Genomic DNA, 44958 nt, shown 5'->3' with positions numbered 1-44958 from the left:
TCATAGAAAGAGATATAATCACAGGAGTAAAGAGCATGATTAATTCAATTCTAAAACTATACTCTTATTCGCCTGAGAATCTAAATTTAATTTGGGTAAGATTTTATTTTGATGAAAGACGGCAAAATGCTACTAGTATGTTTTACTTGACTTTTGTCAATAAATTTTTATAATTTAGTAGAAAATAAAGGAAGAATTATGACTAAGTTTATATTTAAGACAACTTTTGTTGACAATATACTATTAAATAAACACTATCCAGTATGAGAAGAAGGCGTTAAGTTGTTTGAAATGGAGCAGAAAATATGAATATGCTGATAATTTTGCTTTTAGCCCAATATCAATGGATTGAGACTACCCAGAATGATTTTAAGGATGGGATCTATGAGAAAAATCTTTTTGCCTCACGGCGCAATAATGGCTGTGTGGAATATTTGCCGCGATTTGATTTGGATAACAATGGATATGTTGATTTGTTCATCGCAGCACGTTTGAATGAATGCCATTATATTTATTGGGGTGAGTCCACTGGTTATAATACTGGCAATTATACAATATATCCTACCAGCGGCACTGCTGGTAATTGTGATGCAGCAGATGTAGATTTTGACGGCTACCCCGATTTTCTAGTTGTTCCATTACAGAATGAATGTATTTTTGTGTTCCACGGTACGCCAAGCGGACCAAATCCATCAGGTCCTATAACTCTTTCTGTCCCCAGTGCATGGAATGAGTCAGGTATGTTTGCGGATTTTAATAAGGATGGTTATATTGATATCGTTATTGGAAATCGTTATACCAACCAAGCAAGTATCTTCTGGGGAAGCGCTTCGGGTTATTCAAATTCTAATTCTACCGAGTTACCTACTCAAAGTGGTCAGCATAATGTTGAGGTAGCTGATTTTAACAAAGACAATTGGCTTGATATTCTCTTTGTCAATGATAATGCCACATATAATTTCATTTACTGGGGTAGTGTTTCGGGATATTCTCCGAGTAATTATCAAACCTTGAATAATGTTGGTATTGGACATGGTTCTTCGGTTGCGGACTTAAATAGTGACGGGTATCTGGATCTGGTATTTACTACTCGCAATACGAATGCGGCTTGTATTTATTATGGTAGCCCATCGGGATATTCAAATTATGTGGTGGTGAATCCTGGGCAGGGTAATGGTAGTGGGTATGGTGGTAGTTCGGTTGCGGATTTAAATGGTGATGGGTATTTGGATATAGTCTTTTTTGCGGTTGGTAATCCTGTGATTTACTGGGGTAGTGGAAGTGGATATTCAGATTCCAATCGTTTTATGATTCCGATTCAGGTTTGGACTTCTGCGGGTTTTGTTTGTGATTTAAATGGTGATGGGTATTTGGATATTTTATTGGGTAATTGGGGTTGGGATGGCATCACGCATATTGTTTGGGGTCCGAATTTTACGACCAGTCAATCACTCGCTGCTGATTATGATCATCATGGGATGTTTCGGGAGATCGGGAATGTGTATAATCGTAAATACTACGAGGATTATATTTCTTCGGTCTTTGATGCGGGTGAAGAGGTTGCCTGGGGGATTGTTGACTGGGATGATAGTCTGCCCCCGGGCTCAAGTATTTCATTCTTTGTGCGCAGTGGCAATACACCAAATCCGAATAATTCCTGGTCAGGATGGGATTCTTTAGGTAAAGGTGAAGATATTCCTGATAGTTTGAATTCAAGGTATCTCCAGTATCGGGCAAGGCTAAAGTATACAAATCCAGCATATTTGCCATACTTGTATGAGGTCAGAATTGGTTATGGTCCAGCGGTGAGATTAATTCTTGAGCCTAATCAGGCGGATTCTACATTGCCCAGTGTAAGGATAGATTATCCTATCCGGGTGATAAATATAGGAATTGGTCTTGATACGGTTGATTTAGTTTATCAGCATACTACCAACTGGCAAATAGACTTATTTGATTCTACGGGCAATAATCCCCTGGTTGACCACAATAACAATTCAATTCCGGATGTGATAATAAACATCAATGATACAGTGCCGATTGTTTTAGGTGTTACACCACCATCAAATGCCCAGGGTGGGGAGGTTGATTCATTGAGGTTGATTGGCAATTCTAATATCAATCCTGCATTAATGGATACGGTCTTTATTACTACGAAGATTCGCAGAGTTGTGGCGATACTGGTTGAGCCTGACCAGGTTGGGTATACGGTGGCGGGTGTACCAAAAAGTTATGATTTGTGGGTTTATAATCAGGGGACGAATCGTGATACGGTTGATTTGTATTATAATCATAACCGACCCTGGGGTGTTGTATTATTGGATTCTCTGGGTATGCCGCTTGCTGACCATAATAATAATGGTCTGGTTGATCTTTGGGTTAATAATTCGGATTCGGTTAGATTCCGATTGTTTATCTATTCACCCGATACTGCCTCTGCAGGTGTTGCTGATACTTTGATTCTGACCGGTCGTTCCAGTTTGAATCCGGCAATTACTGATAATGCAAGGATTATCACGATTATTGAAGGTATGGGTGCGATCATCATCTTTCCGGACCAACAATTGACGGGATTGCCCGGGAATTGGGTAGACTTTCCGCTTTTCTGCAGGAACAATCAGACCTTCATAGATACGATTGATTTGAGGTATGTTGATCGGCTGGGTTATAGTTATCAATTATTGGATTCATTAAATAATCAACTAGTTGACCACAATAATAATGGTCTGGTGGATTTGCCTGGGATTGGTGGTTCGGGTGCTCAGGTTGGTTTCAGCCTGCGGGTTTTGATTCCTGCAAATACTCCATCTGGTGTGCGTGATACGATAATTGTTTATGGCTATTCGGGTCGGGATACTTTAATCCGCGATTCATCTATTTGTGTATTGATTGCGGGTACGATAGCCCAGGTGGATATTGAGCCGAGCCGTAGTGATTCAGCGTATTCAGGTGATTCGGTGGATTATCTATTGTGGGTGAGTAATTTTGGTAATGCAGTTGATGTGATTGATTTGAGGGTTATTGGTGCAGATTTTAGTTATATCTTGCGAGATTTGAGTGGTAATCTGCTTACAGATACTGATGGTGATGGGGTGGTTGATTTGGGTTCAATGAGTGGTTTTGGTGGGTGTGAGAGTTTGTTGGTTCGGGTGAGAATACCGCAGACAAATCCTGATGTTGTTGATACGGTGATTGTGCGTGCATGTAGTAGTAATAATATTTCGGTCTATGATGATGTGGTAATAGTGACTAAGAGTTTAGGTGGGGTGTGGGGGTTGGTTATAGAGCCTGATCATACAAATCAGGTTGAGGTTGGAAAGAGTGTAACTTATCCATTGCGTGCGATTTTGCAGGCGAGTTTATCGGATTATGTGAATATCATTGGTGGTGGGGTGATGAGTGGTTGGCAGGTAGAGATATTGGATAAGGATGGTTCAGCATTGGCTGATAACAATCAGGACGGTATTATTGATTTAAATTTGGTTAGTCCTGGTATTCCGCGTGATTTTGCGGTGCGGGTTAGTGCACCAGATAGGTTTGATTTTTCAGGTGTATTAGATACTTTGATTTATTTTGATTTAGTTGTTTATGGAGTATGTAGTAGGAATGAGGGGATAAGGGATAGTGCACTGATTAGAACGATTCTTGTGCCGCCGTTTGAAGTGCATAATTTTCGGAATCCGTTTCGTGAGCGGACGCAGTTTATGTTTAGTCTGCCTAAATCGGGTCGGGTGAATTTAGAGGTCTATACGCGTGCGGGTGAGTTGGTGCGGAGGTTGATTACCAATAGACATTATGATTTTGGAATTCACTATTATCCCTGGGATGGTAAGAATGATAGTGGTCAGAGGCTTGCACCTGGTGTCTATATCTATGTCTTTGACTTTTATGCGGATGATGGAGAACATAAAACTGTGAAGAAAAAGGCAGTGATAATAAAATAAATGCCTAAATGACTAAAATTGAAAAACTATGATAATCTTTTTCTATTTCTTTACAGTGTTTTCCCAAAATGATATCGGCACTACGATGTATCCACTATTGAAGATTGGAGTGGGGCCAAGGCCAGTGGCAATGGGTGAGGCATTCGTCGGTCTTGCTGATGACATCACCGCCCTTTATTGGAATCCTGCCGGAATCTCTGTATTAAAAGACTTAAAATTCTTTGCCTCCCATCATGAATGGTTTCAGAATATTAGAGATGAATTTCTGATATTTGGGATGCCCGGTTTTGATGGCTATTTGGCAATTAGTGGTATATATTCTTCAAATAAGGATGTGGAGATATGGGATGAGAATAATAATCCACTGGGCACCGGTAATCTCTGGAGTGGGATATTCACTATTGGTTATGGACGGAATTTAAAAGAAAAAGCAGATTATGGATTCGCATTGAAGACGATGATTGAAGATTTGTATGAACAAAGACTATATGACCTTGCATTTGATGTTGGTGGAAAGCTCATTGTAAATAAAGACATCCAGATCGGAGGTTCAATAAAAAATCTTAGTTACAAGACTAACTTACCTTCGGAAATGAAGATTGGTGGTGTATATCAGGGCTTAAAAAACTTAAATATATTGCTTGATTTGAATCTACCATTAGATAATATCATTCGCGTAAACCTTGGGATTGAGTATAATTTTAATCCTATATTCTCTCTGCGCGCCGGATGGAGGAGCGGTCCTTATAGTATTTCAGAACTCGGTATCGGCTCGGGTTTTACCACGGGTTTTGGCATAAGATATGCAGATTTACAGTTTGATTATGCATTTGTCCCTTATGGCAAATTGGGCATTACACATAGAATTGGTTTGAGCGGTAGTTTAGGGATAGTTAAACCAACAAATCTTTTGAAAATTTTGGTTATTGATGGCGACACAAAAGAGCCGCTCACTGCCAATATAAGCCTCACTGGCATAAAACAGGGTAGTTTTCAGACCGATAAATCAGGGAAGATTGAATTTAAAAATATTGGTTCTGGTGGATTGATCATCACTACATTTGTCCCTGGTTATCCCCAGAATGTGGATTCAATCTTTGTTGAGCCTGAAGGTAAGACAGAGAAGATAATCACTCTCTATAAAACAAAATTCGGAATTCTGCGAGGAATTGTCTTTGATGCGGTGACAAAAAAGCCAATCGGTGCCACTATTTCATATAAAGGAAATGCCTATGGCACAATTGATAATGATTCTCTCTCCGGTTCATTCGTCTTACGCAACCTCCCTGCAGGTGTTTATGTTTTAACGGTTTCAGGAAAAGACCCAAGATATATTGCCCAGACCTGTTCGGTCGTTGTGGAACCAAACAGACTAACGGAAAAAGAAATTTATCTCATTAAAAAACGGGAGAAGATAGTATTAAGGGGAGTAAATTTTGATACGGGCAAAGCGGATTTGAAACCAGAATTTTTACCATTCCTTGATGAAGCAGGCAAAATTTTACTGGATAATCCTGATATAAAAGTGGAATTAAGTGGCCATACTGACCCAAGAGAGATAAACACCGCGGAATTTCCTTCCAATTGGGAATTATCCCTGGCACGGGCTGAGGCGGTAAGAAAATATCTTATTGAGAAATTTAATATCGCACCCGAGCGGTTGATTGCCCGGGGTTATGCCGATACCCAACCGATTGCGCCGAATAACACCGAAGAAGGAATGGCAAAGAATCGGCGGACTGAGTTTAGAATAATTGAAGAAGAATGAAAGATTCTAAAATTTCACAAAAATTTCACAAAACAAGGGTATAATAATACAAAGGAGGTTTTATGGGTATAATTGTCTTCTTTATGTTAACCATTTATAATGGACCTTCTCTTATTGGGAGTCGGCAATGGGACCATAAGATCCATAACATAAATAATATTGAATTCGGAATAACAAATTATGGACATTTGGGAATGCCCTGTTACTGGCCTAAAGGAAGTGGTCAGGGTTATATTTTTGGCTCAGGGATATGGGTTGGTGCCATTGACTCTATAACCTGCGATACAATGGTGACAATTGGTTATGGAACCCATGGCGGAGAATCTGAATTTGTTCCGGGTTTATACGGACAGGACCCGGGTGCACCTTGTGTAATAATCTATATGTATCCAGACCCCTGGCCCGCACCTTTCGATAGTTTTCCCATGGCTCCACAGGAACCATTATCAGACCAGGATTCCTGGTGTTGTTATAATGATTGTGATTCAACATATCATATGCCAAATGATACAAAACCAATCGGCATTGGAGTCTATCAAACCGTCTATGTCTGGAGTGATCCTTTGCTTGCGGATATGGTGTTTTTGAAATTTGAAATAAAGAATGTGCTGCACAAACCGATTAAGAATCTATATTTCGGATATTGTGCTGATTGTGACATTGGAAATGAGGCAGGGACTAATGCTAATGACATTTGCTATGCAATCGTTGGAAAATGGTATGTAGTAAATGGCGAATCAATCTGGGTTGATAATCTTGCATTTCAGTATCAACTTGCAGATGAACCAGGCTGGAGTGATGTTGGCACAATCGGCTTTGATTTATTGCAGACACCATTTGATTTACAATGGGGGCAGGATAAAGATAACGATGGTATTGTAGACCAGTATGAGCGGGATAGTATTTATTATTGGAATAATGTGCCGCCAAGTCAATGGGATATTGACAACGATGGTGTTCCGGACTGGCGTGATCCATCGGAGAATCCCCAGATGGGATTGACAGCATACAAGAGATTTACCCTGGTAAGCGATCCGTATTATGATAATCAACGATATTTAGCCCTTGCCGGATATGATTATAACAATGGGCAATATGTTCCTTATGATACAGTAGTCCCCCAACCCGATGACCAGCGGTTTTTGATGGCAAGTGGACCGTTCCAGCTGATGCCTGATTCCAGCGCCACCATTATATTGGGAGTTATGTTAACATACTGGGATAGATATAACCATTCAATGCCCGATACCGAAATCGTCCTGCTTGACCACCGAATGCAGACTTATTGGAATTTGAACTGGAGGTTGGGTATTCACGAAGGTTCTTTATTCAGCTCAAAGGTTAATAACCTTTGTATAAAACCGAATCCGGTTAAAGACGAGGCAATGGTACATTTTATTTTAAAAGAACCTTCCTATGTTACTTTAAATCTCTACAATTCATTGGGACAATTAGTACTGAATGCCTGGAATGGTGTTAAACCAACAGGAGAATATAATATAAGAATTGATGTCCGTGAATTGCCATCGGGAACTTATTTTCTTGTATTAAAGTCAGAAACGGAAATTACAAGCAGAAGACTGATCGTGATAAAGTGAAAAAAGCAGAAAAAAGTTGATATTTAGCGAAGTAATATAACTTTTTGTATTTCTTTCTTATTTCCTGCTTCCAGTTGAATAAAGTAGATTCCGGCAGGAAGTTTACGACCTGCATCATCTTTACCATCCCATACAATATTGGATGCATGGTTTGAGATGTAAAAGGACAGGTTAAATGATTTAACAAGTCTGCCTACAACATCATAAACCGCAAGGCTGAAGCCTTGCCCTACATCATCAATTTGGGGAAATTTGAAATCGGAAATGTGAAATTTAATCACACATTGATTCTGGAATGGATTTGGTAAGACTTCGAGTTTTAATTTTTGCCCGGACGCTTCAATTATACTTTCTTCAACAGCGGTTTGGTATTCAACACTGAAATCATCTATATAAAAACCTTCTCCCGTATGCCCATCATTATCGCTGACAAAGGCAATGCGAATCTGAATGGAGTCACCGGAAGAGTAATCATCAAGTAAATATTTCTCACAGAACCAATCACTATTGATCGGCCGGTTTTGGAGGGCACCGCCGGTGCCGATGAAATCAAGGGTATCCGCATTATTATTATGGAGAACAATCACATAGATTCCATCACTCCCATAGATGGGCACATTGAACCAGCGATAGAATTTTAGTAGAGAATTTTTATGGATCATAAACGGTATGGTCTGGATGTAACAGTTCATATTATTGACATATTGACCAGTGTTTTCATTGCCACAATACCAGGAATGTGATTGTGAAAAATATCTTCTCTGTGAAATATGCCATAAGTTGTTTATTCCATCGGTTGTCCAGAGATTGGCCCCGGATTCCATATCATCAAAAAATCCAGTTTCGCCAATCAATATTGAGACTGTGTCGGTAAAACATAAATTTTCCGAGTGGATATTCAATAAAAACTTAGAAATATGAGGCAGTGGGCAGAATGGACTTATATATATCACAAATGGTTCTGGGGCACTTTTTATTGACTCAGGCGGAATTTCACCATAGCGCACGGTATCAATTAGCACAAATCCATAGGGGTCAAGGGATGATAATCCTGACCGGACCGAATGCCCAGCACCATAGCCTGAATTTTTTAAATTTATATACAATGATTCTATCTGTCCGGGTATGGCAGGTAAAGTTCTAATATCGGTTTGCTCAATCTTCAATTGCGGCATTCCAATAAGGATGTTAGGTCTAAAAATCAGGGTATCATTGTTGAAAACTATTCTTAGATTGAATGTAGCACAATTGCCATTTTGAGCAAAATCTCTTATTCTTATTGCAAATGCATTGTCTATGGTTGTTGAGTCATTTGGTAGTAATGAATCAATAAATGCAGTACTATCAAAAACCAGGACTAATGTATCATTCGCTGAAATTGTTAATTGAATATTTCTTGCTATAATACTACTGCAGTTAATTATTTTTGTTGGAAGTAGAATATTTTCACCCGGGTTTGCGATATGGTCATTATTGCCAAAAATATCGTTTATGTTCCATCCTCCAAAATTAATATATGCGCCATTCATTACCGGGATTGTTGATTCAACTGGCAGATAATTATGGCATGTTATGGTTAGGTCAAAATTTCCTGGAATCAAGGCATTGGTTTTTAAAAATATTGAACCACTCGCATCGGTATATCCTGAAGCATATGATTCATTGCCTTTCATCAAACATACAAGGGCATTGCGCAGAGGAGTATTTGTTTTCTTATCTTTTACGGTAATCATTATTCGTGCATTGCCCAGCGGTAGATAAGAAGGGGCAAAGACGAGCATTGTATCAGGAATTTTGGTCCAGACTGGCAATTCCGGATCACCAAGAAGATTTAATTGATACTGGTGCCATCTATAGACATTCTCTTCTCTTGAATAAGGTATGAAGTGCGCCTTTGCCATTGCTAATGCCTCACCGAGGTGATAATTATCTTCTTTAAGGAGTGAATAGAAAAATCTTGAATCAAATCTATCAGAATAACCAAATCCGGGATTTCCTGGTGAACCCCAGCCATAACTGGAATTACCAATAAATGCGACACCACCACCATTTGGACTGTTGACGAACGCTTCAGAAACTGATGCCGAGTCAAAGGCATTTGTCCAGCAGCCGATTGAGTATAAAATTCCATATCTCGGTCCATTTGTGATCGTATCAAAATCCACATTATAAATCCGGTGGGGCCAGCCACCCACCGAGATCAGATTTATCCAGCCATGACCATCATGATTTATCAGATTCTGCCCATTCCTTATCGCCTGCATCACCGCCTCTTTCGTTTCGTTGCCCAGACTCTGGTATAATTTTGTTATCTCAAAGTAATTGGGGAATGACTCATTACCGATCTTATTTTTATGAACCCCCTGATCGGTATATGGATCGTGCCATAATACTTCGGCAGTAAAGAGTGCGTTATCAAGATATTCAAAGGGTGGATTTTTTTCATAGGTTAAGACTTTTTCGACAAATCTTTGTGCCTCAGGAATTGTATTTACTGGTGCCCTTCCCACAATTAGATCTGGATATAAATCTATACTATCCTCAATCTCTCCATAACTTCGGTCATTATCTCTATCCCAGTTTCCCTGCAAATCCGCATAATACAAATCACAGGGCATTGTATCTTCCCTTCCGGGATAGATATTGGCACTACAGGTCATTGCATAGGCGAATCGGCAGGGGATATAATCTACATCACCACCTAATAGCACATATATGGTACCCGAGTCAACGAGGGTTTTTAAATAGTTTCGGAGCTTTGCCGCGCTATCTTCCCCTGGATAATGATTGATTATCCAGCTTACATTCCTTACCTGAGCTGGAACTCCCTTTTTTCTTTTCCAGGCAGCGAGACGCTGGAAGACCGTATCCATGGGTGATTCAGTAATTATCAGATACTGAAATTCATGAAGGTCTTCAAGCACCTTTTTTTCCTTCACCGTTACCGGATTAACGACGAGTTGCTGGAGCAAATCATCTCGGGCTATAGCTGGATTACCTCCTTCATAATGGATAGCAAACTTTATTGAAGTATGAATGATGATTTTCCTTGCCAAAGGCAGGTATTGAAACGGAACTACGACGAGTTCACAGATTTGATGATTATTAAAAACTCCACTGCCTTTTAAAAAAATAATTTTTTCAGGATATGGTTTTGGAGATTGATAAATATTTTTGTTGGGGGCAGAGATTTTTTTTACCTCCATGCAAAGGATTGTTGGAGGAGCAGTGAATGAAATGTCCGAGGTTAATTTCAGCTCCTTTTTCTCTGTGGCGATTACTTCTACACTTTTTATTTGAGCACCTAAGGGGAGCGCAATCTTAATGGTTGTGGTAGGTAATTCAGGGGCACCAACTTCATCGGTGATTTCCCAACCCGGAATTCGCAATTTTAAGAAATTCCCATTCGGAATAAATTGCAATTGGTTCGGATCCAGAACGAATTGACCCAAGTATGTTTCCGTGATTAAGAAAAAAAAGATTAACAAATTTAAGCTCCGGCAAAATTGACCCGATTGCCGCCCATCTCCTTCGCTTCATAACAGGCGTGGTCGGCAAGATCAATGAGTTTTTGTTTTTCCCGGCTGTCCTTGGGAAAAACGGCAATACCAATGCTGAGTGTGACCGGCGGATCAAGCTTTTCGGCTTCGATCTTTTTTCGAATTCTTTCAGCAACAACAAGGGCAAAATTGGCATCGGTCTCCGGTAATACCGCAATGAACTCATCGCCACCGTAGCGGCCCAAGAAATCAACATCCCGGATTGCTTCTTTCATAAGGTTGCTAAATCTTTTCAATATCTCATCTCCTGCTGAATGCCCAAATTTATCATTATAACTTTTGAAATTATCAAAATCCATCATCAAGAGGGCAAATGGTCGGCGATAACGCTCAGCCCTTTTGATTTCATTTTCAATCATTATCTCAAAACTCCGACGGTTGGGAAGATTGGTGAGGGGGTCGGTCAGGGAGAGCCGCTTTGCTTCTTCATAAAGTCGGGCATTATCCAATGCAATGGCAATCTGGGCACTGAGCGTGGAGAGAATTTTTATATCGTCGGGCGTAAAACCATCAATCTTTGGGCTTTCCACATCCAGGACACCGATCAATTTATCACCTATCATTAGTGGGAAGCAAACTTCGCTCTTGGCTTCTTTCACACCTGGTATGTAATATGGGTCTTTTGATACATCCGGTGAGTAATACATCTCCCGGGTTGCGGCAACATGCCCGGTGATACCGGTGGCACCAATCTTTATTACGATATCCTTTACCGATTCAGGATAGTTGATGTAGGAACAAAGTTTCAAGGTCTGGGTTTCCTCATCGACGAGGAAGATAGCAAGATTTAAATAACCAAAAGTCTCTGTTAAGCGCCGGAGGATATTTTTCAACAAGGCATCAAAATCAAGGGTGGAAATAAATGTTCTGCTCACTTCATAAAGAATTGCTGTCTCTTGAGCCTCCCGGGCAATTCGGGTATATAATCGGGTATTATCGAGGGCAACCGCAGCCTGGCTACATAACAGCTGGAGATATTCAATTTCTGAGGAAGAAAAATCTCTGGGGGTATATGAATCAACATAAAGGATACCAATGAGGTTCTCCCGGGCAATCAGGGGCATCGCCACGACCGCCCTCCTTCCTTTTTGTAACGCTACGGGATTGGCATTCTCATATTTTGTTAAATCCGGGATTATCACTGGTTTTCTTTTTTTTACTACTTCTCCCGAAATACCGTTGGTGAGGCGGGCAGTAGTTTTATACTTATTTATCTGACCGCTTTCTTTATAAAATTCATATGCTTCAAGCACCATGTTCTTGGGTTCATCAACCACCAAAAGACTCGCGGCATCTGTATTGGTAATTTTGATCGCTGAGGCAAGCAAGACTTTAAGGATATTTGCGATATCAAAGGTTGAGGTTAGAGTTATTCCTATATGTTCCAATTCCGTTACAATCTTTGATTTCTCTTCTATTTCACTGATCAATTTGGTGTGTTCAATTGCCAAGGCGGCGAGTTTACAGAAGAAATCCAGGGCAGGATAGTCCTCAAAATTAGCTATTTTCTCCCGATAATAGAGATTTAAACAGCCGATGGATTCATCTTTTAATAAAAGCGGAGCGGTTACAAGAGATTCCAGCCCTTCTTTTTTAATCCATTCAATAGAGAATAAGTCTCCTTTTTCCTGAAAAACTTTAATAATATCAGGGACAAAACGCGGTTTTTTCTCCACACAGACCTTCCCCGAGATCTCTTCGCCTTTGCGCACCTTTACAACCTTAAGATATTCGCTGGAGAGATTGGTAGAATGGGCAATGGTGAGATACTCTTTTTCTCTATCAAAAAGCATAATTGCGGATGCCGAGGCATTAAAAAAGGAACAGGCGGTTCGAGTGATGGTATCAAAAGTCTTTTCAAGCGATGAATGCTCCAACAGGGATTGGGCAATTTCGGCGAGCCGTTCGGGCAAGGATAGCAATTCCATTAAAATGATTATACAGCATAAAACCCTTTTGTCAATAACCAAAATTTGTTTCCTTTAATTTATGGAGAATCCTCTTTGTTGCTAAATTTCCCCTGCCAGGATGCAAATCATTCTTTTACCCGCACAAAACTCGCACCCGTAGCATTCCCTAAAGGAATTCTCTTTGTTATGGTTTCGTTTTCAATCACGATCAGCGTATTGTTCTGTCCAATCCAGTCACCCTGGACAACAAAAATTTTTCCCTCATCATCAATATCGCAACCCATATAGCCACCCAGGGTGTCCAGTCCAATCTTCCTTATGTTCTTGCTTGTCAAATCCACAATCTTTAAAGAATCAGCCCAGCCCACGATATAGGCTTTTTTATCCTTGACAACAAAATAACCTGGTGCACCGCCCACTTCAATTGAATCCTTCAATTGTTCATTCTGCACGATATATAACCGTCCGGCCTGAGTCATTCCATAATCACCGGTAGAAAGGACCACGATATTATCTTCGTCTTTTTCCACCCACTGGCAATTTTTACCGACCTTAATACTATCTTTTACATTCTTCCCTTCAATTATATAGAGATAGGCGTCGTTATAAACCGGATAACCTGCAGTATCATAGGTAACATTGGCACAGGCGACATAGATTTTATTGTTGTCCGCGATTATTCCTTCAGGAGACCGCCCCACAGGTAAAGAATCAGCGATCGTTCCTTCTTCGTTAAGGATATATAACTTGTTGAAGGTATAAGAGGTGACATAAATCTCCTTGCCCACGAGTGCCGCTGCATAGGGATTTGATCCTTGAGGGAGGGGATAGATGGCAACTAATTCATTATTCTCAACATTAAAGATTTGAAGGCTTGGTGTCCCGCCAAATCCAGAATTGACGATATATCCTTTATCTTCGCCAAAAAGCAGATAGTTAGGAGTAACGCCAGTGGAGAGAATCCCAGTATAAAGGCTGTCTTTGCTGGGGTCATACAGATCGACCCCTTTTACATTCTGGAGAAGGATATAGACATTGCCCTTCCCTGGTACCTTACGGGCACAGGTGAGAAAGAAAAAAACAACAAGCCCAAGGACCCAGTATCTTTTCATGTTACCTCCTTTCACAGATTTATTTTAAAGGTGATTTCGTATTGCCTTCCTGGCAGGGGATATCCTTCAACAAATTGGTAATTTTTATCAAGGATATTTTTAAGGCGCAGGTCAATAAAACAAGAGCGATTTATAATTCTTTGGTTCCAATGATAACCCAAGTTTAACAAGTAAATATCTTCTAAGAATGATACACCCGATGGATTTGCGGGTCGCCTTAACATGATGATTGTCTCGCCAAAGAAATTTGACTTTTCAATATTTAAAACGATATTAATACACGGCCGGTAGGGCAATACTGACCCATCATTACGAGCCCAGAAAAAGCTAAAACCAAAAGATGACTTTAATGGCTTTTCAAAAAATCCACAGAGGTCCGTGCCCCAGGCACGGAAATGAGCAGAATTGACCGGGCGCCATTTTCCATCTCCGCCCGGCATCCAGGTTATTATATCTCGACCAAATTTAAAGAAAAGTTCTCCTTTCAGAAAGTATGCCGCAATATAGCGGAAGCCGGATTCAACGGTGATTTCCTTTTCGCTTTTTAAATTTGGATTGCCCACCGAAAAGTTATCTTCCGGCCAGTAGAGTTCATTCATTGTGGGGTAGCGATAACCGAAAGATAGATTGTGATAAATCCCGAGGTTTTCTTTAATGAAATAGAGACCGGGCAAAAGAATGCTTAAACCAAAAAGACGATCACTGGTAAGGGTCATCTTCGCCGAAGGAGTCGCGGTGAGCAATTTGATTTTATGTTGCTGGAAAAAATCTATACCAATGATATCTCTTGAATGACTTCCAATCTTGGTTGAGGAAACCGCCTCTTTTTCTAAATAAAATGCTATATTCCTATTTTGAGATTTAAAGGATAAGTCCAATGCGGTGCTTAGGGCTTGATGCCGGTCCTGACCAAAGATTGTGTCTGAATAATCTAAGCGATAGAAATTCCCGGAACCGCCAAAGCGGATGGATTGTGTATCATAAGAGAGCGAACCGATAACAGCTTTTTCATTTTTATGGGGTTGCCCGGCGATACTACCCAACTTTTCAGGGACATCAGCATCACGGAAAGTAGCAAATAGGTTAATGGCGAACGGTAAGGTTGATGTCCAGTATCCAGCCCCATGCTGATAATGAGCATTTTCCCGGTAGGAGATGTTATTAAATTCATCCTTGTACGGAAATCTATTTTTATTGTCCTCAATATAGAATCCTGCGGTATTTGAAAATAGGGTCCAGATTCCTCCAGCTGCGATCTTGCCAAAACTACCCCTTTTTAGAATTATACTTCGTTCTTTTTCCTTCGTATAAAATGCTACCGTATTGCCGAGATTACCAAAAGTATGAATGCCTGCGAGATTGGAACTAGCGATGTATCCATCATCGATGAAGTAAGAAGGAAGGAGAGAAATGTCAAAGTCACCAGACTGGGGTGAGTTCAGAGGAATTCCATTGAGGGCGATGGCAGTCGAACGGCTGCTCGGCCCTTTTAACGAAATGGTTGTGAGATTCCCATAATCAAGCAGATTGATGCCTGAATTTTTTAAGAGGCGCTCGGCAAGTGAAATTTCTCCCTTAGGTAAGATTGTAATACTGAAGGGCACATGGAGAAGATCTACTTTATAACGTGCGGCGGTGATATATATTGTATCTAATTCATAAATTGGTTCAGGGTTGGTAAAGATGAGTAAGATAAAAAATATCGGGAAAGCCATAGGGCACCTCCTTTCGTCCGAAGGATTTCCCTTAGGATGCTGGGGATAGGTCTCCTGGCTTGTCCAGCCTGACCGCCTTCCCGTGCTAAAGCACAGTGGCTTTGTGGTCAGACTATGATTATGACACTTTAGCCATAATCATGGCAGATTTTCATCCACCGGCATCACAGTAGCGGCGACTGCGGCCGATTCGCACGGCACTTCCCTTGCATCCCGCAGCTGGAGATTATATCCAAAAATAAAACTTATGTCAATAAGAGAAGAAGGAACGTAAAAGTTGGATCACAAACACCAGAAAAGAGAATATAATTCCGGCGATGCTCAGCACTTTTATCAGTGGGTGGTCGATGAGAAGGATAAGCAAGGCGGAGGTAAACAATATACCAAACCCACTGAGATACCAGTATAGATATTTTTCTGATTTTTGGATCTCTTCTTTTTTATCAATGCGTTTTACTGTATCAAAAAGGGTGTTTATATTTTCGGGTAAATCAAGAATGGTGGTGATCATATCTTCAAACCACCGGCGCCCCTTCTTGAGGAGCAATTCCGCGGAAATAACTCCCAGATTGTGCTGAAAGGCAAAATTTCGGGCAAATTTTATTATATCAAAATCCGCATCCAGCTCCCGGCCGATGGATTCCAGTTGGGACAATGTCTTGCCTAAGTATAACAAATCTTGCGGAATTGTGATCTGGTAGTGTCTTATCACCCGGTTCAAATCTTTGACAAACTCCTTTACGGAAACTTGTTTCAGGGAACGACCTTCGAATTTATCCAAAATATAAAGAATATCTTCCTGGAGCATGTTCTGATCCACAGGCCGCGTGATCACGCCCAATCTTAATATCACCCGGGCAATCTTCCGGGCATCGCGATTGATGACGCCCAATACAAAATTTACCAATTCCTCTTTCATCTGAGGGGATATTCTTCCCACCATCCCGAAGTCAATGGGCACAATGGTGTTGTCCTTTAACACAAAGATATTACCGGGATGGGGATCGGCGTGGAAGAAACCATCGATGAGAATTTGTTTTAAAAAAATATCTGCACCGTTTCGGGCGATGATTTTAGGATTTATTCCATTTTCCTTGATTCGGTTGAGGTCGCTGATCTTTATTCCATCGATGTATTCTTGAACCAGGACCCGGGAAGTAGAGATTTCTTTAAATATCCGGGGAATTTTTATCCTTGGGTCCCTGGCAAAGTTCTCCCGAAAACGCTCAGCGTTGGTGATTTCATTGTAGAAATCCAATTCTTTGTAAATCATCCGGGCGAAGCTATCAATCAGCTCCTGGGGTTTTCTTTCTTTTATGCCCGGAATATTTATTTCCGCAAGTGCCGCTATCCGTCGCAGCATCCCAATATCGAGTTCTATCACCTTCTCAATATTCGGTCGGCGCACCTTGACGATCACCGGGGTATCCTGATAACGGGCAAGATATACCTGTGCGATTGATGCGGAACCAATGGGATTGTCGTTAAATTCGGTGAAAATCTTCTTGATCGGTCCAAGTTCACTTTCTATCACTTCTTTCATCACCGAAAAAGAGATAGGCTTTACCTGGTCCTGGAGCAGACTCAATGCTTCAGTAAATTCTTCGGGGAAGATATCTGTGCGTGTGGAGGCGATCTGTCCTAATTTGATGAAGGTGGGTCCGAGTTCTTCACACAGCAATCTTATCCGCTCGGGAATCGGCCGGATGGCAAGTGGGCTTTTTCTAATCCCCAGATGGGCGAGGAGATAAGCGGGATGAAGAGTCTTTACATATTCTCCAAAACCATATTTTAAAAGGGTCCGGGTGATTTGAAAGTAGCGGTTGAACCGCTGGAAAGGGTTGAGATACATGTGAAAATATTATTCGGCAACCGACTTCTGCTTGAGGAATTTTTCAATCTTTTTATTCAATTCAGCGAGCTCCCGCCGGGTGGCGAGATTTAATCTTTCCCGGAGATTGGTTCCCATTTCGTCAATTTTTTGGGAAAGTGATTCTATCTTTGACCAGCGCCGTTTAAGGTAAGGGATCTCCTCTTTGAGTGTTTCACCTTCACTCTTTAAGGTATTATAGAACCTCAGCAGACGCTTCCGACCCAATCCTACGACCCCCAAACCCACTAAGAGTGAATTCTTAAAAATTTCGCGCATGGTTGCTCCTTTGCTAAAATTATACGGAAAAGGTTATTAATGTCAAGACTCAGATTTTACAATCTCTTAAGAATTTTTGCCATTGCTTGTAGTTCACTCATGAATGTAGCAAAATCTTCAAGGGTGAGAGATTGCGGTCCATCGGAAAGCGCCTTTTCCGGATTGTTATGCACTTCAACCATTATCCCGTCCGCACCGGCTGCGACTGCTGCCCGCGCCAGCGGCAATACCATATCCCTTTTTCCCGAGGCATGACTCGGGTCGGCAATGACCGGAAGGTGGGATATCCTTTTTAGTTCAGGAATGCTGCTTATATCAAGGGTGAACCTTGTAAAATCGCTGAAGGTCCTTATACCCCGTTCGCAGAGGATGACTTGATAATTTCCTTCTGCCATGATATATTCAGCCGCTAAGAGAAACTCCTGAATTGTGGAAGCCATGCCGCGCTTTAAGAGTATCGGCTTTTTGCTCTTGCCTGCTCGTTTTAATAATGCATAGTTCTGCATGTTGCGGGCGCCAATCTGGATGACATCAACATATTCTTCCAGAAGGGAGAATACTTCGGTATCAATCGCCTCCGATACCACCGGCAGGTTGACCTTATTTGCTACCTGGCGTAAGATTTTCAAACCTGCTTCACCCAGCCCCTGGAAGGAATAAGGAGAGGTTCGCGGTTTGAAGGCACCACCGCGTAACATATCTGCACCAAGTTTCTTTACTGTCCGGGCGATTTCAAACATCTGTTCTTCTGATTCTACTGCACAAGGTCCGGCGATTATCACCGGCTTCTTGTCCCCGATTAAAACATCGTTAATTTTTATCTTTGTATCGTCGGGTTTCATCTCCCGGCTTGTCAATTTATAGGGTTGGGTGACATGGATGATATTTATAACTCCCTCAAGATTTTCAATCCTGCGGGTGTCGACCATCTCCTTATTCCCGGTAATACCAATCGCCACCCGCTGGGCACCTTTTATCGGATGAGGGGTTAGCCCCATCTCTCTTACTATTGCGCAAACTTTTTTTATTTGCTCTTCAGTAGCATCTTTATGCATCACGACCAGCATAAAACCTCCTTTTGTTGATAAAAACAATCTTTGCTCATCCACGCATGGTTGCCTGCTTAAATCTTTTAAGATGAAAATTTAAATCTTCGCGATTTCTTATGATTTCAATAATCCGGCTGCCGATTATTATCCCATCGGCGACTTTACTCAATTTTTTTATCTGACCAGGATGCGAGATGCCAAAACCAACTGCCACAGGTTTTTGAACAATTGATTTTACCAAACTTATAAATGAAAGTAATTTATAGGGTAGCTTTTTTCTTACCCCAGTTGTGCCTGTAACCGAAACGCAATAGATAAACCCCTTCGTGGCCTCGCCGATCAATTTTATCCTTTTTTTATCCGAGGTAGGGGCGACCAAGTGGATTAGATCGATTGAATATTTTAAAGCCAACTCCTTCAGCAATTCTGACTCTTCAATGACCAGGTCAGGAACGATCAACCCTGCAATTCTTGCCTTTTGCATCTTACGAAAAGATTCTTCAATCCCCAGGGCGATTAAGGGATTGAGATAAGATAAAAGGATGATGGGTTTTTTGATATCAAGTCCTGCAACCCGTTTGAGTATTTCAACAAGGTTGACACCACTTTTGAGGGCAATCTGCGAGGAGAATTGGATGGTTTTACCATCGGCGATCGGATCCGAGAAGGGAACGCCGATTTCTATCATATCAGAGTATTGGGCAAGGGTTTTGATATAGTTGAGTGAAGCATCGAGTGTTGGATAACCAGCGGTGAGGTAGGTGATCAGTGCTGCTTCATTCTTTTTTGAAAGACTTTCAAAAACTTCGGAAATTTTACTCATAATCTTGTCTCCACCAATTCTAAGTCTTTATCACCCCGTCCGGAGAGATTGATGATAACAATTTTGTCTTTCCCCATCTTTTTTGCCTCCTTCATACCGATGGCTAATGCATGGGCACTTTCGAGGGCGGGAATGATGCCTTCGCTTTCAGCAAGTATTTTGAATGCCCGGACAGCGTCCTGATCTTTACAATATGTATACTGCACCCGACCGCATGTCTTAAGATAAGCATGCTCTGGTCCAACACCGGGGTAGTCAAGACCCGGAGCGATTGAATGGGTAGGCATTATCTGTCCATCATTGGTTTGAAGGACGAGACTCATCGCACCGTGAAGAACTCCAATGCGTCCCCGGGAGAGCGTGGAGGAATGTTTTTGGGTATGAAGTCCTAAACCGCCTGCTTCTACTCCGAGCATTTTTACCTTGGTATCGAGAAAAGGATAAAAAAAACCAATGGCATTGCTCCCCCCACCCACACATGCCACGAGCAATTGAGGCAATCTTCCGGTTATTTCCAGGATTTGTTTTTTTGTTTCCCTGCCGATTACCGATTGAAAATCTCGGATCATCATCGGATAGGGATGGGGACCTACGACAGAGCCGAGACAATAATATGTCGTGTTCACATTCGTGACCCAATCCCTCAATGCCTCATTAATCGCATCTTTTAGGGTCTGGGTTCCCGAATCAACCATCCGCACCTCAGCACCGAGCAGTTTCATCTTTTTCACATTGGTCTGCTGTCTATTCATGTCCTTTTTGCCCATATAAATGACACATTCAAGCCCCAAGGCCGCGCATGCGGTGGCGGTAGCCACGCCATGTTGCCCGGCACCAGTCTCGGCAATGATTCTCTTTTTGCCTATCTTTTTGGCGAGGAGCACCTGTGCCAGAGTATTGTTAATCTTATGGGCACCGGTATGGAGCAAATCCTCACGCTTAAGGAAAATCTTTGCTCCGTTTAGGCGTTCGGAAAGATTGTGCGCAAAGTATAGCGGCGTGGGTCTGCCTGCATAATTGCGTAGATAAGAATTAAGTTCATCTTGAAATTTTTTTTCTTCTTTTAACTGCCGATAGGCATCTTCGATTTCCAATAATGCGGGCATCAATGTTTCAGGGATGAAGCGCCCTCCAAATTTTCCAAAATAACCATTTTTATCAGGTAGACGATACATATTCACCCCCAGATTGTATAAAATATTCCAATGCCAGGATATATCCATACCAGGAGAGTCCGGTAATCTGACCGGAACAAACCGGTGCCACCAGACTTTTATGCCGGAAAGGTTCCCGCGCATAGATATTGCTGATATGAACTTCCACAGTCGGAATGTTTATTGCCTCAATCGCGTCCCTTATTGCCACTGAGGTATGGGTATAAGCACCAGGATTTATCACCAACCCCGCGTAATCTTTTGCCCGATGAATCAACTCTACTATTTCTCCTTCACAATTGGATTGGTAGATATCAACCTGCACATTTCTTTTCTTGGCATATTCAATAATGCGCTGATTGATAGCCTCAAGAGTAAGATTGCCATATATTTTTTGTTCCCTCCTCCCCAAAAGATTTAAATTTGGACCATGGATCAACAAAATCTTTTGCATGATACCTCCTTCACCATTACCTGCCCAATCCGTATCAGCACGGGTATTTTTATACATCCTCCGATAACCTTTTTATCTTGAAGGATAAAATCTTTTATATTATTTTTCAGCCCCTCAGGAAGACTGCTGGGCAGATTATAAGCTTTTAAGAGATTTACGACCCGTGCCTGGTCTTTTCTATTTCTACTCAGCATTCGCATCTCCTCCACCATTCCCATCGCCACCGCTGCACCGTGTGAATATCTTTTATAATTGGTTAACACTTCGACTATATGCCCGATCGTATGACCAAAGTTTAAAATCAACCTCAGGTCTTTCTCCTCAGTCTCGTCTTTTTTGACGATTGCGGCTTTAATCTCCACACATCTTTTAACAATCTCAAAAAGTACTTGGGGATCACGTTTTTTGATTGATGCTATTTCATTTTGTAGTATCTGAAAAAGGTCAAATGAACACACTACTCCGTATTTGATCGCCTCGGCAATGCCATTGAGAAATTCCTGCTGGGGCAGGGTCAATAGTTTCTTGATGTCGCATAGCACGAGATCAGGCTGGTAGAATGTACCCAACATATTCTTACCGTAGCTGGAATTAATTCCGGTCTTCCCACCGATTGCTGCATCAATTTGGGCGAGAAGGGTGGTAGGGATGTGGATGAGATGGCATCCCCGCTTGAAGGTGGAGGCGACAAAACCAGCGAGATCATTGATCACTCCCCCACCAAGACTGATTATAAAGTCCTGACGGGTGAAATTCAGGGCGAAAAGACGATTGTAAATAAATCGGACAGTTTGGAGATTTTTATATCTTTCTCCATCCGGAATGATGAGATACTCAACCTGATTTCCTTTTGCGATCAGGTGCGAGAGCAATTCATTCAGATAAAGGGTACCTACGAGCGGATTGGTGATTATTAAGGCTCGACGTCCGGAGAGAGCTACATGATTTAGAAGATCAAAGCCGATCAAAACCGGATAATTTCTGCTCCGGGCCTCCACATATATTCTTTTTGCCTTGAAAGGGAGCAACAATTTCTTCAGGTTTAACTTATCAATGATTTCTTGAACCACCACTTCGGGTTCTTTATCAGTAGTTTCAATTCTGATGTCCGCAAAATCATACATCCCCTGACGCTCCTGGTATAATTTTTTTATATCGGAGACTTTTTTGATCAATGGGCGGTTGCCACTTGAAGCAATTCTTTTTTTTAAGACATCGAGATTCGTGCTGAGGTGGACTACAATCCCCATCTTTTTTAAGCGCCGCCGATTTTCAGGATCGAGCACTACGCCGCCGCCGGTTGCAATGATACAATTTTTCAGCGCGGCAATCTGGTTGATAACTCTTTTCTCAATTTTTCGAAAATGGGTTTCCCCCTTATGCGCAAAGATTTCTTTTATGGAGCGCTGTTCGGAGAATTCAATCATCTGGTCGGTTGAGAGAAATCCCATATTCAACTTCTCGGCAAGGACCCGTCCGATTGTATCCTTACCGGTGCCCATGAATCCAATGAGGACGATATTTTCAACCATTTTTTACCCGCTTCAGATATTCCTGATAACCTCTTTTTATATCCGCAAGTGCATCGCTTCCGAATTTCTCTAGCAGAACAGTGGTGAGAACATAAGCGAGCATTGCCTCGCCGATGACACCGATAGCCTCTACCACACAGACATCAGCCCGCGGGGTAGGGGCAGGAGTTGGATATTTGGTCTGGAGATGAACCGAATTTAGTGGTTTTTGGAGAGTTGGTATCGGTTTTGCATAGAGCCTAACCACGATTCGTTCACCATTACTCATTCCTCCTTCAATCCCACCGGCGTGATTTGTTTTCCGGTAAAATCCTTTTTGGCGGCTGTAGAAGATGGTATCATGGATCGCGGAACCAAAGGATTGAGTGCTTTTTATCGCTTCGCCGATCTCTATCCCTTTTACCGAAGGGATGGAGAGCATTGCCATCCCAATGAGGCCATCAAGTCTTTTATCAAAATGGGTATAACTTCCCAATCCTGGACATACATTATCCGCATAAATTTCAATTACCCCGCCGAGCGTATCACCTAATTCCCGGGCATACTTTATCAATCCTGTTATTTCTCTTTTATCTTTTGCTGGACCTATGGATAAGACATGGGAACCGATTTTAATCCTGAATTCCTTCAGGAACAATTTGCATGCCGCGCCCGCCGCGACCCTTGCTACAGTCTCCCGGGCTGAAGCCCGTTCGCTAACATCTTGGATATCTTCAAAACCAAACTTTAAAAGACCCGGGAGGTCAGCATGACCGGGTCGGGGTATGAGCGTCTTTGTTATTCTGGAACCCCCAGAAAATTCCTCCTTTCGATAGTCCACATTCTTTATAAAAAACGCAATCGGTGCCCCGATCGTCCTGCCTCTACGGACTCCTGCCAGGAGCACTACCTTGTCCTTTTCCTGTTTCATCCGTTTGCTCCGACCCGTGCCAGATCGGCGCCGCTTCAGTTCATGATTTATAAAATTGAGATCCATTTTTATTCCAGCGGGTAACCCATCGATTATTACCAAGATCCCTGGGCCATGGGATTCACCCGCGGTGAGAATTCTAATCATTTAGTCCTCCCTTTATTGCCTCTTTCATCACCTTTAAAGGAGGCCTTTTTCCCGTCCAAATGCTGAAGGAGTGTGCAGCTTGATAGATCAGCATCTCCAACCCATTAATGGTTTTGACCTGCTTTGTTGGGATACTTGGAAAGCAGTAATTTGTATCATAAAATATGCTTCCTTTTTTCAAATGAGAGATGAGCCAAGATTGGATATCCACGGATGTAGCATTTATCACCAAATCTATCTCCTTTATTATCTCTGAAACCGCTTCAAATGGTATCGTTTTCCCACCATAACGCTGGGCAAGGGCGTATGCCTTTTCTTCTGTCCGGTTTGCGATAAATAAAGCCGCGGGTCTTGCATGGGCTACAGCATACCCGACAGCCCGAGCAACACCCCCGGCACCGATGATGAGAATTTTTTTTCTGGTGAGGTTGAGTCTATGTGCTTTGATGGATTGGATAAAACCCAAAACATCCGTATTAAATCCATACATCTGATGATTCCTGATCTTAACCACATTTACTGCGCCGATATCCTGTGCGAGGGGGCTGATCCCTTCAAGATATTTAAGAATTTCAATTTTATAGGGATTGGTAAGATTAAATCCGCAAAAGCGTAGTTTTTTCAGTATGTGGATAATCAGCCCGAAGTCATCCTCGGGAACAACCAATGGGTAATAACTACCTTCTAAGCCCAGGGCCTTAAATGCCTGATTATGGATAAGGGGCGAGAGCGTATTTTTGAGGGGATAGCCGATCACACCTGTTAAATACATCTCCGCACCTCCCTTATGAATGCCTTTAATTTTTCTGGATCCTTTTTACCGATGGAATTCTCAACCCCGGAACAGACATCCACACCGTAAGGTTTGAGCAATGCTATCGCCTCACAGACATTATCAGGGGTTAAACCTCCGGCGATGATTATCCTTCCTGGTAAGCCTTTGATCATTTGCCAATCAAAAATTTTGCCGCTCCCGGCGCCGGGATCAAAGAGGTAAGCAGATACCCGGTACCTTGCCATTTCTTTGATTAACTCTTTTATCTGGGAATCCGGATTGATCATTATGCGCTTGATTATCCTTAGTTTTTTAATCTGGGAACAATATTCTGGTGGTTCATGACCGTGGAGTTGAATGGTATCGATGCCGCTGATCTCAATGATCTGACGGAGGACCGGAAGAGGGGTATCCATAAAAACTCCTACCGCACTGATGAAGGGGGGCAAGTGTTTAATAATGTGGCGTGCCTGTCTCGGTGTAATTCTGCGCGGCGAGGGAGCGAAGATGAAACCAAGTGCATCAGCTCCAGATTCTACCGCAAGGAGTGCATCTTTGAGATTAGTAATGCCACAGATTTTGACCTTAGTATTCATCAAGATAGCCTCTCCCTTGGACAAAGAGTTTGATAAAATCGTCTTTTTTGTTCTGTTCGATGAGTGTGATCAAAAATTGGAGACTTCTCTGTAAAAGGTTGTATAATTCCTCACGGTAAGGATTGAGAAATTGGATTTCGAAATAGAGTTCGGGATTTTCATTGATGACACTTTTGCTCGTTGTCATCTGGGCATTAAAAGTGGTGCTTGCGACCCGCATCAATTCTTTAAAACTGTAACCACTATCCAGGAGATTTTTGACGAAAAAGATGTTCACAAAATGGGAGAGTCCCAAGACATAAGCGATCAAGCGGTCGTGGTCTTCAAAGGAAAGACTGATAAGCTGGACCGCGGTGTCACGGAAGAATTCCACAATCTTTTTGTTCGCCTCAGGGCAGCCACAATCACAGAGACAGATCACTTTATCGTTAAGGGTATGACAGGAAGGACCAAACATCGGGTGGATACTGGTGATTTTCAACCCATTTTCTTTTGCCTCTTTTACTACCGGAAGGATATGACTTTTCACACTCGCAATATCCACGATGATCCCCGTGTAGTTCAAATCCATGAGTTCCCGGATGATGGTGGGGATGATACTTAGGGGTGTGGCGATGAGGGCGATTGATTTTTTATTCAGGGCAGACTTTATATCCTGGTGATATTTAAAATCCTTTAGCCCGGATGGTTTTATATCCTGGATTTCAACATGATGTCCTTGATTCTGAAAGAAATAGGCAAACCAACGGCCCATAGCACCGAGGCCGCCGATGATCAGAATGTTTTCTTTCTTTCCACGGTAGCCAGAATAATGGAGACATTCCTGCTGGAATCTGGAATGTTCAATTATCTTGGTGATGAGACTTTTGATGAAAGAGGTATCCAATCTCTGCTTTTGGGCGTAGTTTATTGCATGCGCAATCACATCTTTCTCCACACTCCAATCACGCAAAGGAATGCCAGCCTGTTTTTTCAAACGACCCACTTCCTTACTGATTTCCATCCTTTTTTTGATTAAATCCAGTAATTGGCAATCAATATTTTTGATGCTTCTGCGCAGTTTTTTCAATCTCTCCATTTTAACTCCGCAATTTTTTTCTTGATATCGTTAGCCATCAAAATTGCTGTGCCCACAAGGATACCATCAAAACCTGCCTCCTGTAATTTCTTTACCTCTTCTTTATTTTTTATCCCGCTCTCACTTAAAATGTAATATCCAGATGGGATGTAGGGTTTCAAGAAGAGCGATATAGCAATATCGACTTGAAAATTATCCAGATTCCGATTATTGATGCCGATTATCTCCGTCTCGGTGGCTAATGCCTTATGAATGTCTTCCCGACTATGGACTTCTACAATGGGGGTCATGCCCAATTTTTTGACAAGTTTTACCATTCTTTTTAGTTCTTGCTCATCGAGGATGCGGGCGATAAGTAGCACTCCATCCGCACCTGCAGCACGGCTTTCATAAATTTGATACTCATCCAGAATAAAGTCCTTGCGCAGCAAGGGTAGTTTTGACACCTTTTTCAATTCGGTGATGTATTCACACTTTCCCCCAAAGAATGCTTCATTGGTTACCACTGATATCGCCTCGGCTCCTGACGTTTCGTATATCAATCCGAGTTGCACCGGGTCTAAATCTCTTTTGATGATTCCGTGTGAAGGCGATGCCTTTTTAATCTCGGCAATCAGGGCAATGGTATCTTCTTTAAAGATAATTTTGAAGTCCTGCGGATGTTCAGAATTGGTGATCGTCAATTCTGTTATGGGTTTAACCCGCTTCCGCAGGGCTATTGTCTCTTTAGTATGATCAACTATCTTTCTTAACATATCCATCGATAAACGTCCTTAATTCATTGAATTTATCCCATGCAGCCCCGGAATATACAACTTCCCGGGCTATGGCCACACCTTCTTTTAATGTTTTTGACTTTCCAGCAACATAGATTGCAGCAGCGGCATTCAGTATTGCAATATCGGTCTTGGGTCCAGAGGCACCATTTAAAACTTCTAAGAAGGCATCCCGATTATCCTGAAGATTTTTTACCTGCAGCTCATCCAGCGAGCATTTTTTGAGGCCAAAGTCTTCAGGGTTGACTTCATAGGTCACAATCTGCTGGTCCACTACTTCCCATACATAACTGCCGGTGGTGAGTGTTAATTCATCCATTCCGTCTTGTCCATGAACCACAAGGGCATGTTTGGTCCCGAGATTTACCAGGACCTTGGCAATCTTATCAAGCAATTCTTTTTTACAAACGCCGATCACCTGGTATTTGACTTGGGCGGGATTGCAGAGTGGACCGAGAATGTTGAATATCGTTCGGATACCGATTTCGCGTCTCGTTTGAGCGACATTCTTCATCGCCGGATGGAATTTCGGGGCGTAAAGAAAACCAATCCCAATTTTTTCAATGCATCTCTTGATAAGATGGTATTCCATCTCTGGGTCCAATGCTAAAGATGTAAACAAATCCGCACTCCCACAAAGGCTGGAGACCGAACGGTTACCATGTTTTGCCACAAAACAGCCTGCACCAGCCGCGATAAATGCTGCAGTCGTGGAGATGTTGAATGTCCGGGTGGCGTCGCCACCCGTTCCACAGGTATCAATCAGTCTTTCAATTGGACATTCTAATACCACCATCCTGGCGCGAAGTGCCTGGCAGAAACCCGTGATTTCTTCTACGGTTTCGCCTTTCATCCTCAAGGCAGTGATGAGGGCGCCAAGTTGAGCCGGTGTAGCATCTCCATCCATGATTTCAAGAGCGACCGCATAAGCCTCATCACTGCTTAGTGATACATTCTCAACCACCTTTTTCAGCGCCTCAGATATTTTTGTGTCTCCTTTATTGTTCATGATACCTCCAGGTTTTAAAACAAGAAAAATCACCGTTATGACAGGCAGAACCTCGTTGCCGGACCACAGCAAGCAGCGCATCCCGGTCGCAGTCCATCCTCAGTTTAATCAATTCTTGGATATTCCCTGAGGTTTCGCCCTTAAACCACAATTTCTGCCGGCTTCTTGAAAAATACCACATTCGATTCGTCTCCAATGTCTTTTTTAAGGAATCCCGATTGGAATAAGCGAGCATCAGAACAGCCCCTGATGTATCCTGAGTAATGGTGGGTATGAGTTCTTCTTTCCAATTCAATGATTCAATAAAGGCATCGGTCAGGGAGATTTTACCGGTATAGAGTGCCATGCCCAATTGCACATCAATCTCCAGGCGGGCAAGGATCTTTATCTCCTCAAGCGTCGCCACACCACCCGCGACCACAATCTTTTTATCCGTTCTTTTTCGCAGCTCTTTTATCGAGTTCAGGTCAATACCTTCCATTGTTCCTTCCCGTTCTACAAAAGTACAGAGGAATTCGTTTGTGTATGCCTCCAATTCTTTTAAGACATCAAACAGCTGAATACCTGTTTTCTTTTGCCACCCATTGATCACAATTTCATTTTTAAAGGTATCAAGGGCAATGACTATTCGTTCCGGTCCAATTTCTTTTTTCAGTTCATTAAGAAATTCATGATTTATTTCTCTATTTTTGAATACCTGAGACCCGATGATGATTTTGTGGGCACCCTGCGCAATAAGTTTTTTTGCTTTCATTATCGTCCGGATACCACCGCCCACGCGGCAATCCGCAATCTTAAGCAAATCTTCAATGAGTTCCATGTTCTCTCCCCTTCCCAGGGCAGCATCCAGATCAATAATTGCAATCTCATTATAGCGGTGGAAATTACGCGCAAGGGAGAAAGGGTCATCATACTCAAGGATCTTTTTCTTCCCCTGTCTTAACTGAACTACTCTTTTACCCATCAGATCAATCGAAGGAATCACCATCTTACACTTACCCCCTTTCTTTTTAAATAACTTTTTATCCTCTGGATAGTGAGTTTTTTGTAATGGAGTGCCGAGGCGAGAAGCACGGCATCAGCCTTGCCATATTTTATAACCTGATAGATCTGGGTCAAATTACCCGCACCTCCGGAGGCGATCACCGGGATTTTTATCTGAGAACTTATCGACCTTGTTAATTCAATATCATAGCCCAATTGGGTACCATCCCGATCTATAGAGTTTAATAGAATTTCACCGGCACCAAGATGTGCGCATAACCTTGCCCATTTTATGGCGTCCCAACCGGAATCGATCCGGCCGCCATGGGTAAAGCAATGCCAGGTTTTTTTGGCCCTCTTGGCATCGATGGAAACGACGATACACTGGGAACCGAATAATTCTGCGCCCATTTTTATCAAATCAGGGTTTCTTAGTGCGGCGGTGCATATCGCAATCTTATCTGCTCCGGCATGGAGTAGATTTCGCATATCCTCCACAGTTCTTATCCCACCACCGACGCAGAATGGTATGAATACATTCTTTGCCACCTTTTCTACAACCCTGAGCATCGTTTTTCTCTTTTCAACCGAGGCGGTCACATCAAGAAAGATTAACTCATCGGCACCAAGATCATTGTAATACTTAGCAAGGTCTACAGGATCTCCGGCGTATTTTAAATCCATAAATTGTCTTCCTTTCACAACTTTTCCTTTATCCACATCGAGACAGGGAATGATTCTTATGGTCAGCATCTTATCACCCAGTTTTTTAATAGCCTTAAACCTTCTTCACCGCTCTTTTCGGGATGAAACTGGACTCCATAAATATTCCCGCTGGCGATGATTGAAGGATACGCTATTCCGTATTCAGTAATGCCCACAATCGATTCATTTCGGTGAGTTGTAACATAATAGCTATGGAGAAAGTAGAAGAAAGGCTCTTCTCTGGCAGCATCGATGATATTTGATTTTCTTATCACTTTAACCCGGTTCCAACCGATCTGGGGGATTTTATAGTTTTGAAATCTTTTGATGCGACCCGGCAGGATACCAAAGCCTTTTACTCCCGGCGACTCTTCGCTCGACTCAAACAACAATTGCATTCCCAGACAGATCCCCAGAAATGGTCGGTTGGCAAGGAGATAATCATTGAGGGCATCAAAGAGTCCTGAAGTTTTTAATCGTTCAACCGCGAAGCCGAAAGCACCCACCCCTGGGAGGATGATTCTATCAGCGGATTTGATAGCACCAGGCTTTTTGATAAAACGAGTTGGGAATCCGAGATACTCAAGGGCATTTTTAACCGAGTGCAGATTTCCCGCACCATAATCAATGATTCCGATCATAAAATCCCCTTTGTGCTGGGCACTGCCCGGATGTTTCCTTTTGTACATGCACCCTTTAGTGCCCGGGCGAATGCCTTAAAGATGGCTTCAATCTTATGGTGGTCAGACCTTCCCGAGAGCAATTCAATATGGAGAGAACAGGGACAACCGGTTACAAAGCCTGCAAAGAAGTCTTCGGTGGTATCCACTTCAAAATCGCCAAGCTTTTTATTACGGAAATTTGCCGCAAACCTTAAAAAACTCCTGCCCGAAAGATCCAATGCCACTAATGCCAAGGCTTCATCCATCGGATGGATAAAGAAGCCTGCACGCCTGATCCCCTTTTTATTCCCCAGTGCTTCGCTCAAGGCAAGCCCCAGACACAAGCCGGTATCTTCTACAATATGGTGTTGGTCCACATGTGAATTACCATTTATCTGGGCTATGATGTCAAATCCACTGTGCTGACTTATCGTTTCCAGCATGTGCGTCAAAAAGCCAATCGGAGAAGTGATATCATACCGACCTTTGCCCTCGATCGTTAACTTCAGAACGATTTGGGTTTCGCGAGTCTTTCTTTTTATTTGGGATTTACGCATTCAACCCTCCAATGATTTTGCCTAATTCGGCTAAAAAAGTGCTATTTTCATCATGCCTGCCCACGGTAACCCGGAGCATATTTTTTAACTCAGGATGACTGAATTTGCGGACCAATATTCCTTTTTCATACAATCTTCGGAAGACCATATCTGCAGAAAGTCCCTGGAGTACGAACAAGATAAAATTGGCACGAGAGGGAATCGGTTTGATCCCCGGGATATTTTTTAACCCTTCAAAGAGGAATGTACGTTCTGATATTATCATTCTTACCGTTTCATCAATCAAATTTTTCCGGTGTAATAAGCAACTCGCGACCAGAATCGGAAATGTGCCAACCGAAAAAGGTAGTTTTGCCTTAACGATCTGTTTTGCCACATCTGGGTGGGCAAGGAGATAGCCCAGCCGAATGCCAGCGAGGCCAAAGGCTTTGGAAAAAGTTCGTAGAATCAAAAGATTAGGGTATTTAAGAGTTAAACGCTGAGCGGTTTGTCCATGGAATTCATAATAGGCTTCATCTACTACAATCATACACTGTCTAACACTGGCAAGGTTTGCTATTTGTTCAAGCTCAAGCGTCGTTCCTGTAGGATTGTTGGGAGTTGCAAGATATAAGACCTTGGACTGGTGTGCATTTCGCAACAGCCGACCAATATTGAATGAAAAATCCTTTCTTAGTCGCACTTCACGCAATTTCAACTGCAAAATTTTTGCAAGATACGGATAGAGGGCAAAACCTGGTCGCACCACAGTGACACTGTCACCCTTATTGCAGGTTGCCAGCATACTGGCAAGGATCAATTCATTAGACCCGTTACCAATGACAATCCCTTCTGGAGGATGCTGTGTATAATCAGCCAGTGCCTTTATTAAATCCGTGGGATCTTCAGGCGGATAACGGTTCCATGAGACTCTTTCCATTTGCTCGAGTATTTCTTTTTTGCATTCCTCGGGTATATCATAAGGCGATTCGTTCTGATTTAGTTTTATCAACGCCTCCTGCGGAACTTCGTAAGGGGGGAGCTTAATTATAACTTTTTTGAGATTGATCATACTACCACCTTTCGGAATTCGTATTCCAATATGTCAGTTGCCCCGAGTCTCTTTAATTGGGGAATGAGTTTTATTACCTCATTCTTCCGCACTGCCACTTTCACTGCGAATCCTTTTTCACCATATAACGGCGCCACAGTGGGAGCGCGCATACAAGGCAGAATTTTTACAATCCGGTCAAACTTCTCCTTGGGCACATTCATCTCCAACATCACCCGTTCCCGCGCATCAAGGACAGCCTGAAAGAGCATCTTCAATTCTTCAATTTTATTTTTCTTCCAGGGATCATTAAGGGCATTTCGGGATGCAATAAACCGGGTGGTGGAATCCATGAGTATTTTATAGATCTTTAAATTATGCTCCTTTAACGTCGTGCCGGTGGCGGTATTATCAATGATCATATCAGCATCTTCGGGCGGGAAGACTTCAGTTGCCCCATAGGTGCGGAGGAATTTATATTCAAATCCCTCTTTTCTCAGGAATTCTTTTGTCAATCTTTCATACTCGGAGGCGACGATAATTTTTCTTCGGCGTAACACCTTCACATCCATTTCCTCGGGGATTGCTGCAACAATCCGGACCGGGTCTAATTTTAAGTCAAGCACCTCAATAACCTCTGCTGCCGATTCTACCACCCAATCTTTGCCGGTGAAGCCAGCATCGTGGGCTCCGATTTCAATCAGGTCCGGAATATTTTGGGGTCTTAATATTTTTATCTGGATTTCCGGGTCATTCACAAATGGTCGATATATCCGTTCATCGGTTTTTATCTGAATGCCGGCATCAGAGAAGAGCCTCACCACATTCTCAAAGATGCTGCCCTTAGGGATGACCAATTTCAATCTTTTCAATCGTACCTCCTTTTTCTGTCATAAAGCTTAAATTCTATTTTTTTTGCTTTTTTAGAATTTAGGGTTGTCTATGAGGGAAAAAGATGTGGCACTTCCGGGACCAAAAAGGATTATGACCCTTATTGGGCCCGGAAGTGCCAATACCAGTAGTGGTTAAAGGAGAATGTGGGGTGGTTGTGGTTAAGATTTAAAGAAGTGACCTTTGCCCGAGTTGGGCAATCGTTATCTATTCCGATGTGCTGCAAAATCTTAACCACGGAAGAATTATATCTAAAAATTCTTTTTCGTCAAGAGGTAAAATGTCTGAGTCCTCTCCATTATCTTGTGAAAGAACAATAAACTCATGGGCAAGATTTGTAAGGGTAATCAATGATTTAGCGTTGGAATTTTTGTAAGGCAAGACTCTAGCCTTGCATAAATAAAAAATGCCAACCTGAAATTCTTGGGTGGTAACCGATAAAATGGTAGGCGCAGGCTTTAGCCTGCGGATAAATTTTTTTAAATCCCAAAGTACTTCGCACCCTGAAGGGTGCGGCTACTCTAATAATCCAGTGCACATAAAAAATAATTTGACAAAAAATGGAGAGAACTCAAATAGAATGTGGTGATAGCGAAATCAGATTTTCGATATTTGTTAGATCGATCCGCCCGATGCAGGCCTTTGATTCCTTACCTCAGATAACTCCCGGCATTGATATCAATAGTGCAGCCAGTGGCGTGATCCATAAAGCCACTGGCGAGGAAGAGCACTGCAGGTGCTACATCCTCAGGTCGGGTTAGTTGATTCAAAGCAAGGCTTTCAATTATCCTTTTGCAACCAAATTTCTTTATATACCCATTGATCATCCGAGTTTTTACAAACCCTGGGGCGATGACAAAACACTTGATATTATCTTTGCCGTATTCTTTTGCGATCGTTCGGCTTAAAGTAACGACTCCGCCCTTTGCTGCACCATAAGCCCAGTGGTCTTTATCCTCACCACGAAATGCCGCACGTGAAGCGATATTTATTATTCTACCCCCACCAGATTTTTGGAAGTATTTCACAGCTTCCCGGCATAAAACAGCCACAGAGGTGAGATTAATGGCGATGGTCTCTTCCCAGTCCCGTAACCATCTTTTGATATTCCGGTCGAGTGGTGAAGATTTATATATTCCGGCATTATTCACCAAAGTATCCAGCCGTTCGTATTCTTGCAAAACTTCTTTAATCAAATTCCTGCACTCTTCGGGTTGCGAAAGGTCGGCATAAAATATCTTTGAATTGTTTCCGACTTCACGGGCAAGGGCGAGTGCCTTTTTCCTATTTTTGTGATAATGGATTGCAATCGTAGCGCCGGCGGCGCCGAGAAATTTGACGATCGTTGAACCAATCCCCCCGGTGGCACCGGTGACAAGAATGACATTCTTGCTCAAGTCTAACCGCATGGGATGATTATAATCAGATTTTTTTTGTAATCAAGTTTGCAAGAATATTCACAAAAAGGCTCAATGGTTGACATAGATTACAAATTAAATATAATAAATTGTATGCGCTGTGAAACTTTATCTAAGATGCCGGTCCTTTTCCTAATGATTATCAGCTGTGGTGTGCCGCCTAAGGAGCGGGCTCTAACCATCTTGAGAGAAGGGATAAAAGATAAATCGGAAATAGTCCAGGTGAATGCGGCAAAAGCCCTGATTGAGGTTGGTGATAAAGAGGGATACGAAGTTATCTATAAAATTTTAAAGAGTGAAAGTAAAGACGCCCGGGTGGCGGCGCTGGTTGCCCTTTATTCTTTAAAAGAAAACCAATTTTCTCCTTTGATACTTAAATTGACCGGTGATTCTGATCCACTGGTGAAAGCTGAGGCCTACCATCTTATCACATTGAGTAATGATACTGCCTATTATCAAGTTCTCCTTCAGGGTATTAACGATCGGATTGCCAGGATTCGGAGATACTCCTACCAGGGATTGGGTAATTTCAGAGATATTAAAAATATTGTGGGTGGACTCAGGGATCCAGATCCCCTGGTCCGGATCATCGCAGCAAAAACCTTAGGATTGTTGGGAAATAAGGAGGCGAAGAATTTTATAAAAAATGAAATGGATTACAAAAATCCAAACATTGAGATCTGGTCCCAGGCACTCCTTGCCCTCGGAGAATTGAAAGATACATCGGCAATTCCATATATCAAAGAATTATTCACTGATACCCCTTATGAATTACGCATCGCCGCAGCCGAGGCCTTGCTTTTGTTGAACGATAAAACAGGTGTTGAAGTTTTGATTTCCGCCCTTCAGTCTCCAGACCCTTTTGTCCGGACACGGGCTGTGGAAACGATCGAAAAATTTCCACTTCCTGATTTCTACGAACCCTTGAAGGAGGCATGCCGGGATGAATATATAAATGTCTCGATCAGCGCAATAAATGCCTTAGTGAAGTATCAAAAAAAAGAGAATTTAAAACTCTTTGCGGAATTGCTTTCCGCCTCAAATCCCTTAGTGAGGATTGCTGCAGCAAGTGCCTATCTCAGGAGTTTGTAAAATGGGTTTAAAGTTATACAATACCCTCTCCCAGCGACTTGAGGAATTTAGACCAATCGATGATCAGGTGCGGATCTATTCCTGCGGTTTGACGGTCCAGGGGCCACCCCATGTGGGCCATATTCGGGCCGCAATCACCCGTGATATTCTGCGCCGCTGGCTGGAATTCCTCGGCTATAAGGTAAAATCAATTGAGAACTTCACGGATGTGGATGATAAAATCATTGCCCGGCAGTATGAATTGAACTCGGACTGGCGCATAATTGCCGAAGAGAATATCCAAAAATATCTCCAGATTTGCGACTATTTGAATATTCTAAAACCCCATCACTACCCGCGGGCTTCCCAGCATATTGAGGAGATCATTGAATTGATCCAGCGTCTTTTCGATAAAGGATTGGCCTATGAGAAGGGAGGCGATGTCTATTACCGGGTCCGCAATTTCCCAGGCTATGGGAAACTTTCTAAAAAGAGTATTGATGAACTCGAGGTGGGAGCACGGATTGAACCTACCGAATTAAAAGAAGATCCATTAGACTTTGCCTTATGGAAATCTGCAAAACCTCAAGAGCCCTACTGGGTGAGTCCTTGGGGTAAAGGCCGGCCCGGCTGGCATATCGAATGTTCAGCAATGTCCATGCATTATCTGGGCGAGACATTTGATATCCATACCGGAGGTGCGGATTTAATATTTCCACACCATGAGAATGAAATTGCACAGTCTGAAGGTGCCACCGGCAAAGAATTCGTCCATTACTGGCTACACAACGGGATGGTGAACATCACCGGGGAGAAGATGTCAAAGTCAACAGGAAGATATTTTCTGATGGAAGATATTATCAAAGATTATTCCGCAAATGTGATCCGGCTATTTTTATTAAAAACCCATTACCGGAGCCCGATAGAGTTTGCTAAAGAAAGATTAGACGAAGCAAAATCCGCCTATGCGCGGATAGAGAATTTTCTCATCCGCTTCCCCAAGCGACGCAACGGAGTAAAATATCAAGCCCTTGAGGAATTCGTGGAGGCACTTAATGACGATCTGAATACCCCAAAGGCACTGGGGATAATATTCGATTTAGTCCGCAAGGGCTACGAAACCAATGAACCGGACATCGCCGAAAGTGTCCGCCATTATCTTAAGATTTTGGGGTTCCGGGAAGAAAAAAATCGGAGTGAAGATGCATTGATACCCAAGCTTATTGAACTGGTATTGGATGTGAGAAGTCAATTACGCCAGAATAAGCATTATAGTCTAGCTGATGAAATAAGGAATAAGATGAAAGAATTGGGAATAATAATAGACGACCAGAAAGACCAGAGTATCTATAGATGGGAGGTGAAATGATACAGGTAACGCAATTGAGAAGAGGTATGCTCATAAAACTTGAAAATGAACCATTTGTGGTTTTGTCTGTAACCCATATCACACCTGGGAACTGGCGGGGCATGGTAGTATGTAAGATTCGGAGTTTGACCTCCGGTTTATCAAAAGAGATAAGATTCCGTTCAACGGACCGGGTTGAAGAGGCGGATGTTGAGGAACAGGAGATGGAGTATATCTACTACGATGACGGGAAGTATTATTTTATGGACCTGGAGACTTATGAACAGATACCGCTGGACCAGGAACTCCTTGGTGAAAGCGCAAAATTATTAACCCCCAATACCAGGGTAAAAGTTCAATTTTTTGAAGGCAAGCCATTCGGTGTCATTCTTCCCAAGACGGTCGTTTTAAAAGTGATTGAAACCCAGGCATATATTAAGGATGCCACAGCCCAGGCACAATCAAAACCGGCAGTTCTTGAAGGCGGTTTCAAATGTCAGGTTCCACCATTTATTGAAGTAGGTGACCTGATAAAGATTGATACCGAGACCGGAGAGTACCTGGAGAGGGTGTAGGAGGTCTTATGGCTGATGAGTTAAGTGAAGAGGTAAGAAAAATTGCCGAAAAAATTCCGGGGTGTCTTTATACCAGTCTGGTCGGATATGATGGTATTTCCGTAGCCCAGCACATCATTGAAGCCAACTTTGATGTCAGTCTTTATGATGCCGAGATATCCTCATTGCTCTTGACATCAAAAGAGATAAAAAATAATCTCCAACTCGGGGCGGAGACTGAGTTGATCTGGTTGACCCAGAGGGCATTCTTTATTATCCAACCAGTGGGTGAGGATTATTTTATCTATGCCTGCTTAAAACCCACTGGTTCCAACCCAGGGGTGGCACGTATTGAAATAAACAAAGCCAAGCCCAGGCTGCTGGAGATCATATATCCGAAGCCAAATCCTTAGGAGGGATTATAAATTAAAGCGCTGGGTATAAAAATCCTGCTGGCGGTTGTTGCTGGTATAATCTTTGAAGCACTATTCAATCCCGGGATAATTGGCTATATAATCGGGCTGTTAAGTGCCGCAATTTTGTTGTTTTTATCCCCAAAAGCCCTTTTCCTTTTTATTTTTCTTCTTGCAGGCGTAAACACCCACTATAAAAAAACAGGGATGGATGGCAATTTGAACCGAGAAGGTATTTATCAGGGCGTGGTATTGGAAGAAGATCAAATCGGTGAGGTGACAAAATTAAGATTGCAGATAAAAAGGGTGATCGTCGACGAAGATACTATTCCTTATTTCCTAGACGCTGAGCACTATACCTATCAGCAGGATTATTTTTTAGGCAAGACTGTGACAATCAAGGGGAGAATTTCACTAAAAGAGAAACCCCACAAAAGGATTATTTTGAAGGGCAGTATTATCAACCAAGATTATTCTTTGAGTTTCGTGGGCCGGTTATTTAATGAAGTGTATGCTCATATCATCAGGACCATTCACAGGGGCCTGGATCAAGAAAATATTCCGGTGGCGCAGGGTTTGATTCTGGGCGGGAGCCACCGCCTGAGTCCCAAAGAGAAAGATATCTTTGTGCGGGCTGGGGTGCTACACATTCTTGCCGTATCCGGATTGCATATCGGATTTGTCATTGCCTTTCTTGGGATGTTGCTTTTGCCATTTCCGATAACACCAAGAATAAAATTTGTGGTAATAATGGCGTGCTTATTGATTTACGCGGGTATCACCGGTTTTCGGCCCAATGTTTTGAGGGCTTCGCTCATGGCATTTCTTCTTGGTATCAGCTTACTTTTGCAACGCCAGGTGGATACTATGCATGTGGTTAATATGAGTGCCTTAATTCTTTTATTATTAAATCCCCTCATCCTTTTTGACCCCAGTGCCCAACTTTCATTTGCAGCCGTTTATGGTATCGTATATCTACTACCCTATTTTAATGAGCATCTGCTGAAGGGGATCAAATCCTCAATGCTCAAATTAGTTCTTGGAGCAATGGCTACTTCCTTCTCTGCCCAGCTCTTTGTTGCGCCCTTTTTGATACATTATTTTCAAAGATTGCCCACTTTGGCAATACTTTCCAATGTATTGATTGTACCTTTGGCTTCAGTGGTTGTATACCTATTATTCATGATGATTATCGCTTCTTTGATATCAAAATCTGCAATATCAATTTTTGCATTTTTTGCAAATCAGGCAATATTCCTGCTTAAAGAATTGGCGAGATTTTTTGCCCAAGTCCCTTTTTCCTCGATAGGTTTGAGCATCCCACCCCTTTTCCTCCTTCTTTTCTTTTTTATTTTTGTACGAAAGACACGAAAATGGGCACTATTCGGGCTGGGGATAGTTGCGATAATATTTTCCATCTTTCCGGACCATTCCATAAAGATGACCGCTAATAATGCCCTGATTACCCTGCCCGGTGGCGAGACGATATTGATCTGTAAGAGCAAAAAGGATTGGGCGGCAAATTTAAAAATTACTGAGGTGGACTACTTGATCGCAGATCAGCGGACGATGAATTGCCGCAAAGAATTCATTCCCCTACCCCCGGCTTATCATATCAAGGAGATACAAATCGCAGAGCACCGGATAAAAATTGATGGCGGAATTTCTATCTTCTGGCATGATAGAGAATTTAAGCTTCCGGATGAAATTTTGGGAGATAGCATGGTCATTGTAACTTTGGGGAAAAAGGGTATTTACAGTTTTGTATCATCTTTTGACTCAATATTTGATGAATTTCTCATAACCCTGAAAACCCTCTGGGGTCAGATCCAGGTCAATATATAGCGAGTGCATTATTGCCTTCCGGAAAGGATAAATAAGCTTTTCGTTGACTTTTTATCTATATTAAATAAACTTCACCATGATCAATCTCCTGAAAAAAAGGGGCCTCCTTTTTTTGGCTTTATCCAACGGCACATCTCAGTTAGGCGACCGCTTGACCCATATGGTCATCATCACCTTAATCGGCACCCAATATCCGGGAAAGATTTCCGCTTTCAGCGAATTTGCTGTCACTTTCTCTCTTCCTGTATTAATTCTTGCACCATTTGTGGGAGTGATTGTGGACCATTGGAACAAGCAAACGATAATGTTTCGTTGTCATCTGATGCAGACAATATTGATAATGTTAACACCCAGTTTTGTTGTTTTATTTCATAGCTTGATTCCGATATGGGTCCTCGTTTTTACATTTTTTGCCCTGGATGTATTTAATAATACAGCAAAAAATGCGGTAGTTCCTGATTTGGTGAATTATGATGAACTCGTTTCTGCAAACTCTCTTATTATCACCATCGCCCGAATTGCTACCTTCCTGGGGATGGTAGGGGGTGGTTACTTGATTAAATGGGTAGGCTGGCGTCTGGGGTTTTATTTAGATGCAAGCACCCATCTTATCGCAGGATTGTTGGTTCTGGGCATGGGCGCCCGGGCATTATTTGAACCGGCAGTGCGCATAGAGCACAACTGGAAAAAGAAATTAAATGAGGCTTATAGGTATTTTCTCCAAGATATGAAAGAACTCTTCAAACTTCTCCTTAGCGACCGAGTGGTTCTTTTTGTGATGATTTCGGTATTCGTGTTACCCTTTGCCGCGGCTATAGCCTATACAGTCCTAATCTATTTGATCCAGCAGACATTCAATATGGGGACACCAGGTGTGGGCTGGCTAGGCGGGATAATCGGTATCGGGATGCTGCTAGGAGGCATTCTGATGGGATTTCTGGGGCGGCGTTTTAATCGTCCATTGATCATAATTGGGAGTATGGGATTGCTCTCATTATTTTTCCTCTTCGGTCCTTTTTTTATAAATCCTCTTTCCATGTATGTGATTGCGTTAATCTCGGGTATGGTTTTTTCCTTTGTTGGTATTGCTCAGGATACGATCCTCCAGGAGGATGTGCTGAAATCGGTGCGCGGTAGGATCTTTGCCACAAAAGAATTTATCATCAATTTGACCTTTCTGCTCTGTGCCTTGGGGATTGGTTTGCTTTCTAAAATCTTAGCACCATTCGCTATTCTACGTCTCACCGGTGTCATCATTATCTGCTTGACAATCCTGGCACTATTGATTATTAACACCATTCCGGCTGAGGCACGGAAAAAGTTATAGAACACTTTACAAGACCCGAAATGTTGGTATAATTGACTTATGTTTATAAAGGGAAAAAGAGTCATCAAAGAAAAAAAGATAGCGGTGCTCAATCCTTATAATAATCAGGTGATTGAGGAAGTAGGTTTGAGTACCGAGAAGGATGTTGCTGAGGCAATCGAGATTGCACAGGAAGGATACCGGATATTAAAAAATATGCCAGCAGGAGAGAGAGCAAGGATTTTGGAGAAGGCAGCTCAAATCATTGCGGAAAAAAGAGAAGATTTTGCGCGGACCATATGTCAGGAAGTGGGAAAAACAATAAATGAGGCAAGGATAGAGGTAGATCGGGCGATAAATACTCTTCGTCTCTCCAGTATTGCAGCCCTGAGTTTAAAAGGTGAAACCGTGCGTATGGACCTCACCGGTGCTACAAAGAAAATGGGTTTTTACCTTCGGGTACCCTTAGGTATCGTCCTTGCTATTTCACCATTTAACTTTCCTTTAAATTTGAGCTGCCATAAGATTGGCCCAGCAATTGCGGCTGGAAATGCAGTGATTCACAAACCAGCAACCAAGACTCCCCTTTCGGGATTGATGCTTGCTGAAGCCCTTGTAACCGCAGGGCTACCCGACAAGGGAATTTCAGTGCTTGTCGGTCCGGGTTCTACGGTGGGGATGGCATTGGTCCGGGCACCCCAGATAAGAAAAGTAAGTTTCACTGGTTCGCTGGAAGTAGGTGAAATGATCATGGCAAATTGTGGGATGAAAAAAGTCACAATGGAATTGGGTTCCAATTCCGCGGTCGTTGTATTCAAAGATGCCCCATTGAAATTGGTCGCAAAGAAGATTCGTAAAGGTGGTTATACCCTTGCCGGACAGGTCTGCATCTCAGTCCAACGGGTCTATGTGGAGGAAGAAATTGCGGATGAATTTTTGAGGGAATTATCCATGGAAGTCGGACAGATAAAATATGGCGATCCGCTCCTTGAAGATACGGAAATGGGTCCGATGATTGATGAAGCCGCACTGAAAAAGGCTGAAGAGTTTGTTGAGGATGCCAAGAAACACAGAGGAATTTTGATTTTGGGGGGTTCAAGGAAGGGGACGATTTTCTTGCCCACGATCATCTTTGATGTGGCAGAAGAAGCAAAGATCATTCAAGAAGAGGCTTTCGCACCGATGGTCGCGGTGAACAAGTTTAAAACCTTGGAGGAAGTTATCGCCAAGGTGAATAATACTAAATATGGATTACAAACCGGGATATTCACCCGGGACATAACGCGTGCTTTGCAATGTGCTCAGGAGATTGAATCCGGAGGGGTTCTGATCAATGAGATACCAACCTTCCGGGTGGATAATATGCCTTATGGTGGGATGAAAGGAAGCGGTTTAGGAAGAGAGGGTCCGGAATTTGCGATAAAAGAAATGACTGAAGAAAAGTTGATTATCTTTGATGAACTCGAAGAAAAGTAGAATTGTTTGAATATCTAAAAAACTGGTTGATAAAAATCGAGACGGACTACGGAGTCAATCCTGTGGTATTCGCTGTGATTTATTTCGGTGGCGCACCTTTTTTCTGGTGGGCGATCTACAAAATCATTAAAGGATTGAAGAATAAAAATTTTAATCAGGTGCGGGTATTCGGGATAGTCCTGGGGTGTACAACAATCGCGCCCTTTTGCTATGTGGCACTCTTTGGACATGATGTTCCGTACTGGTTCTGGTTATTCGCCGGGGTGATCATCGTTTATACCCTTTATTCTGTGTTGCGGAAGGTCCACAAGACTCGTTCGTAGAGGTTTCAGCACTCGGTCGATTTATGATCAAGCATCTTGACGAATTGAAGGTTGAGGGCATGGGAGGTGTTTTTTGCCTTTATACGTCCGGTAAGTTTTCTTTTCAAAACATAAAGGTCGCCTAAGAAATCGAGAATCTTATGCCGCACCGGTTCATCATCAAAGCGGAGGGGTTCGTGCGCATAAATGCCCTGGGCAGTTATTCCAATACCGTAGGGCGGTAGTTTTTTTAAGCGCGGATCCGATTCAGTGGTAAAGACGAATGTCCGGGCTGGTGCGATTTCTTTTATGTAATTTTCCCGGTTGATAGTAAGGGCAAGTTTTTGGGTGCCGATATATGGATGTTCCAGTTCCATCTCCACAAACAAAACATCCCCATCCATCGGCTCATATAGGATATATGAATTTTCTCCTTTTACCAAAATCTTTGTATTCACTTTTAACCGTGGAGGTGGACTTTCAGGATAGTGGGCTAATATCTTCACAAACTCCTGACTTGAGCCATCAAAGAATGGAACTTCCTTGCCAAAAACATCGATTTGGATATTGAAAATACCTAAGCCGTTAAGGGCTGATAATAGATGTTCCACCACCATCAAATTTTTGCCCATGACAAGGGTATGATTTTCCACCTGGATGTTTTCTAAACTGAGTGGTATTGAAACATAACTGTTATCATTCCACATATTTATCTTTAACCGCCTCCCAGAGCTGAACTCCAATCGGCTCCTACCGCCGAAAAGGCCCATGCCTTCTATGGAGTTCTTTCTCATAATCAGATATCTTTATACAGCCGGGCCAAGGCTTTCAGAACTGCATAATGTTCCCGGGCAGGTATACCTGAATACTTCTTATGCGCTGCCAAATTGGAAAATACTCCACTTTTGGCATAGATTACAACATTATCGCCCACTACCAAGTGGTCACTTATCCCACTTTGGCCGCAGATTATCACATTGTCGCCGATCTGCGTTGACCCTGCAATGCCGCTCTGACCCATGATGAGGCAATTTTTCCCGATACGCACATTGTGTGCGATATGAACCAGATTGTCAATCTTTGTTCCTGACCCAATTATGGTTTTACCAAGCGTCCCTCGATCAACACAAACATTGCTGCCGATCTCAACATAATCTTCAATCACGACATTTCCAATATGGGGTATGCGTCGGTATCTTTTGAATCGGACATAGCCAAAACCCTCTTTTCCGATCACGGAATTGGCACCGATGGTGACATAATCGCCAATCTGGGTGTTACGGTAGATAACCACATTGGGCTCGATGGTGCAAAAATCACCAATTACTACATTTTCATCGATCCAGACATTGCTTCCAATATAGCTGCCCTGGCCAATCTTTGCCCCTTTTTTAATCACAGCATGCTCGCCCACGGTGCTGGATTTAGCAATTTTAACACCGGCTTCAATGCAGGCAGTCGGAGAAAGGCCAGGTTTTTTACGGGTGTTGGTAATCTTTTTTAAAAGATGATACATTGCCTTCCGGCAATCCTTTACGACCACGCAATTCTTTCCTGGAATACTCACTTCGGCAATCACCGCTCCGGCTTTGGTTTTTAATTTTTCATTAAATAGAAAAGTCAGTGCTTTGCTGTCAGCCTCTTCCGGAGGTAGAATATTTTTGATTTCAATGTCATCGCCATACAATCTACCGTGAACAATCCGAGCAATTTCTCTTAGTCGCATATTTTATGCTATCCATTCAGTATGGCGATGTCAAGGTTTTAAGTTAAGATGGAATAAAACTTTCACAATATGCACACTTTTTGCAAAAAGCAGCCGATTACTACAATGTAACAAAGAAAGGGGTGGAATTCACCCGTTATTTTGTTTCTTTTCATTCAGGGGTGACCTTTTAAAATGTTGAAAAGCTGGAGAGGAATCGGGTTGTCAAGTTGAGTACTCCTAAGTTTTTCTCCTCCCCTTTGATGTGGGAAGAAAAAGGTGGGGTGATAAAGTGCGAAATAACATGTGATTTAAAAACATTTATCCACAGGCTAAAGCCTGCGCCTACCATTTTACCGGTTACCAGCCGAGAGAAAATCGCTAAAGCTTGCCCTACAAAAATATCCAACGCTAAATCGTTAATTACCCTTACAAATCTTGCCCAGGAGTTTCATCATTCCCTCACAAGATTTAAAAAAATATGGAGAGGATTCAGGTTGTCAAGCTGAGTACTCCTCACTTTTTCCTCCCCCTTTGATGGGGGAGGATTAAGGTGGGGGTGATAAAAATGGATTTGTCTCTTGATTCTTTTTCAATTTGTTTTAAAATCATGGCGGAGGCCATGATGAAAA

37 protein-coding genes and 1 riboswitch are annotated in these 44958 nt (G+C 42.4%); of the genes, 11 read left to right on the top strand and 26 right to left on the bottom strand.

Features of this window, described 5'->3' with window-relative positions:
* The first annotated feature begins 305 nt into the window (after positions 1–305).
* From ABIL39_05295 to ABIL39_05285, 3 genes are all read left to right on the top strand, one after another.
* Complete coding sequence (locus ABIL39_05295; protein MEO0165535.1) at positions 306–3944, top strand: FG-GAP-like repeat-containing protein; 3639 nt, start codon at positions 306–308, stop codon at positions 3942–3944.
* Between the two features lie 28 nt (positions 3945–3972).
* Positions 3973–5712 (top strand): PorV/PorQ family protein, encoded by a 1740-nt coding sequence (locus ABIL39_05290; protein MEO0165534.1) that lies wholly within the window; start codon positions 3973–3975, stop codon positions 5710–5712.
* A 62-nt stretch (positions 5713–5774) separates the two neighbouring features.
* The gene (locus ABIL39_05285) at positions 5775–7310 is read left to right on the top strand and encodes a T9SS type A sorting domain-containing protein (protein MEO0165533.1); all 1536 of its coding nucleotides are present in this window, start codon (positions 5775–5777) and stop codon (positions 7308–7310) included.
* A 23-nt stretch (positions 7311–7333) separates the two neighbouring features.
* On the opposite strand, the gene ABIL39_05280 is transcribed toward ABIL39_05285, so the two are convergent.
* The 24 genes from ABIL39_05280 to ABIL39_05165 form a co-directional block, all read right to left on the bottom strand.
* On the bottom strand, positions 7334–10798 hold the full coding sequence (locus tag ABIL39_05280) for a C25 family cysteine peptidase (GenBank protein ID MEO0165532.1): 3465 nt from the start codon (positions 10796–10798) through the stop codon (positions 7334–7336).
* A gap of 2 nt (positions 10799–10800) precedes the next feature.
* Entirely contained in the window at positions 10801–12798 is a 1998-nt protein-coding gene (locus ABIL39_05275; GenBank protein MEO0165531.1) for a sensor domain-containing diguanylate cyclase, read from the bottom strand.
* 107 nt (positions 12799–12905) lie between these two features.
* A complete protein-coding gene (locus tag ABIL39_05270) occupies positions 12906–13892 on the bottom strand; it encodes a hypothetical protein (GenBank protein ID MEO0165530.1) in 987 nt (328 codons plus the stop codon).
* An 11-nt stretch (positions 13893–13903) separates the two neighbouring features.
* The gene (locus ABIL39_05265) at positions 13904–15607 is read right to left on the bottom strand and encodes a TonB-dependent receptor (protein ID MEO0165529.1); all 1704 of its coding nucleotides are present in this window, start codon (positions 15605–15607) and stop codon (positions 13904–13906) included.
* Between the two features lie 26 nt (positions 15608–15633).
* A riboswitch (cobalamin riboswitch) is annotated at positions 15634–15856 on the bottom strand.
* Between the two features lies 1 nt (position 15857).
* Positions 15858–17459: an AarF/ABC1/UbiB kinase family protein gene (locus ABIL39_05260; protein MEO0165528.1), complete on the bottom strand. Its 1602-nt coding sequence runs from the start codon at positions 17457–17459 to the stop codon at positions 15858–15860.
* A gap of 9 nt (positions 17460–17468) precedes the next feature.
* Complete coding sequence (locus tag ABIL39_05255) at positions 17469–17756, bottom strand: hypothetical protein (protein ID MEO0165527.1); 288 nt, start codon at positions 17754–17756, stop codon at positions 17469–17471.
* A gap of 56 nt (positions 17757–17812) precedes the next feature.
* The gene (gene aroF, locus ABIL39_05250; protein MEO0165526.1) at positions 17813–18823 is read right to left on the bottom strand and encodes a 3-deoxy-7-phosphoheptulonate synthase; all 1011 of its coding nucleotides are present in this window, start codon (positions 18821–18823) and stop codon (positions 17813–17815) included.
* A 34-nt stretch (positions 18824–18857) separates the two neighbouring features.
* Complete coding sequence (gene trpA, locus ABIL39_05245; GenBank protein MEO0165525.1) at positions 18858–19628, bottom strand: tryptophan synthase subunit alpha; 771 nt, start codon at positions 19626–19628, stop codon at positions 18858–18860.
* Positions 19625–20803 carry a tryptophan synthase subunit beta gene (trpB, locus tag ABIL39_05240; GenBank protein MEO0165524.1) on the bottom strand — a complete coding sequence of 393 codons (1179 nt, stop codon included), beginning with the start codon at positions 20801–20803 and terminating at the stop codon, positions 19625–19627. The genes trpA and trpB overlap by 4 nt, the downstream gene beginning before the upstream one ends.
* Positions 20787–21236, bottom strand: coding sequence for a type II 3-dehydroquinate dehydratase (aroQ, locus tag ABIL39_05235; GenBank protein ID MEO0165523.1), 450 nt, complete (start codon positions 21234–21236; stop codon positions 20787–20789). The genes trpB and aroQ overlap by 17 nt, the downstream gene beginning before the upstream one ends.
* Positions 21218–22768, bottom strand: coding sequence for a 3-dehydroquinate synthase (aroB, locus tag ABIL39_05230; protein MEO0165522.1), 1551 nt, complete (start codon positions 22766–22768; stop codon positions 21218–21220). Before aroB ends, aroQ begins: the two co-directional genes overlap by 19 nt.
* On the bottom strand, positions 22761–23825 hold the full coding sequence (locus tag ABIL39_05225) for a chorismate synthase (GenBank protein MEO0165521.1): 1065 nt from the start codon (positions 23823–23825) through the stop codon (positions 22761–22763). The genes aroB and ABIL39_05225 overlap by 8 nt, the downstream gene beginning before the upstream one ends.
* Entirely contained in the window at positions 23818–24597 is a 780-nt protein-coding gene (aroE, locus tag ABIL39_05220) for a shikimate dehydrogenase (GenBank protein MEO0165520.1), read from the bottom strand. Before aroE ends, ABIL39_05225 begins: the two co-directional genes overlap by 8 nt.
* Positions 24588–25196 (bottom strand): phosphoribosylanthranilate isomerase, encoded by a 609-nt coding sequence (locus ABIL39_05215; protein ID MEO0165519.1) that lies wholly within the window; start codon positions 25194–25196, stop codon positions 24588–24590. The genes aroE and ABIL39_05215 overlap by 10 nt, the downstream gene beginning before the upstream one ends.
* Positions 25186–26274: a chorismate mutase gene (locus tag ABIL39_05210; protein MEO0165518.1), complete on the bottom strand. Its 1089-nt coding sequence runs from the start codon at positions 26272–26274 to the stop codon at positions 25186–25188. The genes ABIL39_05215 and ABIL39_05210 overlap by 11 nt, the downstream gene beginning before the upstream one ends.
* Positions 26262–27029, bottom strand: a complete 768-nt coding sequence (gene trpC / locus ABIL39_05205; GenBank protein ID MEO0165517.1) for an indole-3-glycerol phosphate synthase TrpC — start codon at positions 27027–27029, stop codon at positions 26262–26264. Before trpC ends, ABIL39_05210 begins: the two co-directional genes overlap by 13 nt.
* Positions 27010–28059 (bottom strand): anthranilate phosphoribosyltransferase, encoded by a 1050-nt coding sequence (gene trpD / locus ABIL39_05200; GenBank protein MEO0165516.1) that lies wholly within the window; start codon positions 28057–28059, stop codon positions 27010–27012. Before trpD ends, trpC begins: the two co-directional genes overlap by 20 nt.
* The gene (hisI, locus tag ABIL39_05195; GenBank protein MEO0165515.1) at positions 28049–29047 is read right to left on the bottom strand and encodes a phosphoribosyl-AMP cyclohydrolase; all 999 of its coding nucleotides are present in this window, start codon (positions 29045–29047) and stop codon (positions 28049–28051) included. The genes trpD and hisI overlap by 11 nt, the downstream gene beginning before the upstream one ends.
* On the bottom strand, positions 29041–29796 hold the full coding sequence (gene hisF, locus ABIL39_05190; protein ID MEO0165514.1) for an imidazole glycerol phosphate synthase subunit HisF: 756 nt from the start codon (positions 29794–29796) through the stop codon (positions 29041–29043). The genes hisI and hisF overlap by 7 nt, the downstream gene beginning before the upstream one ends.
* A complete protein-coding gene (gene hisH / locus ABIL39_05185; GenBank protein ID MEO0165513.1) occupies positions 29790–30389 on the bottom strand; it encodes an imidazole glycerol phosphate synthase subunit HisH in 600 nt (199 codons plus the stop codon). The genes hisF and hisH overlap by 7 nt, the downstream gene beginning before the upstream one ends.
* The gene (gene hisB, locus ABIL39_05180) at positions 30386–30967 is read right to left on the bottom strand and encodes an imidazoleglycerol-phosphate dehydratase HisB (GenBank protein ID MEO0165512.1); all 582 of its coding nucleotides are present in this window, start codon (positions 30965–30967) and stop codon (positions 30386–30388) included. The genes hisH and hisB overlap by 4 nt, the downstream gene beginning before the upstream one ends.
* Entirely contained in the window at positions 30960–32018 is a 1059-nt protein-coding gene (gene hisC / locus ABIL39_05175; GenBank protein ID MEO0165511.1) for a histidinol-phosphate transaminase, read from the bottom strand. Before hisC ends, hisB begins: the two co-directional genes overlap by 8 nt.
* The gene (hisG, locus tag ABIL39_05170; GenBank protein ID MEO0165510.1) at positions 32015–32869 is read right to left on the bottom strand and encodes an ATP phosphoribosyltransferase; all 855 of its coding nucleotides are present in this window, start codon (positions 32867–32869) and stop codon (positions 32015–32017) included. The genes hisC and hisG overlap by 4 nt, the downstream gene beginning before the upstream one ends.
* 669 nt (positions 32870–33538) lie before the next feature.
* Positions 33539–34297 (bottom strand): SDR family oxidoreductase, encoded by a 759-nt coding sequence (locus tag ABIL39_05165; protein ID MEO0165509.1) that lies wholly within the window; start codon positions 34295–34297, stop codon positions 33539–33541.
* 102 nt (positions 34298–34399) lie between these two features.
* On the opposite strand from ABIL39_05165, the gene ABIL39_05160 reads away from it, so the two are divergent.
* The 8 genes from ABIL39_05160 (at position 34400) to ABIL39_05125 (ending at position 42642) form a co-directional block, all read left to right on the top strand.
* A complete protein-coding gene (locus ABIL39_05160; GenBank protein MEO0165508.1) occupies positions 34400–35398 on the top strand; it encodes a HEAT repeat domain-containing protein in 999 nt (332 codons plus the stop codon).
* Between the two features lies 1 nt (position 35399).
* Positions 35400–36746, top strand: coding sequence for a cysteine--tRNA ligase (cysS, locus tag ABIL39_05155; protein ID MEO0165507.1), 1347 nt, complete (start codon positions 35400–35402; stop codon positions 36744–36746).
* Positions 36743–37300, top strand: a complete 558-nt coding sequence (gene efp, locus ABIL39_05150; GenBank protein MEO0165506.1) for an elongation factor P — start codon at positions 36743–36745, stop codon at positions 37298–37300. The genes cysS and efp overlap by 4 nt, the downstream gene beginning before the upstream one ends.
* Before the next feature lie 8 nt (positions 37301–37308).
* A complete protein-coding gene (locus ABIL39_05145; protein ID MEO0165505.1) occupies positions 37309–37692 on the top strand; it encodes a hypothetical protein in 384 nt (127 codons plus the stop codon).
* A gap of 207 nt (positions 37693–37899) precedes the next feature.
* Positions 37900–39537: a ComEC/Rec2 family competence protein gene (locus tag ABIL39_05140; GenBank protein MEO0165504.1), complete on the top strand. Its 1638-nt coding sequence runs from the start codon at positions 37900–37902 to the stop codon at positions 39535–39537.
* Between the two features lie 76 nt (positions 39538–39613).
* Complete coding sequence (locus ABIL39_05135; protein ID MEO0165503.1) at positions 39614–40864, top strand: MFS transporter; 1251 nt, start codon at positions 39614–39616, stop codon at positions 40862–40864.
* Between the two features lie 39 nt (positions 40865–40903).
* Complete coding sequence (locus tag ABIL39_05130; GenBank protein MEO0165502.1) at positions 40904–42319, top strand: aldehyde dehydrogenase family protein; 1416 nt, start codon at positions 40904–40906, stop codon at positions 42317–42319.
* A gap of 26 nt (positions 42320–42345) precedes the next feature.
* Complete coding sequence (locus ABIL39_05125; protein MEO0165501.1) at positions 42346–42642, top strand: hypothetical protein; 297 nt, start codon at positions 42346–42348, stop codon at positions 42640–42642.
* A gap of 5 nt (positions 42643–42647) precedes the next feature.
* Here the strand turns inward: ABIL39_05125 and ABIL39_05120 are convergent, their stop codons facing one another.
* Positions 42648–43415 carry a UDP-3-O-acyl-N-acetylglucosamine deacetylase gene (locus ABIL39_05120; GenBank protein ID MEO0165500.1) on the bottom strand — a complete coding sequence of 256 codons (768 nt, stop codon included), beginning with the start codon at positions 43413–43415 and terminating at the stop codon, positions 42648–42650.
* A gap of 2 nt (positions 43416–43417) precedes the next feature.
* Positions 43418–44347 carry a UDP-3-O-(3-hydroxymyristoyl)glucosamine N-acyltransferase gene (gene lpxD, locus ABIL39_05115; GenBank protein ID MEO0165499.1) on the bottom strand — a complete coding sequence of 310 codons (930 nt, stop codon included), beginning with the start codon at positions 44345–44347 and terminating at the stop codon, positions 43418–43420.
* Positions 44348–44958 lie beyond the last annotated feature (611 nt).

It is taken from the genome of candidate division WOR-3 bacterium (assembly GCA_039802205.1).
In the GTDB taxonomy this organism is placed as follows: domain Bacteria; phylum Hydrothermota; class Tepidihabitantia; order SM23-42; family JAOAFX01; genus JAOAFX01.
This window is presented reverse-complemented; position numbering and strand designations above follow the sequence as displayed.

What these genes read in the sequence shown, in the direction of transcription:
- ABIL39_05165 (MEO0165509.1), bottom strand. Translation starts at nt 34,297, where the DNA reads ATGCGGTTAGACTTGAGCAAGAATGTCATTCTTGTCACCGGTGCCACC.
- ABIL39_05295 (MEO0165535.1), top strand. Translation starts at nt 306, where the DNA reads ATGAATATGCTGATAATTTTGCTTTTAGCCCAATATCAATGGATTGAG.
- ABIL39_05120 (MEO0165500.1), bottom strand. Translation starts at nt 43,415, where the DNA reads ATGAGAAAGAACTCCATAGAAGGCATGGGCCTTTTCGGCGGTAGGAGC.
- ABIL39_05265 (MEO0165529.1), bottom strand. Translation starts at nt 15,607, where the DNA reads ATGGCTTTCCCGATATTTTTTATCTTACTCATCTTTACCAACCCTGAA.
- hisC (MEO0165511.1), bottom strand. Translation starts at nt 32,018, where the DNA reads ATGATCAATCTCAAAAAAGTTATAATTAAGCTCCCCCCTTACGAAGTT.
- aroF (MEO0165526.1), bottom strand. Translation starts at nt 18,823, where the DNA reads ATGCTGGTCGTGATGCATAAAGATGCTACTGAAGAGCAAATAAAAAAA.
- trpD (MEO0165516.1), bottom strand. Translation starts at nt 28,059, where the DNA reads ATGAACAATAAAGGAGACACAAAAATATCTGAGGCGCTGAAAAAGGTG.
- hisB (MEO0165512.1), bottom strand. Translation starts at nt 30,967, where the DNA reads ATGCGTAAATCCCAAATAAAAAGAAAGACTCGCGAAACCCAAATCGTT.
- ABIL39_05225 (MEO0165521.1), bottom strand. Translation starts at nt 23,825, where the DNA reads ATGATTAGAATTCTCACCGCGGGTGAATCCCATGGCCCAGGGATCTTG.
- ABIL39_05285 (MEO0165533.1), top strand. Translation starts at nt 5,775, where the DNA reads ATGGGTATAATTGTCTTCTTTATGTTAACCATTTATAATGGACCTTCT.
- ABIL39_05135 (MEO0165503.1), top strand. Translation starts at nt 39,614, where the DNA reads ATGATCAATCTCCTGAAAAAAAGGGGCCTCCTTTTTTTGGCTTTATCC.
- trpC (MEO0165517.1), bottom strand. Translation starts at nt 27,029, where the DNA reads ATGTTAAGAAAGATAGTTGATCATACTAAAGAGACAATAGCCCTGCGG.
- ABIL39_05260 (MEO0165528.1), bottom strand. Translation starts at nt 17,459, where the DNA reads ATGTATCTCAACCCTTTCCAGCGGTTCAACCGCTACTTTCAAATCACC.
- ABIL39_05275 (MEO0165531.1), bottom strand. Translation starts at nt 12,798, where the DNA reads ATGGAATTGCTATCCTTGCCCGAACGGCTCGCCGAAATTGCCCAATCC.
- ABIL39_05130 (MEO0165502.1), top strand. Translation starts at nt 40,904, where the DNA reads ATGTTTATAAAGGGAAAAAGAGTCATCAAAGAAAAAAAGATAGCGGTG.
- ABIL39_05145 (MEO0165505.1), top strand. Translation starts at nt 37,309, where the DNA reads ATGGCTGATGAGTTAAGTGAAGAGGTAAGAAAAATTGCCGAAAAAATT.
- ABIL39_05140 (MEO0165504.1), top strand. Translation starts at nt 37,900, where the DNA reads ATGGATGGCAATTTGAACCGAGAAGGTATTTATCAGGGCGTGGTATTG.
- hisI (MEO0165515.1), bottom strand. Translation starts at nt 29,047, where the DNA reads ATGGTGATTCCTTCGATTGATCTGATGGGTAAAAGAGTAGTTCAGTTA.
- ABIL39_05270 (MEO0165530.1), bottom strand. Translation starts at nt 13,892, where the DNA reads ATGAAAAGATACTGGGTCCTTGGGCTTGTTGTTTTTTTCTTTCTCACC.
- aroB (MEO0165522.1), bottom strand. Translation starts at nt 22,768, where the DNA reads ATGGTTGAAAATATCGTCCTCATTGGATTCATGGGCACCGGTAAGGAT.
- hisF (MEO0165514.1), bottom strand. Translation starts at nt 29,796, where the DNA reads ATGCTGACCATAAGAATCATTCCCTGTCTCGATGTGGATAAAGGAAAA.
- ABIL39_05255 (MEO0165527.1), bottom strand. Translation starts at nt 17,756, where the DNA reads ATGCGCGAAATTTTTAAGAATTCACTCTTAGTGGGTTTGGGGGTCGTA.
- aroQ (MEO0165523.1), bottom strand. Translation starts at nt 21,236, where the DNA reads ATGCAAAAGATTTTGTTGATCCATGGTCCAAATTTAAATCTTTTGGGG.
- ABIL39_05210 (MEO0165518.1), bottom strand. Translation starts at nt 26,274, where the DNA reads ATGGAGAGATTGAAAAAACTGCGCAGAAGCATCAAAAATATTGATTGC.
- ABIL39_05160 (MEO0165508.1), top strand. Translation starts at nt 34,400, where the DNA reads ATGCGCTGTGAAACTTTATCTAAGATGCCGGTCCTTTTCCTAATGATT.
- lpxD (MEO0165499.1), bottom strand. Translation starts at nt 44,347, where the DNA reads ATGCGACTAAGAGAAATTGCTCGGATTGTTCACGGTAGATTGTATGGC.
- ABIL39_05215 (MEO0165519.1), bottom strand. Translation starts at nt 25,196, where the DNA reads ATGAATACTAAGGTCAAAATCTGTGGCATTACTAATCTCAAAGATGCA.
- ABIL39_05290 (MEO0165534.1), top strand. Translation starts at nt 3,973, where the DNA reads ATGATAATCTTTTTCTATTTCTTTACAGTGTTTTCCCAAAATGATATC.
- efp (MEO0165506.1), top strand. Translation starts at nt 36,743, where the DNA reads ATGATACAGGTAACGCAATTGAGAAGAGGTATGCTCATAAAACTTGAA.
- trpB (MEO0165524.1), bottom strand. Translation starts at nt 20,803, where the DNA reads ATGTATCGTCTACCTGATAAAAATGGTTATTTTGGAAAATTTGGAGGG.
- trpA (MEO0165525.1), bottom strand. Translation starts at nt 19,628, where the DNA reads ATGAGTAAAATTTCCGAAGTTTTTGAAAGTCTTTCAAAAAAGAATGAA.
- hisH (MEO0165513.1), bottom strand. Translation starts at nt 30,389, where the DNA reads ATGATCGGAATCATTGATTATGGTGCGGGAAATCTGCACTCGGTTAAA.
- cysS (MEO0165507.1), top strand. Translation starts at nt 35,400, where the DNA reads ATGGGTTTAAAGTTATACAATACCCTCTCCCAGCGACTTGAGGAATTT.
- aroE (MEO0165520.1), bottom strand. Translation starts at nt 24,597, where the DNA reads ATGTATTTAACAGGTGTGATCGGCTATCCCCTCAAAAATACGCTCTCG.